Genomic DNA, 55,555 nt, shown 5'->3' with positions numbered 1-55,555 from the left:
CGGCGGTGGAGTAGTCGGCTCCCAGTGCGCGGATGACCAGGCCCAGCACACCGGCATAGACGCCGGCGATGAGGGTCATCAGGGCGCTGATGAACAGGCCGCGCCGCACGACCGAGACGTCCTTGGTGGCGAAGACGCGCTGGTAGTAGAGCTGGTTGGTGAGCGTGCCCGGGATGATCGCGAACGCCCACAGCAGGATCGTCGGCCAGCCCACGAGCGTGACGGAGGACGGGCTCCACAGCTCGCGGGGCACGCTCTCGGTGATTCCGGTCCAGCCGCCGGCCATAAAGAGGGCGTAGCCGACGATGAAGAAGGTCACGATGACCATGAACACGCCGAAGATGTAGTCCGACCACGCGACCGAGAGCAGCCCGCCGGGCAGCACGAACAGCAGCGACGCGGCGGCCATGGCGATGATGAGCGCGGGCAGCGAGATGCCGGTGATCTGCGCGAACAGCTGGGCGAACGCCACGAACTGGGTGGCTAGCCAGCCGAACGGGACCACGATCGCGCACAGGGCCGCCACCGCGGTGATGCGCCGGTCGGTCCCGAAGAGGCGCGTCAGTACCTGGGGGACGGTGTCGAACCGCTCCTTGCGCAGCCAGTTCGCCAGCACCATCAGCAGGAGCAGGCCGAGCATGCAGGCCACTTCGTAGAGCATCACCGACCAGCCCCAGGCATAGCCGATGCCGACGTGGGCGACGAGCACACCGCCGCCGGAGGCGGTCGCGAACTGGCTGAAGACCACGACCCGCAGCGGCAGGCTGCGGCCGCCGACGATCCAGTCGTCGGAGTTCTTCGTACGGCGCCCGATGGTGAAGGCGACCGCGGCGCCCGCGGCCAAGACCACGGCGCAGGCGGCGACGATGAGGATCAGTGCGGAGCTGTCGGACATGGGCACTCCCGTTTTCCGGCATGCGGAGGAGGGGCGCGGCGCTGCTGCGCCGAACCGGTCGTGTTCGGAATGCGCGGGGGATGGCGGGGAAAGCGGTGGGGGCGCTCCGGTCCAGAGGCCGGCGGTGCGGGCGCGGAGCCGCGGGTCAGCGCGGCCGTTCCGGCGAAGCAGGGGAGCGGTACCGCCTGAGGGGTACTGCCCCCCGGGGTCAGGCCCGCGGGCGGGGTCCGGGGGTTTACCCGAAGCGCGCGGGATCGAGGTGGGCGATGTCGTGCCGGGTGGTTCCGTCCAGGACGAGGTCGGCCAGCGCGTCGCCGAACAGCGGCGACAGCTTGAAGCCGTGCCCGGAGAAGCCAGCTGCGGCGAAGACCCCGGGATGGCGGGGGAGCCGCCCCAGGAGCGCGTGGCCGTCCGGGGTGAAGGCGTCGGCGTAGGCGGCGATCCGCACCGGGTCGGGGTGGAGTCCGGGCAGGTGGCCGCGGACGATACTGCGGGCGGTGTCCAGCAGCTCGGGGGTGGAGCTGCGGGTGAGGGCGTCGGGCGAGGGGAGGTCGGGGCGCGGGGCGCTGTGCACGCTCAGCTTCACCGAATGGCCGTCCACGGCGGGGAAGCAGGAGTAGGCCGGCTCCCCGACGCGGATCACTACCGGATTGCGGTCGGGCCCGAGCCGGGCCGCGTCGCGGGCGGCGAACCAGTGCAGCGTGATCTGGCGGGCGGCCGGCGCGATCCCGCCGAAGAAGGGGCGCGGCGCCGGGTCGGCGGCGCTCCAGGGGCCCGGCGCGAGGACCACGGCGTCCGCCTCGGTCCCCGCGGCGCCGTCGTCGACGCGCCACCGGGAGCCTGCCCGCTCGATGTGCACCGCCGGGGTGTAGCGGCGCAGGTCGGCACCGAGCTCCTCGGCGCGGTCGGCGGCGGCGAGCAGTGCGGCGTCGGGCCGGATCACGCCGGCCTCGTGGTCGAGGACCGCCGCCTCCCCGGCGCGCAGCGGGTGCTGCGGGAACCGCTCGGCCGCCGCCTCTGGAGCCAGCAGTTCGTGGCGGACCCCGAACTCCTGCGCGCCTTCGCGCACCTCGGCCAGAAGGGGGTGGCCGCGGGGGCCGACCGTCAGCCCGCCGCACATGCACAGCAGCCCGGTGCCGGTCTGCTCTTCGAGCCGGTTCCACAGCGTGCGTGCGGCGCGCAGCGCCGGGATGTAGCGGCGGCCCTCCATGTAGGCGGTGCGGAAGATGCGCGACTCGCCGCCGGCGGCGCCGCGGTCATGGCCGGGCGCGTAGCGGTCGAAGGCGACGACGTCGGCGCCGCGCTCGGCCAGCCGCCAGGCCGCCATCGTGCCGATGGTGCCGGTGCCGACGATGGCGACGCGGGGGGTGTGCTGCGGCATCGCGGATTCTCCTTACGCCGGTGCAGAAGGGGGGTCGGGGACGTTCTGCTCGATGTAGAAGGGGCTGTGGTCGGGTAGCAGGACGGACTCGAAGGTCTCGGCAGGGGTGCCGTCGGCCAGCCACAGGTGGCGGCGCAGGACGAAGACGGCGGTGCCGGGCGGGCTCTGCAGGGTGGCGGCCTCGCCGGCGGTGAGCGCGTGCGGCTCGATGTAGAGCCGCGAGCGCCGCACGGGCACGCCGATCCGCCGGTAGTAGGCGATCGTGGTGAGGTCCTCCAGCGGTTCGTCGAGGAGGTCCGGCGCCAGCGCGAAGGGGATCACCGCGAGCTCGGTGGCGATGGGGCGCTCCGCGGCGTTGAGCTTGGTGCGGCGCAACTGGATGAGCGGCGCCGCCGGGCCGGTGCCGGGCTCGGGCAGCCGGGCAGCCGCGCGCTCGGCCGGCACCACGCGCGCCTCGTGGACGATGTGCCGCCCTTCGACTTCGGGCCCGTCGTTGCGCGGATCGGCGAGGCTGAGCAGGTCGCGCTCCGTCTCGGTGCGCACGACGAAGGTGCCCTTGCGCCGGTAGCGCACCACCAGGCCGCGGCGGACCAGTTCCCGCACCGCCCGCTGCGCGGTGATGCGGCTGACTCCGTACGACTCGCCCAGCTCCGCCTCGGTGGGGATCCGCGTCCCGGGCGGCCAGGTCCCCGCCGCGATCTTCGCCTCCAGATCGCGGCGGATGGTGTCGTACTTCATATTTTGAGTTAACCAAGGGCGGATTTGATAAGTCAATACTTCCGCGCGAGGAGCGGCGCTCCCGGGCGGCTGTGCGGCGCAGCTGGCTGCACTGCGCCGCACAGCCGTCCGGGGCGGGCGGGGTGCCTCGCGCGGCACGCCCGCCGGTCCGGGCCTGGTGGGATGCGGCCCGGTGTCAGGAGGGCTGGCTGATGCAGCAGGTGCTGCCGTCCGCTGCCGCCTCCCGCTCTCCCGCCTCCCGATCGCCAGCGGGGGCAGGGCACAGGACGTCGCTCTCGCCCTTCACTGCGTAGACCTCCCACGGCTCGCTGCCCGGGCCGTGGACCCAGACCTTGTCCTGGACGGCGTAGCAGCAGGAGGTGTCGTTCTCCTCGAAAGTGGCCAGTCCCGCCTCGGTGAACCGCGCCGCGGCGGCATCGACCTGGGCGGTGTCGGACACCTCGACGCCCAGGTGGTCGAGGCGGGTGTCCTGGCCGGGCGCGCCCTCGATCAGGACCAGCTTGAGCGGCGGTTCGGCGATGGCGAAGTTGGCGTAGCCGGGGCGGCGCTTGGCCGGTCCGGTACCGAACAGTGCGGAGTAGAAGGCGACCGACCCCTCGAGGTCGGCGACGTTGAGGGCGAGCTGGACACGGGACACGGGGCCTCCGGAGCGCTTGATTCGATGTCTGTCGATGCAAGGTTGCACGGAGGATCGAAGTTCGTCAATATAGAGGCATGTCGAATCAAGCGCCGGAAGACGGCGCGCTCGCCGCCTGCTGCCCGAAGCTGCTGTCCGACCCGCTCGGGGAGGCCGAGTCGGTCGAGCTCGCACGGGTGTTCAAGGCGCTGGGCGACCCGGTGCGGCTGCGGCTGCTGTCGATGATCGCCGCCAGCGGCGGCGATGAGGTGTGCGTCTGCGACCTGACGCCGGCCTTCGACCTGTCCCAGCCCACCATCTCCCACCACCTCAGACTGCTGCGCGAGGCCGGGCTGATCACGTCGCGCCGGAGCGGCACCTGGGTCCATTACCGGCTCGTCCCCGAGGCCACCGACCGCCTCGCGGCGATCCTCACCCGCCGCAGCCTTCCGCTGGCACCAGCCCGGTGAACAGCCCCGTCTCCGCGTCCTCCAGCGCCGCCCCGCGGCTGCCGCTGCTGGACCGCTACCTCACCGTGTGGATCCTGCTGGCGATGGCCGCCGGGCTGCTGCTCGGCCGGCTGGTCCCCGGTATCGGACCGGCGCTCGCCTCCTTCGAGGTGGGCGGCATCGCCGTCCCGATCGCCCTCGGCCTGCTGGTGATGATGTTCCCGCCGCTGGCCAAGGTCCGCTACGACCGGCTCGGCGCCGCAGCCGCCGACCGGCGGATGCTGCTGGCCTCCCTGGCGGTGAACTGGATCGTCGGCCCCGCCGTCATGTTCGCCCTGGCCTGGCTCTTCCTGGCCGACCTGCCCGAGTACCGCACCGGGCTGATCATCGTCGGCCTCGCGCGCTGCATCGCCATGGTCATCGTCTGGAACGACCTCGCCTGCGGCGATCGCGAGGCGGCCGCCGTCCTGGTCGCGCTGAACTCGCTGTTCCAGGTGGCCGCCTTCGGCGCGCTCGGCTGGTTCTACCTCTCCGCGCTGCCCGGCTGGCTCGGCTGGCAGCAGGCCGCCATCGACGTCTCCGCGCTGGACATCACCCTGTCCGTGGCGGTCTTCCTCGGCGTCCCGCTGCTGGCCGGCTTCCTCACCCGGCGCATCGGCGAACGGCTCCGGGGCCGCCACTGGTATGAGACGCGGCTGCTGCCCCGGATCGGTCCGCTGGGCCTGTACGGGCTGCTGTTCACCATCGTCCTGCTCTTCGCGCTGCAGGGCGACGCCATCCTCGCCCGCCCGGGCGGCGTCGCCCGCATCGCGCTGCCGCTCCTGCTGTACTTCGCGGCGATGTGGGCCGGCACGCTGGCGCTGGGCCGCGCGCTGAACCTCGGCTACCAGCGCTCGGCCACCCTGGCCTTCACCGCAGCCGGCAACAACTTCGAGCTGGCGATCGCCGTCGCCATCGCCTCCTTCGGCGCCGCATCCGGGCAGGCGCTCGCCGGAGTTGTGGGGCCGCTGATCGAGGTGCCGGCGCTGATCGCGCTCGTGCACGTCGCGCTGTACGCCCGCCGGCGCTGGTTCCCCGACGAGCCCCTCACCCCTGCGGGGGACGGTCCGCGCACGGCGAACGGCCCGCGGTCCGGAGCCGCCGATGAATCCCCAGCAGGCAGCGCTCCTGCAGGGCACGTTGCAGCAGCAGAAGGGCCCGCGACCGATGGCTGAGTCCCCAGAACCCGCGCCCGGGCGCGGCGCCGCGCTCCCGCAGGTGCTGTTCGTGTGCGTGCACAATGCCGGCCGGTCGCAGATGGCCGCCGCGCTCCTGGAGCGCTACGCCCGCGGCCGGGTGCGGGTGCGCTCGGCCGGAACGGCTCCTGGCGACGCGGTGCACCCGGCGGTTGCGGCCGCGATGGCCGAGATCGGGATCGACCTCTCTGCCGCCGAGCCCGCTCTCCTCGCCGCCGACGAAGTCCGCGCCTCCGACACCGTCGTCACCATGGGCTGCGGTGATGCGTGCCCGGTTTTTCCCGGGACGCGCTACCTCGATTGGGACCTGCCCGACCCTGCCGGTCACGGCGTGGAGGCGGTGAGGCCCATCCGGGACCGGATCGACGGCCTCGTCCGCGGCCTCCTCGCCGAGCTCGTGGAAGACCCAGACACGGAGCAGGGCTGACGCAGCGCGGCGGACCGATCCGGCCGGTACTCCCTCAGTGCGCGGGCCCGCCCGTCGGCGAACGCTCAGTCGTGCTGCTCGGCGGCGAGCCGCCGGCGCAGGCCGGTGCGCAGCAGGTCGATGAGGGCGCTGACCCTTCCGGGCAGGCGGGAGGTGGGGTCGCAGACGGCGACGATGTCGGCCGGGGGAGTCGGAACCGGCTCCATCAGCGGCACCAGCAGGCCGCGCCGGATGAGCGGCGCCGCGTGCCAGGACGAGCGCATCATGATGCCGCGGCCGGCCAGGCACCAGCCGGTGATGACCTCGCCGTCGTTGCTGGCCAGCGGGCCGGTGACGCGGACCGCGCGGGTGTCGTCCGGGCCGGTGCCGAAGCGCCACACGCCGAAGTCGGCGTCGTTCTGCTTGAGCACCAGGCAGTCGTGCCCGGCCAGGTCGGCCGGGCTGGCCGGCGCCCCGTGCTCGGCGACGTAGCCGGGTGCGGCGCACACCACCGCCCGGTTCGGGTGCAGCCGGTGCAGGCGCAGGTCGGCGTCTGGCGGCGCACCCACCCGCACGGCCAGATCGTAGCCGGAGCCGGCGATGTTGACGGCGTGCTCGGACAGCGTCAGCTCCGCGGTGACCGCCGGATGCTCGGCCGTGAACCGCTCAAGGAGCGGGCCGATGTGGCGCCGGCCCAGTCCGAGCGTCGCGTGCACCGCGATCGGCCCGCGCAGCTCGCCGGCCGAGCGCGCCACCCGCTCCTCCAGGTCGTCGCGGCCCTGCAGCAGCGCCCGCGCACCCGCCGCGTACAGCTCACCCGCCTCGGTCAGGGCCAGCCGCCGGGTGCTGCGCTGCACCAGCTGGGTGCCGAGGCGCGCCTCCAGCCGGGTGAGCCGCTTGCTGACCGCGGACAGCGAGACGCCCCACTCGCGCGCCGCCGCCGTGAGGCTCGGCGAGCGCGCGAGGAGCTCGAAGAAGTCGAGGTCGTCGACGGGGGCCAGCGGCGCCACCGGACCCCCTTTCGGCCATCGGGTGCCGGGTGCCGGGGTCGCTCCGCAGCGGTGCGCAGGGCTGCGGGGCGGCCGCGTGCTGCAGCGCAGCGGATTTCTTGCCCTGAGGGAAAGGCAGGGTTGCGTTGACCGCCGTTCCGGCACGGCTTCTTGCCGTGTAGCTTCGTTCGCACACCGTAGCAGCGCAGCAGCCGGCCCCCGGAGTGCGGCGCTGCACCGACGGAGACCGACGAGCGGAGGGGAAAGCCCGCATGAGCCGCACCTACAGGATCGCCGTCATCCCCGGCGACGGCATCGGCACCGAGGTGGTTCCCGAAGGCGTCCGCGCGCTGCGCGCCGCGGCCGACGCCTTCGGCTTCGAGCTCGACCTGGTCGACTACGACTTCGCCTCGGCCGAGTACTGGACCAAGCACGGGCGCATGCTGCCCGAGGGGTGGTTCGACGAGCTCGTCCGGCACGACGCGATCTTCTTCGGCGCCATCGGCTGGCCCGACATCGTGCCCGACCACGTCTCGCTGTGGGGCAGCCTCCTGCAGTTCCGCCGCCACTTCGACCTGTACGCCAACGTGCGCCCGGTCCGCCTGATGCCCGGCGTCACCAGCCCGCTCGCCGGCCGCGGCCCCGGCGACGTCGACTTCTACGTGGTGCGGGAGAACACCGAGGGCGAGTACAGCTCCATCGGCGGCCGGATCTTCGAGGGCACCGAGCGGGAGACGGTGGTCCAGGAGACCGTCATGACGCGCACCGGCGTCGACCGCATCCTGCGCTACGCCTTCGAACTGGCGCGCAAGCGCGAGGCGAAGCACCTCACCTCGGCCACCAAGAGCAACGGCATCAACACCACGATGCCCTACTGGGACGAGCGGGTCGCCCTGATGGCCCAGGAGTACTCCGACATCGCCGTGGACAAGTTCCACATCGACATCCTCACCGCGCACTTCGTGCAGCACCCGGACTGGTTCGACGTGGTCGTCGCCAGCAACCTCTTCGGCGACATCCTCTCCGACCTCGGCCCGGCCTGCACCGGCACCATCGGCATCGCGCCCAGCGCCAACATCAACCCCGAGCGCCGGTTCCCGAGCCTGTTCGAGCCGGTGCACGGTTCGGCTCCGGACATCGCCGGCAAGGGCGTCGCCAACCCGATCGGCCAGATCTGGAGCGCGTCGATGATGCTGGAGCACCTCGGCGAAGCCGAGGCCGGCGCCGCACTGCTGCATGCCATCGAGACCGTACTGGCGGGCGACCGCGCCGTGCTCACACCCGACCTCGGCGGGGGCGGGACGACCGCGTCCCTCGGGCGCGCCGTCACCGCAGCGCTCTCCGCCGCAGCCCCGTCCCGATGAGCGAGGGCTTCCTGCCCGGCTTCGCGGTGCGCGATGTCAGCGCCGGCGGCGTCCGCATCCGTACCGCGACCGCCGGCAGCGGACCGCCGGTCCTCCTCCTGCACGGCCACCCGCAGACGCACGCCACCTGGTACCGCGTCGCACCGCAGCTCGCCGAGCGCTTCACCGTGGTCGCCACCGACCTGCGCGGATACGGCGACTCCGGCAAGCCGCCCGGCGGGCCCGCGCACGCCGGCTACGCCAAGCGGGCGATGGCGCTCGACCAGGTGCGGGTGATGGCAGAGCTGGGGTTCGACCGGTTCGCGGTCGTGGGCCACGACCGCGGCGGCCGGGTGGCGCACCGGATGGCGCTCGACCACCCGGCGGCGGTGGAGCGGCTGGCGGTCCTCGACATCGCGCCGACCGCGACGATGTACGCGCGCACCGACCGCGCCTTCGCCACGGCCTACTACTGGTGGTTCCTGCTGATCCAGCCGGAACCGCTGCCGGAGCAGCTCATCGCCGGCGCGACCGAGGCGTTCCTCCGCTCGCACCTGGAGAAGCAGAGCGCCACACCCGGTGTGCCCGAGGAGGCGCTCGTGCAGGAGTACCTGCGCTGCTACCGGGACCCCGCACTCGTGCACGCGGTCTGCGAGGACTACCGGGCGGCAGCCGGCGTCGACCTGGAGCACGACGGCGCCGATTCGGCCGCCGGCCGGTCCGCCACCGCTCCGCTGCTGGCGCTCTGGGGCCGCCGCGGCGCGGTCGGGCGGCTCTACGACACGCTCCAGACCTGGCGCGACGTCGCATCGGGCCCGGTCGGCGGCGCAGCCCTCGACTGCGGCCACCTGCTGCAGGAGGAGAACCCCGGCGAGCTGCTCGCCCACCTCGAGCCGTTCCTCGCCGGGGAACCTCCGGGCTGACCGCAGCGGCGGGCCGGGCCCTCGGCTGGGAGCGGTGGGCCGCAGATGGCGGCCCGGCCGCCACCCGCCTCACCAGCGGGGCGCGGGCTGGGTGCGCTGGCCACCGGTGCCGGCAGCGGGGGCGCGGCGCGACCGGCCGCGCCGCTGCCTCCGCTACCCGTGCGCGGTCGCTCCCGTGGCAGAGAGAGGGCTAGCGCCCGCCGGCCATCCGCCCCGGCTGCCGCCTGCTCGATGAGAGGCGGCCTGCGCCGGCCGGGGTGGACACCGGTCCTGCTGCGCACCGCCCTGGCACGCCCCTCGCGGCGTTCTCCTCAATCGAGGAGGAAAACCCCGCCCTGACTCCTTCGCCGGCCGTGCGACGGGTGCACCGCCGGCACCGCTCGCGACGAGCGCCATTCACCCAACACGCCCTGGTCCGGAGGGCGGTCCACTGGCTCGCTCTGCCGGGCGCCAGCGTGTCTGCTCAGGACAGCGCCTGCGCCGGCCCGTGGGCCGGGAGCGCTTGCCACCGGTGCCGGGCAGCGGGGCGCGGCCGGCAGCGCGGCTGCCCGCGCTCGGCCTCGCGCGCTGCTGCGGCCCGCGCGGGCGGACGGACGGCGCGGACGCCCGAGCCGTCCGAGCGTGCCGCGTCAGGTGTCGCGGCCCGCGGGCGCGGGCACGCGCTCGCCGGCGGGGACCGGGCCGGGGGCGGTTCCGGCGCCGAAGGGGCTGCCGCCCAGCTCAGCGCGGTGGTGCTCGGCGAGCCACTGGCGCGGGTCGGGGCCGGCGGCGATGATCCGCGTCGGGTTGATGCCGGTGTGCACCCAGTAGTAGTGGATGCGGATGTGATCGAAGTACGTCGTGTCGCCGAAGCCGGGAGTCTGGAAGAGGTCGCGCGCGTAGGCCCACAGGGCCGGGTACTCGATCAGCTTGCGGATGTTGCACTTGAAGTGGCCGTGGTAGGCGGCGTCGAAGCGGGCCAGCGTCGCATACAGCCGGATATCGGCCATGGTGATGTGGTCGCCGACCAGGTAGCGGCGGCTGGACAGCCGCTCCTCCAGCCCGTCGAGCCGCGCGAAGAGCCGGGCGACGGCGGCGTCGTAGCGCCGCTGGTCGGGAGCGAAGCCCGCGCGGTAGACGCCGTTGTTCACGTCGGCGTAGATGCCGGCGCCGAGCTCCTCGATCTCGTCGCGCAGCTGCTCCGGATAGAGGTCGGGCGCGCCGTCCCGGGTGAGCGGGCCCCACTCGGTCGCCATGTCCAGAGCGAGCCGGTTGAAGTCGTTGCTGGCGAGGTGGCCGCTCTCGATTTCGACGAGGCCCGGCACGCTGACCCCGCCGGTGTAGTCCGGGTCCCGGGCGAGGTAGGCCTCCCGCAGGGCGTGGATGCCCAGCACCGGGTCGACGCCGCCGGGGCTGCCGGTCTCCTCGGTGAACACCCAGTGCGGTTCTCCGCTGATGATCTCCTGGCGGGGATCGGTCACCGCCAGCGAGACGGCCTGCTCCAGCCCCATGAGCCGCCGCGTGATGACCACCCGGTGCGCCCAGGGGCACGCGCGGTTGATGACCAGGCGGTACCGGCCCGGTTCCGCGGTCCGCTGGTAGCGCCCGTCGGCGGTGACCCGGTCGGCGAAGGCCGCGGGGTCGCGCCGGATCTCCTCGGTCGGAATCTCGTTGGCTCTCATCGGCCACTCCTCCCGCACCTGCGCTCGCAGCGCCGCCCGCGCTGCCTCTGCCGATGCTATCCCGCACGGTTCCGCGCGGGCCGGAATGCGCGGGGTGCGGCGTCGATTGGATTCTGTATACTCTGGCGCACGCATCGGCAGAGGAGGCCCCATGCCCCGGTACGACTGGCGCGCTGCCTGCGCGGCGTGGGGCCTGGTCGTCGGTGCGCTGCTGATGCGCCCGCTCTCGGTGTCCGGTTCGCTGGCGGTGGCCCTCGTTGCGCTCGCCGCCCTCGCCGCGGGGGCGTCGGCGCTGCACAAATAGCGGGGCAGGGCTGCTCCGCACGGTCCTGCGGATCCCCGGCGGACGGAGCCGTAGCCGGATCCGGCCGCGGTTTTCGCGCTCTCCCGGTTGGCAGAGCGGTGCCGGACGCGCATGGTGGACGCCATGGGCCCCACCGACGGAGGGGGCGCCAGCGCACTCGCCGGCGACTACCTCACCCTGGTGCGAGCGCTGGGCGCGCGCATCGGTGCCGCCGACCCGTTCACCTGGCTGCTCGACGACCGCGCGCCGCCGGAGCCGGGCGCACCGCCCGCCCTATCCGCGGCGGAGGTCGCCGACGGCGCCGACCGCATCGCGCGGGAGGCCGGTGCCCTCCCCGGGCAGCGGGCCGGGTGGCTGGCGGAGAACGCCCGCGCGCTGCACTCGCTGGCGCGCATCACCGGAGGTGCTGCGGTGCCGCTCCAGGAGCGGGTCGAGGCATGCCTGGGCGTGGACGGCGGCCCGGTTCCCGAGGAGGTGCTGGACGAGGCCGCGGACCTCCTCGACCAGGGGCTGCCGAAGTCGTCGGGCACGCTGCGGCAGCGGTGGGACCGGTGGCGCAGCGAGCACAGCATCCGGCCGGGGTCGCCGGAGCGGGTGGAGCCGCTCATCGCCGCTGCCGTGGACGCCGCGCTTGAGCGCACCCGCGCGCTGGTCGACCTGCCGGCGGATGTCGCGGTCGACTGCGAGGCCGCACCCGGGCCGTTCCGCGGCCTGCACCGCGGCGGCAGCCGGGGCACGGTCTTCTACGACCCGTCGCTGCCGTTCATCACGGCCGACCTGCTGTACACGGCGGCCCACGAGGCGTTTCCCGGCCACATCGCCGAGTACATGCTGAAGGAGCGCACGCTTGCAGACCGGCCGGAGGCGCACGCGCGGTTCATGCCGTCTCCGTGCTTCACCCTCAGCGAGGGGCTCGCGCTGCACGCCCAGGAGATCGCCTTCCCCGGTGACGAGGCGCTGCGGTGGCTCGTCGACCACGTCGACGGGTTCCGCGACGACGGCACCGACCTGGCCGCCGTCCACCGCGCCCGCAACCTGCTCTGGGGTGCCTGGTGCAACGCCGCGCACCTGCTCGCCGAGGGCCGGCCGCACGCCGAAGTCCGCCGCTACCTGCAGCGCCGGGGGATGGTCGGCGAGGCGGAGGCCGAAGCGTCGGTGCCCGCCTACCTGGGGCCCTACATCTTCGCCTACTACCACGGCGCCCGGCTGGCCGCCCCGCACACCGATCCCGAGTCCGTCCGCCGGCTGCTCACCGAGCAGGTGCCGCTGTCCGCTCTCGGAGCGCCGTAGCGGAGGCGGTGCGCCCGTCAGTGTGCGAAGCGCTTCAGGCCCTTGGTTTCCAGGGTGACGCCGAGGCCCGGCACGGGAACGTCCTCGCCGTAGGGGTGGATACTGCGATCCAGGTAGTGGCCGCGGCCAGGACGGCTGTGGACGACGACGGCTTCGGCGTCGCGGTCGACCAGCAGATAGACGCCGATCCCGGTTGCTGCGTGTGTGCCGGGCTTTTCCACTCGGTCTCTCGCGTGCGTGTCGGCATCCCGCGAAGTCACCTCGGCCGCGGCGCGGACCCCGTCCATCGGGAGCGCCGGAGATCCTGGTGGTGGGCGACGCTCCGCGATGGCCATAGCGCTCCTCAGGCGGCGTCGGCAATGACGCCGGCGGGCCGGTTGGCAGGGATGCCGGCTCGCCTGTCAGCGCAGGCGGGGCGCTGGGATTCCGCAGGCAGAACGGGGCGGAGGGCGGGGACTCTGCTGCGCGCCATCCACTGCGGACTGCCGAGGGGGCGCGCCTACCGCCGCCCCGTTGTGCGCTGCGCGGGGGAGAGCAGCGCCAGGGCCGTTGCGGTGATCCGATCGGCCGCGTCCTCGGGGGTATCGGCGGTCAGAGCCAGGTGGTGGAGGGTGCCGGTCAGGGCGAGGGCGACGGCTGCCGGATCGGTGCCGGGCGGCAGGCGGCCGGCACCGTGCGCCGCCGCCAGGCGGGCGGCCAGCGCGTCGTCGACCGCGCCGAGGGCGGCCGCGCGGTCGCCCAGGATCCGGCGGACCTCGGCGGTCAGGTCGGGGCGGGCCGCTTCGAGGCGCAGCGCGGCCATCAGCTGCGGGGTGGCGAGTCCGCCCAGGAACGCGGCAGCCGCGGGTCCCGGTGCCCCGTCGGACGCGCCGCCGGCGGCGAAGGTGCCGGACTCGGCGGTGACGTGGAAGGCGCAGTCGACGGCGTAGTCGGCGAGGAAGCCGTCGAGGCCGCGGAAGTGCCGGTTGAGGATGCCGATCGCCACGCCCGCTCTGCGGGTGACGCCGCGGCCGCTGACGGCGCCCGCTCCTTCGGTGCGGACGATGTGCTCGGTGGCGTCGAACAGGCGGCGGCGCAGATCGGGGATGGCGACTCCGCGGGGCATGCGCCCAGTCTATGCCCGCCCTGCCGGGATGGACCGGCCGCGCCGCACTGCCCTGCGGCGCCGGAGCTGTCCCGGGGCATCGGATTTGCCGTCGCTGTGAACGTGTGTTCATACTCAGTATCAACACACGTTCATACCGAAGGCGGGGAACATGGCGGAGAGCATCGGCGGCACGGCCGGGGGCAGGGGCGGTGGACGGCCGCGCGCCGTCATCGCAGGGGCGGGCATCGCGGGCCAGGCCGCAGCGCTGGCGCTGCACGCGGCGGGATGGGACCCGCTCGTCGTGGAGCGGGCGCCCGGCCGGCGCAGCAGCGGCTACATGGTCAACCTGTCCGGGGCGGGCATCCGCGCGGCCGACCGGCTCGGCATCCTGCCCGCCCTGCGCAGGGCGGACCTGGGCGCGTTCGGCTCCGCGATGGTCCGCGCCGACGGCCGGGTCCGGTTCGCCATCCCGGCCGGCGTCGCCGCCTCCGCCGTCGGCGACATGGTGACGGTCTTCCGCGGCGACCTCGAAGCGGCGCTCTACGAGCAGCTGCAGGACCGCGCTGAAGTGCGGTTCGGCACCACCGTCCGCCGCGTTGTGCCCGACGGTGACCGGGTCCGGGCCGTCCTCGGCGACGGCACCGCCGTCGACGCCGGCCTCGTCGTCGGCGCCGACGGGCTGCACTCGCAGCTCCGCGCCGACGTGGCCGGCTCCGCCGGGGAGCCGGTGGTCGACATGGGGCACATGGTTGCCGCCGTCCCCCTGGACCCGCCGCCCCCGGGCGTTCCGGAGAACGAGAGCCGCTCCTTCATCGGCGCGGGCCGCTCCGCGTCGGTGGTGAACCTCGGCCCCGGCCGCTCGTCGGCGTTCTTCGCCTACCGCTGCCCCGACACCGCCGCCGAACTCCGCCGCGGGCCCGCCGAGGCCCTCGCTGCCGCCTATGGCGACCTCGGCGGCGCGGTCCCCGGTGTGCTCGATCAGGTCGGCGCCGGATCCGGCCCCGTCTACTTCGACTCCGCCGCCCAGGTGGTGCTCGACCGGTGGAGCGCCGGGCGAACCGTACTGCTCGGCGACGCCGCCTGGTGTGTCACCGTCTTCGCCGGACACGGCGCCGCGCTCGCCCTGGAAGGCGCCCAGCGCCTGGGCGAGGCGCTGTCCGACCCGCGGGCCGACCCGGCGCCGGCGCTGGCCGAGTGGGAGTCGGGGCTGCGCCCCGGCGCAGCCCGGCGCCAGGCCCTCGCCCGCACCGGTATGGCCCAGTTCGCCCCGCCCACCGCCTTCCGCGCCTGGGCCGGCTCGGTGGCCGCGCGCGCCATGCTCGCCCCCGGCATCCGCGGCCTCGTGCAGCGCAGCATCGCCCGCAGCAGGGCCTGAGGCGGGCGCTGCGCCAGAGCTCCGGCGTGGCACCGGGGTGCCGCCGCACCCGGCGGGCGACGATCGGACCGACGCCGGAGAAGGGGAGCGCCATGGCGGAGAGCGAAACGGGCGGATCGCACGCCGAGCCCAGCGGGTCAGGGCTCGGCGCAGAGCTCAACCGGCTGCGCGCCGGCGTGCTCGGCGCGCAGGACGGGGTGGTCTCGACCGCCGGCCTGGTCGTCGGCGTCGCCGGCGCGAGCGCATCCACCGAGTCGCTGCTGGTGGCGGGCGTCGCCGGGCTGCTCGCCGGCGCCCTGTCGATGGGCGCCGGCGAGTACGTCTCGGTCAGTACCCAGCGCGACACCGAGAAGGCCGCGATCGCCCAGGAGAAGGCCGAACTCGCGGCCGACCCGGACGCGGAGCTGGAGGAGCTCTCCGGCTTCTACGAGGACCGCGGCCTCACCCCGGAACTCGCCCGCGAGGTGGCCGAGCAGCTCACTGCCAAGGACGCCCTGCGCGCCCACGCAGAGGTCGAGCTGCGCCTGGACGCCAACGAATACACCAGCCCCTGGGCCGCCGCGTTCACCAGCTTTTTCGCCTTCGCCTTGGGCGCCCTCGTCCCCCTGCTGGCGATCATGCTCTCCAGCCTTGCCCTCCGGCTCCCCCTGACCTTCGCCGCCGCGCTGGTCGCGGTCACCCTCACCGGCGCCGTCAGCGCCTACCTCGGCGGCGCCTCCCCGCTGCGCGCCGCACTGCGCTGCATCATCGGCAGCGCCTTCGCCATGGCGGTCACCTACGCCATCGGCACCGCGATGGGCGGCGCAGCAGGGGTGTAAGAAGCCCGTGCTGCGCGGGAAACATCGCTGCGGGGCCCTTGACGCGAGTTTGTTCAAGGTCAAAACTAATTGGGCACACGCCGGCGCCTGCAGCCGGACCGCGCTACCGCGCGGCCGGCAGGGCGCCGCCCTCCGTCAGCGCCGAGAGCGAGTGAGGCCCCCGTGAGCGACTTCCGTCCCGGCCCCGGCGACCGGTTCAGTTTCGGCCTGTGGACGGTGGGGTGGCGCGGCGTCAACACGTTCGGGGCGGCGGTCCGGCCTCCCCTGGACCCCGCCGAGGCGGTCCGCCGGCTCGCCGGTATGGGCGCCTACGGCATCACGTTCCACGACGACGACCTGATCCCCCCGGGCAGCAGCGCCGCCGAGCGCGACGCCGTGCTGCGGGTGTTCCGCGCAGCCCTGGACGCCACGGGGCTGACGGTCCCCATGGTCACCGTCGACCTGTTCAGCCACCCGGTCTTCCGCGACGGCGGCTTCACCTCCAACCGCCGCGACGTGCGCCGCTACGCCCTGCGCAAGGCCGTCCGGGCGATCGACCTCGCCGCCGAACTGGGGGCGCAGACCTTCGTGTGCTGGGGCGGGCAGGACGGCGCGGAGAGCGAGGCGGCCAAGGACACGGGCGCCGCGCTGAGCCGGCTGGCGGAGGCGTTCAACCTGCTCTGCGCGCACGTCCGCGAGCAGGGATACGACCTGCGGTTCGCACTGGAGCCCAAGCCGAACGAGCCGCGCGGCGACATCCTCATCCCCACCGTCGGGCACGGGCTGGCCTTCATCGAGCGGCTCGAGCACCCCGACATGGTGGGCCTCAACCCCGAGGTCGGCCATGAGGAGATGGCCGGCCTCAACTCCGTCTTCGCGGTGGCGCACGCGCTGTGGCACGGCAAGCTGTTCCACATCGACCTCAACGGCCAGCGCGGCGTCAAGTTCGACCAGGACCTGCGGTTCGGCGCCGGGGACGCCAAGGAGGCGTTCTTCCTGGTGGACCTGTTGGAGAGCGCGGGCTACTCCGGTCCCCGGCACTTCGACTTCAAACCGCCGCGGACCGAGGACGCCGACGGCGTGTGGGCCTCGGCCGAGGCGTGCATGCGCAACTACCTGATCCTCAAGGACAGGGCCGCCGCGTTCCGGGCCGACCCGGAAGCGGCCGAGGCGCGCGCGGCCGCCGGTGTCGGCGAGCTCGCCGAGGCGACACTCACCCCCGGCGAGACGGTGCGCGAGCTGCTCGCCGACTCGATCGACCTCGAAGCCGCCGGCGCCCGCGGCTACCACATGGAACGGCTCGACCAGATCGCCCTGGAGCACCTCTTCGGCGTGCGCTGAGGAACCGCCCGCCGCGGCACCGCTCCGGCCACCAAGGAGGCAGCATGACCGACGGCGAGCACGACCGCCCCACCGCGCCGCCGCTGTGGCGGGACACGTCGCTACCGCCCGCCGAGCGCGCCGCGCAGCTGCTGCGCGAGATGACCCTGGAAGAGAAGGCCGCCCAGCTGCACGCCGTCTGGATCGGCGCCTCGGCCGAGAACGGCGCCGAGGTGGCGCCGCACCAGGAGGCGATGACGGCCCCCGGCGGGGCTCCGGGCGAGCCGGAGCTGCCGATCGCCGGCGGGCTCGGGCAGGTGACCCGCCCCTTCGGCACGGCGCCGGTCCGGCCCGAGGAGGGGAGTGCTGCGCTGGCCCGGCTCCAGCGCCGGGTCATGGCGGCCAACCGGTTCGCCCTGCCCGCGCTCGCCCACGACGAGTGCCTGGCCGGGTTCACCGCCTGGGGCGCCACGGTCTACCCGGTGCCGCTCGCCTGGGGCGCCTCGTTCGACCCCGGGCTGGTGGAGCGGATGGCCGGGCAGATCGGGCGCAGCATGCGCGGGGTCGGTGTCCACCAGGGGCTGGCGCCGGTCCTCGACGTCACCCGGGACGCCCGCTGGGGCCGCACCGAGGAGACCATCGGCGAAGACCCCTACCTGGTGGCGACGGTGGGCACCGCCTATGTGCGCGGACTCCAGTCCTGCGGACTCATCGCGACGCTCAAGCACTTCGTCGGCTATTCGGCGTCCCGGGGCGCCCGCAACCTCGCCCCGGCGGCGGCAGGCCCGCGCGAGCGCGCCGACGTGCTGCTGCCGCCCTTCGAGGCGGCGGTGCGCCTCGGCGGCGCCAAGTCGGTCATGCACGCCTACAACGACAACGACGGGGTCCCGGCCGCCGCGGACCCCGCCCTGCTGACCGGGCTGCTCCGCGACGAGTGGGGCTTCACCGGGACCGTCGTGGCCGACTACTTCGGCATCGCCTTCCTGGAAACGCTGCACGGCGTCGCCGGGTCCCGCGGCGAGGCCGGTGCGCTCGCCCTGGCGGCCGGCGTCGACGTGGAGCTGCCGCACGTCGACTGCTACGGCGGACGGCTCGTCGAGGCCGTCCGGCGCGGCGACGTCGCCGAGGACCTCCTCGACCGGTCGGCGCTGCGCGTGCTGACGCACAAGGCCGAATTCGGCATGCTCGACGCAGACTGGAGCCCGGACCCCGCACCGGCCGCGCCGCCGCCGCAGGGCGCAGCGGATCCGGACGGCGCCTCCGCCGCCGGGGCCGGACTCGACCCCGGGGAGCACCGCGCCCTCGCCCGCACGCTGGCCGAGGAGTCGGCCGTACTGCTCGCCAACGACGGAACGCTGCCCCTCGCCGGCACCGGCCGGGTGGCCGTCGTCGGGCCGTGCGCCGACACCGCCGAAGCCATGCTGGGCTGCTACTCCTTCCCCAGCCATGTCGGCGCCCGCCACCCCGGATCCGACTGGCCGGGCGTCGCCATCACGACCCTGCTCGCGGCGGTGCGCGCCGAGCTCCCCGGCGCCGCGGTGGACTACCGGCCCGGCTGCGGCATCGACGGCACCGCTACCGAGGGGATCGGCGCGGCAGCGGACGCGGCCGGCGCCGCCGACGTCTGTATCGCCGTCCTCGGCGACCGGGCGGGCCTGTTCGGCCGCGGCACCTCCGGTGAGGGCTGCGACGCCGAGGACCTCCGCCTGCCAGGGGTCCAGCAGGAGCTCCTGGACGCGCTCGTCGCGACCGGCACCCCCGTGGTGCTGGTCCTCACCTCAGGGCGCCCCTACGCGCTGGGCAGCGCCGCCGACCGCCTCGCGGCGGCCGTCCAGGCGTTCTTCCCGGGCGAGGAGGGCGGCCCCGCGCTGGCCGGCGTCCTCTCCGGGAGGGTCAACCCCAGCGGCCGGCTGCCGGTGGCCGTGCCCCGCGTCCCGGGCGCCCAGCCGGCCTCCTACATCGGGGCCCCGCTCGCCCACCGCAGCGATGTCAGCTCGGTCGACCCGACCCCCCGGTACCCGTTCGGCCACGGTCTCTCCTACACCTCCTTCGCCTGGGAGGAGCCGGTCCTGCAGGGGCGGCCGGCCGGCGGCGCGGCGGCGGCCGCGGGGACCGACGCCGAGGTCGCGGTCGGCTGCACCGTCCGCAACACCGGAGAGCGGTCCGGGACCGAGGTGGTCCAGCTCTACCTGCACGATCCGGTGGCGCGCGTCGCGCGGCCTCCCCGGCGGCTGATCGGCTACGCCCGCGTCGACCTGGAACCCGGCGCCGCGCGTACCGTCGAGTTCACCGTGCACACCGACCTGGCCGCCTATACCGGCCCCGACGGGTACCGGACCGTCGACCCCGGCGACCTCGACCTGGTGCTGGCGCCCTCGGCGGCCGCCGAGGGCCTGGCGCTCCGGGTCCGCCTCGACGGCCCGCCGCGGAAGGTCGGCCACACCCGGGCACTGGTCTCCGCGGCGCGGGTGGGCGACCCGCGGTAGGGGGCGTTCCAGCGCCGTGCCCCGGCCGTGCGGGGCCCCGCCGGCCCGGAGCCCGGGGCGCCGGCCCGGGCAGGCGCCCGGCGGCCGCCCCCCGCCGCCGGGCGGGGTCAGCGCCCGAACCCCGCCGTCAGGCCGCCCAGGATCTGGCGCCGCGCCACCACGTAGAGGAGCAGGACCGGCACCACGGACAGGAACACCGCCGACATCAGGCCCGGGACGTTGATGCCGTACTGGCCCTGGAACTGCTGCAGGGCCAGCGGCGCCGTCTGGACGTTGGCGCTCTGGGTGAGTACCAGCGGGAACAGGAAGTTGTTCCACGCCTGCAGGGCGTTGTAGATGACCACCGTGACCACGGCCGGCCGGGCGAGCGGGACGACGAGGTGCCAGAGGATGCGCCGGTGGCCGCCCCCGTCCAGCCGCACCGAGTCGTAGAGCTCGCGGGGGATGTCGCGGATGAACGTCACCAGGATCAGGACCGTCAGCGGGATGCCGAACGCCGCCTGCGGGGGAACCAGCGCGTAGAGGGTGTCGTACAGCCCCAGCTCGATGATCAGCAGGTACACCGGGATGATCGCCGCCTGGAGCGGGACGGCCAGTCCGAGCAGGAAGACCGTGAACACGGTCCGTACCGTGCGGCTGGGGTTGCGCGCGATCGCGTAGGCGGCCGGCAGGCTGACCGACACGATGAGCACGACGGTCAGCGCGACGACGGCGGCGCTGTTGAGCAGGTAGAGCCCGATGCCGCTGCGGACCGTATCGAGGTAGTTGTCGAAGACCGGGCGCATCGGCGGCAGCCAGGGGCTCGCCTCGATGTAGTCCCGGCGGTCCCGGACGCTGCTGAGCAGCATGAAGTAGACGGGGTAGGCCGCGACGGCGAGCCAGACGAACCCCGCCAGGGCGGCGAAGGGGAACCTGCGCCGGGGGCGCGGCGGTGCGGGCCGCCGTCGGCGTGCGGCTGCCGCGGTCGTCTGTGCCATGCCTAGACCCCTTCCGCCTGGCTCTCCATGCGGGAGAACCGGGACAGCCTCAGCAGCGCCAGTGAGAAGACCAGGCCCAGGGCGACGAGCAGCACCGCGATCGCGCTGCCGTAGCCGATGCGCGTCTCCTGGAACGCCGTCGCGTACATGTGCATCGGGAGGATGCGGGTGGCGTTCTCCGGGCCGCCTCCGGTCATGATGAAGATGACGTCGAAGTAGGTGATGGAACCGTTGACGATGAGGATCGTCGAGGTGGCTGCGGTGTACTTGAGCTGCGGCAGCGTCACCGAGAAGAACTGCCGCACGGGCCCGGCGCCGTCGATGCGGGCCGCCTCGTACAGGGCCGCGGGGATCTGGCGCACCGCGGCTTGGAAGAGCAGCGTGTGGAAGGGGATGAACTGCCACGCGATGACTGCGGACACCGCGTACAGCGCCGTTCCGGGATCGCCCAGCCACGGCCGGGCCAGCGCGCCGAGGCCGGCCGATTCCAGCAGGGTGTTCAGCGCCCCGTCCGGGCTCAGCAGCGCCTGCCAGATCAGGCCGACGGCGACCGCCGAGAGCAGCAGCGGGATGAAGAAGAACACCCCTAGCACGGCGCGGTAGCGGGCGCGGTTGGCCAGGAATGTGCCGAGCAGGATGCTGACCGGCGCCTGCAGGATCCAGGAGAGCGCCACCACCTGCAGCGTCAGCCAGAGGGACTGCAGCGTGGTCTCGTCGGTGGCGGCGCGCACCCAGTTCGCACCGCCGGCCCACTCCGGCGCGGCGATCCCGTCCCACTCGACCAGGCTGATGGCGACTGCGGCGAGCAGCGGCACCAGCACGAAGACGGTGAACAGCGCAACCGCCGGCAGCAGGAGGAGGGCGGCTCTCCAGTCGGTCCTCTGCTTCACGGGCATTCCCTCCCGGGGGGCGGGTGAGGGGGCGGCGGGCCTGGGGCGTGGCTGGCGGACGGCGTGCAGCGGGGCAGCGGTCCTCCGGGCACGCCCTAGAGCTCCATCGCTTCGTTCATGGCCTGGGCGAACCCTTCCGGGGTGATCCGCTGCGCGAACACCTGGCCGAGGCCGGTCAGCAGCTCCTGTGCGGACCGCGGGTCCAGGGCCTGGTCCCAGGACAGGTCGAAATAGGGGGCGTCGCGGGCCAGGCCGTAGACGAACCGCAGCCACTCCGGGCTCTCCGCCTCGGCGAGCCGGTCCTCAAGGCCGGTAACCGGGGGGACCAGCCCGAGCGCGATGAGCCCGTCGACCATGGCCTCGTCCAGGACGGCCGCGTCGAGGAAGTCGCCGGCGCGGCCGGGGTGCCGCGAGGCCGTCGTCAGCGAGTAGTAGTTGGTCAGGTTCCCCACCACATCGGCGGTGTCTCCGGCGCCGCCGTCCACCTCCGGGAAGGGGAACCAGCCGAGTCCGCCGCCGCCGACGAAATCGGGGGCGTCGTTGAGCAGGCTCAGATACGTCCACGAGCCGTGCAGCAGCATGCCGGCGCGGCCCGAGTACAGCAGCTGGGCGTCCTGGTTGGTGTCGGCGTTGAGCGCGGCGAAGCCGCGGGGGAAGGCCTCCGCCGCGACCAGCTCCTGGATCATCGCCACCGCCTGCAGGAACGCCGGGTGGGACCAGGCGCCGCGCTCGCGGGCCAGTACCGCCTGCAGGGGCTCCCGGCCGCCCACCCGGTTGACCAGGTATTCGAGGTACATCATGTTGGTCCACAGGTTCTGGCCGGCCAGGGAGAGCGGGACCACCCCGGAGTCGGCCAGCGCCTCGACCGCCCCGGTCAGCTCCGCCCAGGTCCGCGGCGGCTCCAGGCCCAGGTCGGCGAAGACTTCGGTGTTGTAGAAGAACACCTTGGGCTGGGTGCCGGCCTTCGGAACGCCGTAGACCCGCCCGCCGAAGGTGACGGCCTCCATGACGGCGGGGAGGTAGCGGCCGGTGTCGACCCGGGCCGGGACTTCGGCCACCTCGCCGGCGTCGACGAAGGCGCGGAGCTGGTCACCGCCCCATCCGTAGAAGAGGTCCGGCGGCGTGCCCGACATCAGGGCGGTCCGCAGGCGGTTCTTGTAGGGGTCGTTCTGGAAGAACTGCGGCACGACGGGCGCCCCGGCGCTGCGGGCGTTGAACCGCTCGGCCGCATTGATCACCAGGTCCTGCTCCGCGTCGGTGGAGATGTCCCAGACCGCGACGCCGGAGTCCGTGCGTGAACTGCCGATGCCGAATCCGCAGCCGGCGAGAGCGGCCGCGGCGGCCGCAGAAGCGCCGGCCGCCAGTGCTGTGCGCCGTGTGGGGTGCCCGGCCATGTCGCAACTCCTCGGCGGCTCGGGGGAGGTCCGCGGTGCGGACCGGACCGGTGGGGCGAGGTCGGGAACGGGGGGATGCAGGCGGCGGAGCGCCGCTCCGGAGTGCCGGCCGGGTGCCTCAGCCGAGGTCCCGCCGAATTTGTATTTGCGTCAAACTAATAAGGCCGCCGAGTCCGGTCAAGGGGGGTTGAGGGACTTGTCGAACCGGTGCACGCGGGGGAGGGGCCCTTCCGTCTGCAACTGCCGGGTGCTCGGCCGCGCGGGCATGCGGTTCCGTCGCACGCGCATCGTTGCGAAGATGAACGAATGCGCGGAGCGGCGCCGGCCGGTGCGGTGGCGGCGGCCGGATCGGGGTGGGAGAGGATCGGACGCATGGCAGTTCACACGCGCGCCCTTGCGGCGGCCGGCGAGCGGCGGCGGGGGGTCCGGGAGGACAACCTCGGCCTCGTCCTCGGCCGGGTCAGCACGCACGGGCCGCTGACGCGCGCCCGCCTGGCCGAGGCGACCGGGCTGACCAAGGCCACGGTCTCCAGCCTGGTCGCCGAGCTGCTGGAGGCCCGGCTGCTCACCGAAGCCGGCGTGCTTCCGAACGGTGGCGCGGGCCGGCCGGGTACGGTCCTCGACATCCACGGCGGCGCCCACGCGAGTATCGGCCTTGAGGTCAACGTCGACTACATGGCCGTCTGCGTGAGCGACCTCGGCCACGGCGTCCGCTACCACCGCGTGGAGTGCGCCGACAACCGCGGCGCGGCGCGCCCCGCCCTCGACCGCCTCGCCCGCCTGCTGGACCTGGCGCTGCGCGCGGCCCGGGACGCCGGGCTCCAGCCGATCGGCGTCTCCCTCGCGGTCCCGGGACTGGTCGCCCCCGAAGCGGGCCGCCTGCTGCGCGCCCCCAACCTCGGCTGGAGCGACCTGCCGATTGCGGCGATGCTGGCCGAGCGGGTGGGGCTGGAGCCGGGCGCCATCCGGCTGGACAACGAGGCCAACCTCGCCGCGCTCGGCGAGCTCGCCTTCGGGCGCGGCGGAGCGTGGGGCGACTACGTGCAGGTGTCCGGGGAGATCGGTGTGGGCGCCGGCATCATCCGCGGCGGGCGGATCGACCGCGGCTCGCACGGCTTCGCGGGCGAGGTGGGGCACCTCAGCCTCGATCCGGCCGGGGAGCCGTGCGGGTGCGGCGGCCGCGGCTGCCTCGAACGGTACTGCGGCCTGGAGGCGCTCTCCCGCGCCGCCGGTCTGCCCGCGAGCGAGCCGGCCACCACGATCGGCGACCCGTCGGGCCCGGTCGCCCAGCTCCTCGCCGTCCTGGAGGGCGGCGACGCCCAGGCGGCCGCGGCAGTCGCCCGGGTGGGCGAATACCTGGGAACCGGGATGGCCGGAGTCGTCAACGTCGTCGACCCGGACACCGTGGTTCTCGGCGGCATGTTCGCCCCGCTGGCCCCCTGGATCGCCGAGCCCTTCGCCGCGGCACTCCTACCGCAGACCATCGCCGCCCGCTGGGCCCCGCCCCGGGTCGAGGTCTCCACCCTGGGCCCCGACGCCGCAGTGCGCGGCGCCGCCGGCCTCGGCATCGCCGAACTCCTCGCCGACCCCGCCCGCGTCACCCGCCCCCGCGCCGGAGCTCGGTGACGGGGGCTTCCCGGCTAATCGGTGCGCTCGGGAAAGGGATCGCCCGCGCGGGGCGCCCGCCATTCGCCCTCGGCGGCGACGCCCCCGATATACGGCGTTTCGTAGTCCTGCCAGCCGGACGCGAGACCGCTCACCCAGAAAGGCTCGCCGCCGTCGTCAATGGCCAGTGCGGATTCCTGATCGCCGGACAGGACTGTGGCCTCGATGGTGAAGGTGCAGTAGCCGCCGGTGCGATGGGTGATCATGTCGAAGACCGCCTCCTCGCCGTTTTCCAACCGGTAGGTGGTGTCCTCGAAATAGTCGCCGTCGGGCTGTTCGAAGTCGTCGACCTTCTGCGCGGCCGGATCGGCGGAGTCGAGGTCGAAGTAGACGAGTTCGGCTCCTTCGGCCCCGGCAGGAGGGGAGTAGAAGTAGGCGCCGGTGAGCGGCGCCTCGGTGCAGTCCGGGACGGCCCGCATACCGAGGATCCGCGCCCCCTCGTCCGCGTCCGCGCGGAGCACGACCCGCATCCGGTGCTCCTCCGGAGTCTGGAGCCCGTATCCGGTCATGCGCTCGACATAGGCGGATTGGTCCTCCCGGCGGAGCGCGTTGATGTCGGCGAGCTCGCCGGCGCCGAGTTCCACCGGATCCGGCCCGAGCCAGGAGTCGCCCTCCCCGGGCCTGGCCCACTCGACCGAGGCGACCGAGACCGGGCCGCTGCCCTCGTCCGGTCCGGGAGCAGCGGAAGGCGACGGCACCGGTGAAGGTGAAGGCGCGGGGGCGACCGCATCCTCCCCGCGCACCTGGACGAACCAGACGAGCAGCGGTGCGAGGACGGCGGTGAAGGCGGCGCCGAAGATGGACTTCCAGGACAGCTCGCGGAGTTTTCCGCTGACGCGCGCGGAAATCGGCCGGAGGGGGCTGGCGGCGCCCTTTCGGCGCGCAGCGCCTTCGGCCGCCCCGCCGGCAGGATCGGGGGATCCGTCTTTTTGTTGTTCCACTTCGCCCACCTTTGAGGTTGTGCGAAGCCTACGCCGCTTCAGCGCCGCACACGCGGTGTGCACGGAATTGTCCCCGGGGGATCAGCTATTCCGCCCGGGGGCACGCGAGCTGTGCCGGGGAACCGAAACAGGCGGGGGCGGGCCGCCCGGACAGGCGGCCCGCCCCCGCCGGATTCGCTGGGCGGCGCGGGGCGGCGCACGCGCTCAGAGGACGCGGCTGACGCCGCCGAAAAGGTAGACCTCCTGGTCGATACCGACTTCGGCCGGGTCCGGGCGCCAGAGGGAGCAGGAGACGACGCCGGGGTCGAGGAGCTCGGTGCCGGCGAAGAACTCCTCGATCTCGGTGCGGGTGCGGGCGCGGATCGGGGTGCCGCCGCGCTCGTTCATCTCGCGCATGACGTCCAGCATCGGCTGGCCGTGCACTTCCGCGGTGGAGTGGGTCAGCACGACGTGGCTTCCGGGCGGGAGGGCGCTGATGAGGCGGGAGACGGCGGCGTGTGCTTCGGCGTCGTCGACGATGTGGTTGACCACGCCGAGCAGCATGAGGCCGATCGGGCGGTCGAAGTCCAGGGTGGCCCGGCTGCGGTCGAGGATCTCGCCCGGGGAGCGCAGGTCGGCCTCGATGTAGTCGGTGGCGCCCGAGTCGGCCCCGCTGAGCAGAGCCGCAGCGTGCGCCATCACCAGCGGGTCGTTGTCGACGTAGACCACGCGCGACTCGGGCGCCAGGCTCTGGGCGACCTCGTGGGTGTTGTTCATGGTGGGCAGGCCGGTCCCGATGTCCAGGAACTGGCGGATACCGGCTTCCTGCACCAGGTGGCGCACCGCGCGGATCAGGAACGCGCGCTCCGCCCGGGCGCCGATCGCGATGTCGGGCACGGTTGCCAGCACGTCGTCGCCGGCCGCCCGGTCGGCGGGATAGTTGTCCTTGCCGCCCAGCCAGTAGTTCCAGACGCGGGCCGAGTGCGGGGTCCTCGGGTCGATCGCGGCGGGCGCGGGGCCGCCGTCCGCGGGGGGTGTGGTGTCACTCATCGAGGCCATCATGCCAGTTCGGCCGACCGGAATCCGTCCGCTGCGCCCCGCGGACCCCTGGTATCCGGCCAGGAGCCCGGTGCGGGGCCCAGGCGCCGAGCCGGGTTCGGAGGGACACTGCCGGGGTGACGTGAGGAGGGCGCCGTGCAGGACTCGGGCGGGCTGCTGCGGATGCAGGGGGTGCGCAAGGCGTTCCCCGGAGTGCAGGCGCTGGGCGGGGTCGACTTCGACCTGGCGCGGGGTGAGGTGCATGCGCTGCTGGGGGAGAACGGGGCCGGTAAGAGCACGCTCATCAAAGTGCTGGCCGGCGCCCACCGGCCCGACGCCGGGCGGATCCTCGTCGACGGCGGCCCCGTGCGGATCCGCGACGCCGCCGACGCGGAGCGGCTCGGCATCGCAGCCATCCACCAGGAGTTCACCCTCGTTCCGGACGTCTCCGTCGCCGAAAACGTCTTCCTCGGCCACCCGCCGCGCCGCTTCGGCCTCATCGACCGGGCCGTCATGGAGCAGAAGGCCGCCGCGCTGCTGGACCGGGTCGGCCTGGACGTCGACCCGCGGACCCGGCTGCGCGAGCTCGGCATCGCCCGCCGCCAGATGGTGGAGATCGCCAAGGCGCTGCGCGGCGACGCGCGCATCCTCGTGATGGACGAGCCGACCGCGGTGCTGACCGCCGGCGAGGCCGAGCGGCTCTTCGCCATCGTGCGGCGGTTGCGCGAGGACGGCGTCGGCATCGTCTTCATCAGCCACCACCTGGAGGAGATCGGCGCGCTCGCCGACCGGGTCACGGTGCTGCGCGACGGGCGCTCCGTCGCCCAGCTGCCCGCTTCCACAGATTCCGGCACCCTGGTCCGGCACATGGTCGGCCGGGACGTCAGCCAGCGCTTCCCGCGCCGCCGGACCGAGCCCGGCGCGCCGCTCCTCCGGGTCGCCGGCCTCGGCCGGCCCGGCGCCTTCGCCGGTGTCGGCTTCGAGGTGCGCGCCGGCGAGGTCGTCGGCCTGGCCGGGCTGGTCGGCGCCGGGCGGACCGAGGTCGCCCGCGCGGTGTTCGGCGCTGACCGCTACGCGTCCGGCAGGGTCGAAGCGGGCGGCGCAGCGGTCCGGCGCGGGGACATCAGGGCCGCCATGGCCGCGGGCATCGGGCTGGTCCCCGAGGACCGGGCCGGCCAGGGGCTGGTGCCCGGAGCATCGGTCGCCGACAACCTCGGCCTGGTCACGCTCGCCACCCGGGGCCGGCCGGGCCGCTCCGGCGGCGGCGCGCCGCGGGAGGACGCCGAGCGCATGGCCGGCGAGCTGGGCGTCCGGATGGCAGGGCTCGACCAGCCGGTGCGCACCCTGTCCGGCGGCAACCAGCAGAAGGTCGCCATCGGCAAGTGGCTGCTGGCCGACTCGCGGGTGCTCATCCTCGACGAGCCGACCCGCGGCGTCGATGTCGGCGCCAAAGTCGAGATCTACCGGCTCGTCAACGCGCTGACCGACGCGGGCCGCGGCGTCCTGCTGATCTCCAGCGACCTGCCCGAGGTCATCGGTATGAGCGACCGCGTGCTGGTCATGGCGCAGGGCCGGATCGCCGGCGAGCTCAGCGCGGACGAGGCCACCCAGGATGCGGTGATGGCCCTCGCGGTCGGCGCCCCCGGCAGGCCCGGCCGTGCAAGCGGGGCCGGGCCGGCCGCCGGCCCCGCGACCGGGCGGCTCAGCCCTGATCCGCCACCGGGCGGCTCTTCCAGCGGTGCAGGTACCGACGACGATGCGGAGGGCCCCCGTGACCGCTGACACCTGGGCGAGGATCCGGCGCCTGCTCCTCGACAACGGCGCGCTCACCGCGCTCGCCGTCCTCGTCATTGCGCTCTCCGTGTTCTCCAGCGACTTCCTCACCGCGGAGAACCTCCTCAACGTCGGAGTGCAGGCCGCCGTCATCGCGATCCTCGCGTTCGGTGTCACCTTCGTCATCATCACCGCGGGCATCGACCTCTCGGTCGGCTCCGTCGCCGCCCTGTCGGCGACCGTGCTCGCGTGGACCGCGACGACCGCCGGCCTGCCGGTCTGGCTCGCCATCCCGCTCGCCGCGGCGACCGGTGTCGTGTGCGGCCTCGTGAGCGGCCTGCTGGTGGCCTACGGAAAGCTCCCGCCGTTCATCGCGACCCTTGCCATGCTCTCGGTGGCGCGGGGCCTCGCCCTGGTCGTGTCCGGCGGCAGCCCGATCGCCCTGCCCGACTCGGTCTCCGCGCTCGGCAGCACCCTCGGCGGATGGCTTCCGCTGCCGGTCGTGGTGATGGCCGCCGCGGGGCTCGCCGCGGCCGTGATCCTGCGCCGCACCTACACCGGCCGCGCCATGTACGCCATCGGCGGCAACGAAGAGGCGGCGCGGCTGTCCGGGATCCGGGTGCGGCGGCAGAAGCTCGCGGTCTACGCGCTGTCCGGGCTCTTCGCCGCGGTCGCCGGTGTCGTCCTGGCCGCGCGGCTGTCCACCGCGCAGCCGCAGGCCGCGCAGGGCTATGAGCTCGATGCGATCGCGGCCGTCGTCATCGGCGGGGCCAGCCTCGCCGGCGGTGTCGGCACCGCCTCGGGCACCCTGATCGGCGCGCTCATCCTCGCCGTGCTGCGCAACGGCCTCAACCTGCTGGCGGTGTCGGCCTTCTGGCAGGAAGTGGTCATCGGCGCGGTCATCGCGCTCGCCGTCCTGTTCGACACCCTGCGCCGCCGCTCCGGCAGCGGGGCCGCGGCCGCGTCCGTGCCGGGCGGGGGATCCGGGGGTGCGCGGCGCGCCGCCCTCACCGGCGCCGGGGTGGTGGCGGTCGCCGCGGTGCTGGCTGCGGTCTCCTTCCTGCAGCCCGGCGGCTCCCCGTCGGCACTGCGCATCGGCATGTCGCTGTCCACCCTCAACAACCCGTTCTTCGTGGAGATGCGGGCCGGCGCGGAGGCCGAGGCGGAGAAGGCCGGCGTCGACATCGCCGTCACCGACGCCCAGGACGACGCCTCCCAGCAGGCCGACCACCTGCTCGATTTCACCGGTACCGGCGTGGACGCGATCGTGGTCAACCCGGTCGACTCCGAAGCGGCGGCGACGCAGGTGCGCGCGGCGGGCGACGCGGACATCCCCGTCGTCGCTGCCGACCGCGAGGTCACCGGCGCCGACACCGCCTCCCTCGTCGCCTCGGACAACACCGAGGGCGGCCGGATGGCCGCCGACCTCATCGCCGAGCGCCTCGACGGGGAGGGCCGCATCGTCGTCCTGCAGGGCACCGCGGGCACCTCGGCCAGCCGGGAGCGCGGCGCGGGTTTCGCCGAGGGGCTCGAGGAGCACCCGGGGATCGAGGTCGCCGCCACCCAGCCGGCCGACTTCGACCGCACCCGGGGCCTCGATGTGATGTCCAACCTGCTGCAGGGCGACAGCGACATCGACGCCGTCTTCGCCGAGAACGACGAGATGGCGCTGGGCGCCGCGACAGCCCTGGGCGCCGACACCGCCGACATCCCCGTCATCGGCTTCGACGGCACGCCCGACGGCCTCGACGCCGTCGCCGAGGGCACCCTCTACGCCAGCATCGCCCAGCGCCCCGCGGAGATCGGGCGGGCTGCCGTCCGCACGGCCGTCAGCGCCGCACGCGGCGAACCCACCGACTCCGCCGTCAAGGTCCCGGTCGAAGCCGTCACGGCAGACAACGTCGGCGAGTACCGCTGACCTTGCCGCCGCGCCCGGCCCAACGCCGGGCCGCGGCGGGGCCCGCACGGTGAGCTCCGGCTGCAGCTCCGCCGTCCGCACACGCCGCCACTGAGCGGTCCGCGTTGCGTCGCGGGCCGATCAGCCCGCCCCGCCCCGGTCGCCCCATTGGGCCCGAGGACAGAACGGCCCTCCCGGGCGGCGCGGTACCCCGGTGGATTCGGTCAGCGCCTGCGCGGGGAAACTCGGCGCCGTCCGGATCCGCCAACCGGTGCGGGCACGGAGCCGCGCGCCGACCTGGCCACCTGGTCCCGTGGTCCACAGGGATCCGGCCGGCCCCCAACGGCGCGTTGTCCCGCAGTCGCCTTCTCACCCCGCCCGCGGGAGGCGACGATACACACCTCGGCCGAAATTCGAACACACGTTCTATTCTGTGAGGGGTGGAGTATGCGACGGCGATCAACGGCGCCGGCAGTGGCCAGCGGCGGATCGGGCGGTGCGGACGGCACCGCGCCAGCAGGACAAGGAGAGCACGCGGGTACGACAGCCGGCGCGGCGGAGCAGCGCGGCGCCGCGGAGGGTGCCGGCCGGTGCAGGGGAGGGGAGCGCGACCGCGGCCGGCTCTGGCGCCGCACGCGCGGCCGGGCTGAGGCGCCGCCGGAGATCCCCGACCTCGCCGGCAGCCGGTACTTCCCGTGGCTGGACGAGATGGAGGGGCTCACCCTCGGCCGGATGGCAGCTCGGCTGCCGGGCCAGCTGCTCAGCGCCCTGCGCTGGGCCTGGCGCGCAAACCGGCGCGACACCGCGGCCACCATTGCCGCCAACACGGCGGCCGGCGTGCTGTCCGCACTCATCCTTGCGGCCATGGTGGGCGTCCTGCACGAGCTGTTCAGCGGCGGCCCCACGCCCGAGCGGATCCGCGCCGCCCTGCCGGCACTGGTTGCGCTCGGCGCTGCCGTCGTGCTCCGGTCGGCGCTGCGCACCGTCGGAATCTGGGCGCAGTCGCGGCTCCGCCCGCAGGTCGAGCGCGCGGCAGAGACCGAGCTGCTGGACGCCGTGACGCGGGTGCGCACCGAGGCGTTCGACGACACCGACTTCTGCGACGCCGTCTACCGGGGGCGCGACCGCGGCCTGCACGAGACGCAGGCGATGATCGGCTACACCGTCGACATCCTGGCGGAGGTGATCGGGCTGCTCGCGGTCGCCTCGGTGGTCACCGTGCTGCACCCGATCCTGCTCCCCCTGCTGGTGGTCAGCGTGCTCCCGGTCGGGTGGGCGGCGATTCGGTCGGCCCGCATGCGGTACGAGCGCATGCGCCGGCTGTCCACCACCCACCGGCTCCTCTACATCCACGCCCACACGCTCACCCAGCGCGAAACAGCCGCCGAGCTGCGGTCCTACGGGATGCGCCGGACGATGATGCGGGAGTACACCGCCCTGGCCCGTTTCGTGCAGGACTCCGTGCTCGCCATCGCTGCCCGCCAGACCGGCGTGCGCGCGGTCGGCGACGCCGCCGGCGGCGCCGCAACCCTGGCCACCTACGGCGCACTCGTGGCGATGCTGATCGGCGGATGGATGCCGCTCGCCGTCGCCGGCGCCGCCTATGTGGCACTCGGCCAGGGCAAGGCGGCGCTCGACCGCCTGGTCACGGCCCTCACCAGCTTCTACGAGTCGGCGCTGTACTTCTCCGATGTGCTCGAAGTCCTCGACGAGGCGCGGGCCCGCACCCCGGACACCCCCGCGGGGCCGGAGCCGGGCCCGCTCGAAGAGGTCGAGCTCCGCGACGTCGTCTTCGCCTACCCGGGCGCCGACCGGCCGGCGCTGGACGGCGTCTCCCTGCGGGTACGGCGCGGCGAGGTGGTGGCACTGGTCGGTCCGAACGGGTCGGGCAAGACCACGGCCGCCAGCCTCATCTCCGGGCTGTTCACCCCGCAGACCGGCACCATCGCCTGGAACGGGGCCGACACCGCGGGCTTCGACCCCGACCTGCTGCGCGCCCGGATCGGCACCATCCGCCAGCAGCATTCACTGTGGCCGTTCAGCGCCCGCCGCAACATCACGATGGACGAGGCCTCCGACGGTGCCCGGCTGGAGCGCGCGCTGTCGATCAGCGGCGCCGCGGACGTCGTCGGCGGGCTGCGCGACGGACTCGACACCGTTCTCGACAAGCGGTTCGCGGGCGGAGCCGACCTGTCCGGCGGCCAGCGTCAGCGCATCGCGGGCGCCCGCGGCCTCTATCGCGCGGCCGATCTGGTCATCGCCGACGAACCGACCGCCGCCCTGGATGCCCACGCCGAACAGCTCGTCTTCGACACCCTGCGGCACGCGAGCCAGGGCGCCGCGGTCCTGCTGATCACCCACCGCCTGGCCAGCGTCCGGATGGCCGACCGCATCGTGGTCCTCGACCGCGGCCGCGTGGCCGAGCAGGGCACGCACGCCGCCCTGCTTGCTGCTGGCGGCCTCTATGCCGAGCTCTACGGCATCCAGGCCGCCGCCTACGCGTCTGGGCCAGAACGGGCCCGGCGGTCCTGACCAGCGCTGCCGCGCCGCCCGCTGGGCGGCGCGGCTCGGCCGGCCTGCGGGAGCGGGACCACTGCGAGTTCGGCGCCGGGGTGGATTCCGGCGGAGGCGAGGCGGCGCTCGTCGAACTCGCCCCGGCCCTGGAGCTGGGCCCAGGCAGTGCCCATGGCGGAGTACAGGGTGCCGCTGCGCTCGCTGCGGAGCAGCCAGGAGATCCCGTAGGTATAGGGGTCGACACGGTGGTTGATGGTGAAGTACACCGTGTTGAGCAGTTCGTCGACGGTGGTGTCGGGGGTCGGCGCGATGACGAGGGGCGACCTCATCCCCAGGGAGAAGAGGTCGATGGTGATCTCGCGGCGGCGGACCCCGTCGCGGGTGGATGCGACAACCTGCTCGACCAGGGCGTCCCGCTCCCCGGGCAGGTCGATCCTTGAGGCCGCCGCCTCTTCCACGGCAGCCCGGAGCGAGCTTTCGACGGCGCCCATGCTGCGTTCGGCGGGCAGCGAGACGGCGTCGACGAACTCCTTGACGCCGGTGTGGCCGGCGTAGTCGGCCGGGGCGTAGAGGACGTAGGGCCGGTTCCACAGGACAGCGAAGAAGGCGGTGGCCACCGCCACGGGGAAGAGCACCGAGAAGACGGCGAAGAGCCCCTGGACCCACCCGTCGACTTGCGTCGCAGCGATCCCCATGGTGGCCTCGGCGGCGCCGAGGAAGAGCGAGACGATCCAGAGGGGGTTGAGTCCGCCCTGGCCGCGGAGGCGGGCGGTCGGGGCGTCCGGGGCCTCGGGGCCGGGGCCGCTCGGGGGGAGGGGCGTCATAGGCGCCGAGTCTAGGGCTGCGGCAGACCGACGATCGGCGCCCGGAAAGGCGCCGGCACCGCCGTTCGGGCAGGGGATCACCGACTTTCGGGGGTGGGGGAAGTTCGCTCCGCAGGGGGACGCGGCGGAGCGGGGCGGATCCGTAGCGTGGTCAACGCACGGTCGCAGAGGCCGCGCAGACCGCTGAGAAAGGAACCCGCACCATGACCGCCCCGTTCGCCGCCCTCGCCCTGAACTTCTCGACCGAGCAGGTCCTCTCGTTCGCAGCGATCGCCGGCGTCGGCCTGCTGATGCTCGCCTACGCGGTGTTCATCATCGCCGCGTTCCTCGGCGCCCTCTTCTCCGGCCTGGGGGTCGGGATGAAGCTCGTGTGGGCGATCTTCATCATCTGCGCGCCGTTCCTCGGTGCCCTGTGCTGGTTCATCATCGGCCGCAACAACGTTCCCTCCCGCGTCCACTACCAGTACCGGTAACGCGCCGCGGAGCAGGTTCCGGGGCCGGGCCGCCCAGAAGGGGCGGCCCGGCCCCGTGCTCGTGCCTACTCGCCGCGCGCCGGCGCCGGCTCCGCGGGCGCCGCAGCACCGGCCCGGCCGGCGGCCCCGTCCGCCGGGACCGCGGCCCGGGACCGGCGGCGCAGAGTCGCCACCGCAACGCCGGCCAGGCAGAGCGCGCCGCCGGCCAGGGCGAGCGGCACCGGAGCCTCGGACAGCAGCAGCCAGGAGATGGCGATCACCAGCGGCGGCGAGAGGTAGGTGGACGCCGCCAGGCGGCCCGCGGTCACATACGTCAGGGCGTATCCCCAGGTGAGGAATGCGATGGCGGTGGGGAACACGCCGAGGTAGACCATCGTGAGGGTGGCGGAGGGCGGCGCCGCAGCGGCCTGCCGGAGCAGGTCCGGGGCGAACGGCAGCGCCGCGACCGCCCCTGCGAGGCAGCCCAGCCAGGTGAGGGTGAGCGCGTCCACGTGGTCGAGGAGCCGCTTCTGGCCGGTCGCGCTCGCCGCGTAGAGCAGCGCCGCGAGCAGGCCGAGTGCCACCCCCGCCGTGTCGCCCATCCCGGAGGAGGTGCCCGCGGCGATGAGTGCGACCCCGCCGAAGGCGAGCGCCACGCCGATCAGCAGGCGCCCGGGGAAGCCTTCGCCGAGCAGCAGGCCGGCGAAGACCGCCACCAGCGCGGGGGCGATGTTGACGAGCAGCGCCGCCGTCCCCGCGTCGAGGTGCTGCTCTGCCTGGTTGAGCACCAGGTTGTACATGCCGAACCACGCCACGCCCCACGCGATCGCGCCCGCCAGCGGGCGGCCCCGCGGCAGCCGGAGCGGGCGGCGCGTCCACGCGGCGCGGGCCGCGACGATCGCGGTGAGGACGGCGGCGCCCGCCAGCAGCCGGCCCAGCGCCAGCGCTCCCGGTGAGAAGTCGTGCCCGGCGGCGCGGATTCCGACGAACGCCGACGCCCACAGCGTCACGGTGACCCCGGCGGCCAGAACGGGCAGGGCGGCATGCGGAGGCGCGGAGCGAAGGGCCGCGGGAGTGGGTGCCATGGGGGACATCGTCGCGGGTTCGGACCCGTCGTGCTGGCGTGATTCGGTCATGGAGCCATCGTCGCGCTGCCGACCGTGAAGGACCAGCGAATAATCCTTACGGACGATTCAGTCCCGCTGTATCGTCGAGGGTATGCTCGACATCCATCGGCTGCGTGTCTTCCGCTCCGTTGTGGCGAGCGGATCGGTGCAGGGCGCCGCCGCCAACCTCGCCTACACGCCGTCTGCGGTCAGCCAGCACATCACCGCCCTGCAGCGGGAGACCGGCCTGGCGCTGTTCGAGCGGGCCGGCCGCGGCCTCCGCCCCACCCCGGCCGGGTTCGCCCTGGCGGCCGAGGCCGACGCGGTCCTCGCCCGGCTGGGGGAGGCGGAGTCCCGCGTCGCCGACCTGCGGGCGGGGCGCACCGGCACGCTCTCCATCGCCTACTTCGCCTCCGCCGGAGCCGCCTGGCTGCCGTCGGCGGTGCGCCGCATCTCCGACGCCTTCCCCGGAGTCCGCCTGGACCTGCGGCTCAGCGAAGCGCTGCCGGCGGACCCGGACGACCGAGCCGACCTGCAGCTCACCGTCGAGACCGACCGCTTCGACCCGGGGCCGGGCTTCACCGCCCACCGCCTGTGCGACGACCCCTACCTCGCGGTCCTGCCGCGCGCACACCCGCGCGCGAACGAGACCGCCATCGACCTGCTCGACCTTGCCGCCGAACCGTGGATCGACAGCGACGTGCCCGACGGGCCGTGCCGGGTGCGCCTCGTCGAGGCGTGCCGCGCAGCAGGGTTCAGCCCGCCGTTCCGCCTGGAGGCCCACGACTACCCGACGGCGATGGCCTTCGTCTCCGCAGGCATGGGCATCACGGTGATCCCGGGCCTGTGCTCCGCTCTGCTCCCCGCGGACCTGGCCGCGGTCCCCGTCGTCCGGCCCGCCCCGGTCCGCACCGTCACCGCAGTCCTGCGCTCCGCAAGCGACGCCCCGCCCCTCCGCACCGCCCTCGCCGCCTTCCGCGCCCTGGCCGGCGGTCGCCCAGGACAGCCTCTGCCAGGAGCGGACCCGGCTCCGCCGCCCGCTGAAGGCGAGCAGGCCAGCAGCGCCAGCCTGGTGTGACCGGGTGCGGAAGCCTTGGCCGCGCTCCGCGCGGGCCGGACCGCGCTGCCCGCGCTGTCCGCGACGCGGTGCCGCCACGGCGCTTGCCGGCCCTAAGGCAGAGCGCTCCGCAGTCCGAGGGCCGGCGCGGAGCGGCGGAGTCTGCTGGCCCCTCCCCGGCGGAGCCGGTCATTCGCGGGCGCTGACCAGGTCGCCGAGCCGGCCGAGCGCCGAAGTCCGGGGGAGCCCGCGCCGCTCGGCGCGGTCGGCCGCACGGTAGAGGGCGTACACGCCCTGAGCTCCGAGCCACCGCAGCGGCTCGGGCTCCCAGCGCCGGGCCCGGTGGTCCACCCAGGGGAGGCGGGTCAGGGGGGTTGATTCTCCGAGGACGAGGTCGCGCAGGGTGCGTCCGGCGAGGTTGGCGGTCGTGACCCCGTGTCCGACGTACCCGCCCGCCCATCCCAGCCCGCTCCGGGGGTCGACGCGGACCCCGGAGCACCAGTCGCGGGGAACGCCGAGGATGCCGCTCCACGTGTGGGCGATGCCCGCTGCGCGCGCTGCGGGGAAGTACCGTGCGATGACCTGCCACAGGGCCAGCACCGTCGAGGGGTGAGTGCGCCCCTGCGGATCCCAGCGGGAGCCGAACCGGTAGGGGACGCCGCGGCCTCCGAGGGCGATCCTGTCGTCAGCGGTCCGCTGGCCGTAGACGTAGGTGTGGGCGTTGTCGCTGAACAGTTCGCGCCCGTCCCAGCCGATCGCTTCCCACGTGGAGCGGGGGAGCGGTTCGGTGACGATCATCGAGCTGTTCATCGGCAGCATCGCGCGCTCCTCGCCCCGGATTGAGGCAGTGAAGCCCTCGGTGCACCGGAGGATGTAGTCGGCGCTCACCTCGCCGTGCTCGGTGACAGCGCGGGCGGAGCGGCCGCCGGAGCGGGGGTGCAGTTCGGTGACGGTGGTGCCCTCGAACAGATCGACGCCGGCGGCCTCGACGGTGCGGGCCAGTTCGCGGGCCAGCTCTGCCGGGTGGATGCGGGCGCCGTGCGGAGACCAGGTCGCCGCGGACGCCCCGGCCACGTCGATCCGCGCGCGCCGCTCGGCGGTATCCAGCAGCCGGAGGTCGGCCTCAGCCACACCCCAGGAGCGCAGGCCTTCGACCTTGGCGAGCAGGCGCTCGCGCTGCGCCGCGCCGACCGCCACGCTGAAGACTCCGCCGCGCACGACGGCGGTCCGCATGCCCTCGGCCTCGGCCGCCGAAGCGACCTCTCCGATGGAGGCGCGCATTTCCCGCTGCAGGTCGATGACTGCGCCGCGGCCGTGCGAGTGGGCGAAGCGCCGCCGCGATCCGGCCAGTTCGGCCGAGAGCCACCCGCCGTTGCGCCCGGAGGCTCCGAAGCCGGCGAACTCTCGTTCGAGAACGGCGATGCGCATGTCGGGCCGGGCCCGCTTCAGGTAGTAGGCGGTCCAGAGGCCGGTGTAGCCGGCGCCCACGATGCAGACGTCATAGTCGGCCGGGCCGGGGAGGGCCGGGCGCCGCGGGGGAGTTCCGTGGTCGCGCCACCAGAACGACACGTGCCCGTTGGCGAAGTCATCGGTCCGGGGAACGCTGCGCAGTTCGTGAGCTGACATGGCGAAGTCGACTCCGAGGATGGGGGGGGGAGGCTAAAGCGCCGCGAGGGGCTGCGGCGGGATGCGGATCATGAAAGCACAGATCGAAGCGGCGAGTAAAGAAAACTTTTCTGCAGGAAAACAAATCTTGCGTTCCTTTGCCCGGTTGGGCTAGCTTCGCTCCCCATGAACGAGCCGACCCCCCGAACCGACTCGTCCGGTGCCGACGGCGACGACGGCATCGGCCCCCGACTCCGCCGGCGGCGCAAGGCCAAGCGCCTGACGCTCGCCCAGACCGCGGGTGCGGCCGGGCTCAGCGAGGGCTTCCTCAGCCAGCTGGAGCGCGGCCGCGTCAGCGGCAGCGTCACCACGCTCCAGCGCGTCACGGCGGTCCTCGGACTCACCGTCGGCGAGCTCTTCGACGAATCCTGGTCGGACGACGCGGTGCTGCACCGCTACACCGAGGCGAAGCCGTTCCGCTTCGGTACGGATGCGCGAAAGATCCGGCTGACCCCGAAGGGCAACAACCACCTCGAAGTCTTCCTCGGCGAATTCGACCCCGGTGGAAGCACCGGTGCGGAGCCCTATGCCCACGGCGACTCCGAGGAGCTGCTGCTGGTGCTGGCCGGGCGCGTCGAGGTGACGCTCGGCGAGGAGACGCATCTGCTGGGGCCGCTCGACTCGGTGAGCTACTCCAGCGCTACGCCGCACCGCGCCCGGGAGGCTGACGGCGGCACCGCGCGCGTCCTCTGGAGCATCAGCCCGCCCAGCTACTGAGTCTGCGGCCGCACCTCGCGGCCCGACTCCGGCAGAAAGGATCCCCGTGCGCATCGGAATCGAGTGCGGAGGGACATTCACCGACGTGGTCGCGGTGGACGGCGACGGCGCCGTCCAGGCCACCGGCAAGGTCTTCTCCACCCCTGACGATCCTGCCCGCGCCGTCACCGACGCCCTGCGGGAGCTTCCCGCGGAGATCGTGCACGGCGCCGAGCTCCTCCACGGCAGCACGGTCGCCACCAACGCGCTGCTGGAGCGGAAGGGCGGCCCCATCGGCCTGCTGGTCACCCGCGGCTTCCGCGATGTGGTGTTCTTGCAGCGCCAGGACCGAAGCACGATGTACGACCTGGCCTACAGCAAGCCCGAGCCGCTCGTCTCCCGCCACCGCGTCGCCGAGGTCGACGAGCGCATCGACGCCTCCGGCGCCGAGGTCACTCCGCTCGATGAGGACTCGGTGCGCAGCGCCCTGGCCGCGCTGCTCGACTCCGGCGCGCGCGCCGTCGCCGTCTGCCTGCTGCACTCCTATGCCGCGCCAGAGCATGAGCAGCAGGTCCGCGCCCTCATCGCGGAAACCGCCCCGGACCTGCCGGTTTCGCTGTCCAGCGAGGTCGTCCGGGAGTTCCGCGAGTACGAGCGCACCACCACAACGACCGTGGACGCGTTCATCCGCCGCCGCGTGGCCGGCTACATCCGCGGTCTGGAGGAGTCGGCCGGCGCGCTCGGCGTCAGTTCCCTGCAGGTCATGCAGTCCAACGGCGGGATCGTGCCGCCCGCGGCGGTGACCGCGCGCCCGGTCACGATGCTCCTGTCCGGCCCGGCGGCCGGCGTCTCCGGTGCGGTCACCGCGGGGGCGCGGGCCGGCTTCCGGGCCATGGTCACCATGGACATGGGCGGTACCAGTACCGATGTCGCCTTTGTCGAGGGCGCCCGCCCCTCCGTGGCCACCGAGACGGTCGTGGACGGCCTCCCGATCCGCGTCCCCCTGGTCGACATCAACACAGTGGGCGCCGGCGGCGGCAGCATCATCGCCGTCGACCGCGGAGGGCTGCTCACCGTTGGTCCGCAGAGCGCCGGCGCCGAACCGGGGCCGGCCTGCTACGGCCGCGGCGGCACCCGCCCCACGGTCACCGACGCCAACCTCGTCCGGGGCTCGATCCCGCCGGGCACGCTCCTCGCCGGCCGCTTCCCGCTGGACCGCGATGCCGCGGTCGCTGCCCTCGCCCCGATCGCCGGCCGCCTCGGCCGCACCGTGGAAGAGGTGGCCGAAGAGGCCGTCCTGCTGGCCAACACCGCCATGGCCAACGCGATGCGCGTGGTCTCGGTCGAGCAAGGCCACGAGCTCGGCGGTGCGGCCCTGGTCTCCTACGGCGGCGCCGGGCCCCTCCACGCCGCGGCGGTCGCTGACGAGCTCGGCGTCCACCGGGTGCTCATCCCGCCGCACTCCGGACTGACCTCCGCCTACGGCCTGCTCACGTCCGGGTTCCGCCGGGAGTTCTCCCGCACGCGCCGGATCGGCGACGCTGCCGGAGCCGACCCCGCCGACCTGCACACCGCCATGGCCGAGATGGAGCGGCAGGCCGACAAGGAACTGGCCGAGCAGGGCATCGACACGGCCGAATCCGACCGCCTCTGGTCGGCCGACCTGCGCTACCGGGGCCAGGGCTTCGAGATCCGGGTGCCGTTCGAGCAGCACGCCCCGGACCCTGCGCGCCTAGTGGCGGGGTTCCACGCCGCACACGCCCGGCGGTTCGGCCACAGCGACCCCGGGCGGACGGTCGAGATCGTCGCCCTCCGGCTCACGGTGGAGAACCAGCCGCCGGACCTGCCGCTCCCGCGCCTTCCCACGACCCCCGACACCCCCTCGGCCACGCCCCTGATCGAACAGGGGCGCAGCGTGGACGCCCGCTCGGTGCGGCGCGACGGCATCCTCCCCGGCACTGCGGTGCCGGGCCCCGCCGTCATCAAGGACACCAGCTCCACGGTCCTCGTCCCCTCCGGATGGAGCGCCCGCGTCGACCGCCACACCCATCTGCTGCTGGAGAAGGACTGACATGAGCATCGACGCCGCCCGCATGGGCGTCCTCAAATCGGCGTACGAGGCCATCACCCGGGAGATGGCGGCTGACCTGCGCCGGGCCGCGTTCTCCTCGATCGTGCGCGAGGCGCGCGACTTCTCCGTCGCCCTGACCGACCGGAACGGCGAGGTGGTGGTCCAGGCCGAGTGCATCCCGATCATGACCGCCGGCATCTCCCTCGCGCTGCGCGGCCTCGCTGAGCAGGTCGACGTCGACGCGCTCACTCCCGACGACGCCCTGCTGATGAACGACCCCTACAGCGGGGGCCAGCACCTGCAGGACATCTACCTGTTCACGCCGATCTTCCTGGAGGGCAGGCTCGCCGCGTTCGCGGCCAGCGTCGCCCACCATGTCGACGTCGGCGGCGGACATGCGGGGCTCAACGCCGAGGCCACCGAGGTCTACCAGGAGGGGATCCGCCTCCCCCTGTCACGCTTCTCTGTCTCCCGGGATTGGCACGGAGGCTTCGTGGAGCGCTTCATCCGGGCCAATGTCCGCGTTCCGGACCTGGTGATCGGCGATCTCGACGCCCAGTTCGCGGCCAACCGGACCGCAGAGCGGAGGTTCACCGAACTCGCAGCCCGGCACGGCGCCGGCGACTTCGTGGCCGCCATGGACGGCCTGAAAGACTACGCCGAACGCCGGGTGCGTGCCGCCATCGCGCGCATCCCCGACGGCGTCCGCGAGGTCACCGAGTACCTTGACGCTTCGCCGTGGGGCGGGGACACCGCCGCGGTCACGGCCCGCATCACCGTCGACGGCGACGAGCTGCGCATCGACTTCGACGGCACCGCGCCCCAGATCGACGGCAACGTGAACTGCCCGTACGCCTCCACCGTCTCCGCGGCCCAGAGCGCCGTCCGCTGCATGCTCGACGACCCGGACCTGCCCTTCAACGAGGGCTGCAACCGCCCCATCACCGTGACCGCGCCCTACGGCTCGATCCTCAACCCGCGCCCGCCCGCCGCCGTCCGCGCCCGCCTCACCCCGGCGAGCCGGGTCTTCAACGCGATCGTGCGCGGCCTCGGCGCCGCGGTCCCCGAACGGGCCGTCGCGACCGGGTTCGACACCACCACCGCCTTCGCCGTCAGCCACCTGGCCGCAGACACCGGCGACTACCAGGTGGTTCTGGAGATCCTTGGCGGCGGCTGGGGCGCCTGCGCGGAGCACGACGGGGCCGATGCCCTCGACAACCCCATCTCCAACTGCGCCAACGCCCCGGTGGAAGCGCTGGAGACCGATTACGACCACTTCCGCATCGTCGAGTACGCCCTCGTCGGCGGCAGCGGGGGCGACGGCGCGCAGCGTGGCGGTCTGGGCATCCGCCGCGTCTACCAGGCACTCCGCGACGGCGTGCGGGTCTCGGGCTATGCCGACCGACACCGCACCGGTGCCGCGGGGCTCGACGGCGGAGCCGGCGGCGCGCCCGGCGACTTCTCGATCACCCGCGCTGACGGCACACGGCAGCACCTCGACTGCGTCTTCAGCGAGGTCCTGGACACCGGGGACCGCATCGCGGTCGTCACCGGCGGAGGTGGCGGAGCCGGCGCACCGGAACAGCGCGACCCCGCGCTGCGCCGGGCCGACGCCCTCGACCAGACCGCCTGAGCTGAGCCGTCCGCGCTCTCCTCCCCGACACGCGTCCGAGCTCAACGCCTCCGGCGCCGTGCGGCGCGTTTCGCAGCCCTTCACCCCCCCCCACCCCTCCACCCCCCATCCCTCCCGCAGGAGGTTTCCGCAATGAGTACGCCGACCCCCGCGGCCGCCCGCCGCTCCCCGGTGTCCATGCCCCGTGTCGCTGCCGCCTCAGCGATCGGAACGGCCATCGAGTGGTACGACTTCTTCATCTATGCCCAGGCCGCGGCCCTGGTCCTCAACGCGGTCTTCTTCCCCGAGACCGCGCCCATGACCGGGATTCTGCTGTCCTTCGCCACCCTGGGCGCCGGCTTCGTCGCCCGTCCGGCGGGCGCAGTGCTCTTCGGCCACTGGGGTGACCGGATCGGCCGCAAGAAGACCCTCATCGCGACGCTGCTGATCATGGGCGGGGCGACGTTCATCATCGGCCTGCTGCCGTCCTACAGCCAGATCGGCATCGCCGCGCCCATCCTCCTCGTCGTCTGCCGCCTGCTGCAGGGCCTCGCCGTCGGCGGGGAGTGGGGCGGCGCCGCGCTGATCGGCATCGAGCACGCACCGGCCCACCGCAAGACGCTCTTCGGCTCCTTCGCCCAGCTGGGGTCGCCGATCGGGCTGCTCCTGGCGACCGGGGCGTTCCTCGGTACGTCCTCGATCGTCGGCGACGCCGCCATGGCGGACTGGGGATGGCGGATCCCGTTCCTGCTCTCCATCGTCCTCGTGCCGGTCGGATTCCTGATCCGCGCCAAGATCACCGAGTCGCCGGAGTTCGAGGCCGCTGCACAGTCCCGCGAGGAGCGCCAGGTGCCGCTCGCCGTGGTCTTCCGGACGCAGTCGGTGCAGTTGCTGGTGGGCCTGGGCGCCTTCTCGGCCGTGTTCGTGACCTACTACCTGATGACCAGTTTCATGCTGGTCTACGCCACAGAGACGCTCGGCATGTCGGCCTCGGTCTCGCAGTCGGCCAACCTCGTCGCGGCGGTCGTGCAGGGCACCGCGATCGTGGTGGCCGCTGTGGCGGCGAGCAGGTTCAACCCCCGCGGCATCGCCGCATTCAGCGCCGTCGGCCTCCTGCTGTGGTCCTATCCGGCCTTCCTCCTGGCCGGCACGGCCGAACCGGTCTACCTCTATCTCGCCGTCGGGGGCGCCATGGTGTTCATCGGCGCCGCCTACAGCGTGCTGGCGGCCGAGGTGGCCCAGCTGTTCAGCGCCGAGACCCGCTACACCGGCTCCTCGCTCAGCTACCACTTCGCGGCGGTGCTCGGCGGCGGGCTCTCCCCGGTCGTCGCCACCGCGATGCTCGACGCGACAGGTTCGATCTGGCCGGTCGCCGTGTTCTCCGGGGTCCTCGCCATGGCGATGGCAGTGAGCTGCGCGTTCCTCGCCCGCCTCCAGATCGGCCACACGCCCGAAGCCGGGTGAGCGCCCACGGCCCCGCAGCGCCGGCCGCGCTGCGGGGCGCTGGGATCACTCCGGCCGGATCCAGACCGCCGTGTCGGGGGGCAGCGCATCTCCGTCGAACGGTTCGCTGGAGAGCAGGACTTCGCCCGGGGGGAGGGGGGCCGGGGCCGGGCCGGTGTTGACGGCGACGAGCCAGCCGGGGCCGCGGGTGAAGGCCAGGAGGCCGCCGCCGTCGGCATCGTGCCACGCGAAGTGCTCGCCGGCCCCGCCGGCGGTCAGCCGGCGGCGCAGGGCGATGGCCGAGCGGAACAGCTCCAGGGGCGAGGACGGGTCGCCGCTCTGGGCCGCGACCGAGAGGGCGCCCCAGCCGTCCGGCTGCGGAAGCCATCCGGGGGCGGCGCCGAAGCCGAGGGAGGGGCCGGACTCCTCCCAGGGGATCGGAACGCGGCAGCCGTCGCGCCCCTTCACGGTGTGCCCGGTCCGGTCCCACTTGGGGTCCTGGAGGACCTCGGCGGGCAGGTCGGCGACCTCGGGCAGGCCGAGCTCCTCGCCCTGGTAGACGTAGCAGGAGCCGGGCAGGCCCAGTTGGAGCAGCGCCATGGCGCGCGCCCGCCGCAGGCCCAGGCCGCGGTCCTCCGGCGGCTCCGTGCCGCCGCTCATCAGCCACGCGTTGCGGTCGGTGCCGGGCGGCAGCGCCAGCTCGGAGGCGGCGCGGACCACATCGTGGTTGGAGCGCACCCAGGTGGCGACGGTGCCGATGGACTCCGCGTCGGACACGCTGAGGCCGATCACCGCGCGCAGCTTTCCGCCCTCCCACGGGCAGCGCAGGAACTCGAAGTTGAACGCCTGGTGGAGCTCGTCGGGGCGCAGGTAGCGCAGCTGCCGCTCGCTCGGCAGCCACGCCTCGGCGACCGCCATCCGCGGCGGGTCGTAGGAGTCGAGCACCCGCCGCCACTCGCGGTAGATCCCGTGCACCTCGGGACGGTCGCGGAACGGGTGGTCCGGGTTGGCCTCCAGGTCCTCCATGCCGCTGGCCTCGGGGATCTGCACGATTTCGCGCAGCGGCTCGGACAGGTCCTTGGCCAGCGACGAGGCGACGTCGATCCGGAAGCCGTCCACGCCGCGGTCCGACCAGAACCGCAGGATGCCGAGGAACTCCTCGCGCACCTGCGGGTTGTCCCAGTTCAGGTCGGGCTGCTCGCGGGCGAACAGGTGCAGGTACCACTGGCCGTCGGGGACCCGCGTCCAGGCGGGCCCGCCGAACTGCGACTGCCAGCCGCTCGGCGGCTCGGCGCCGTCCGGCCCGCGCCCGTCGCGGAAGACGTAGCGCTCCCGGGCCGGCGACCCCGGCGGCGAGGCCAGCGCCTCGGCGAACCACCGGTGCTGCTCGGAGGTGTGGTTGGGGACGATGTCGACGATGATCCGGATGCCGCGCGCGTGCGCCGCCGCGGTCATCGCGTCGAAGTCGTCCAGCGTTCCCAGCAGCGGGTCGACGTCGCAGAAGTCGGCGACGTCGTAGCCGCCGTCGGCGAGCGGTGACGGATAGAACGGCGACAGCCACACCGCGTCCACGCCGAGGGCCGCGAGGTGGTCCATGCGCGCGGCCGCACCGCGGAGGTCGCCGACGCCGTCGCCGTCGGCATCGGCGAAGCTGCGCGGATAGATCTGATAGATGACGGCATCGCGCCACCAGGGGGTCCCGCCCCGCGCCGTGCTTGAGGCTGCCGCGGGCGCTGCTTCGGGTGCTGTGCCGGCCATGGTCTCCCTCGGAGTCGACCCGCGCCGGGCGCGGGTACGGGAACGGTCAGGCGTCCAGACACTGCCGCGGCGATCGTAAGCAGCAGCCGCCGCGGCGGGCAATGGCGCAGCGGCGCTGCGCCGTACCACCAAATGGTGACCTATCTCTCTGTGTCGTGTTGACTCCGTCACGCTTCGATGGCACGGTTCAGGCGCACCGCTGTTCCCCCGTGCGGAACGACGCAGGAGTGGAGACGCCATGGACCTGTCCCGGAGGGCCGTCCTCGGAGGCGGCACGGCGCTCGCCGCGGCGTCGCTCGCCGGATGCGCATCCGATCCCGGGTCGGCCCGCGATGCGCTCGCCGCCGAGATCCCCGACGAGCCGGTCACCATCGACTGGATCTCCCAGGTCCTCGCCGACAACGACGGCAACGACCTGCGGCGCACCCTCGTCGACGCCTTCAGCCGGCGCCACCCCACCGTCACGGTGAACCTGGTGGACGTCCCGCCCACCACCGACGTCCGGCGGACCACGCTGACCACGCAGATCGCCAGCGGCGCCGTCTCGCCCGACGTGTTCCTCGGCGACGTCACCTGGCCTGCCCAGTTCGCCTACAACTCGCTGGCGCAGCCGCTCGGCGCGGTTGAGGAGGAGAAGGAGTTCTGGGCCGGCTTCCCCGAGCCGGTGGCCCGCGCGGTGAGCTATCAGGGCGACGCCTACGCCTTCCCGATGTACGTCGACATCTCCTTCCTCTACTACCGCAAGGACCTGCTGGACAAGCACGGATTCGACCCGCCCCGGAGCTGGGAGGAGATGGCCGAGACGGCCCTGGCGCTCAAGGACGCCGGCGACGTCCGCTACGGATTCGTCTGGCAGGGCCAGTCGGGCGAGCCCATCACCTGCAATTTCGCCGAGTTCCTGGCCGACGCCGGCGGCTCGCTGATGAACGCCGACGCCACCGAGGTCACCGTCGACTCGGCGGCGGGCCGCCGCGCCATGGAGTACATGGCCCGACTGGTGTCGGACGGGGTGAGCCCGGCCAGCGTCGGCACCTTCGCCGAGGAGCAGTCGATGACCGCCTTCGCCAGCGGACAGGCCGCGTTCCTGCGCAACTGGTCCTACGCCTGGGGCGCCGCGAACGCCCCGGACGCCGCCACCGCCGGCAAGGTCGGGGCGGTGCTGCGGCCCGCCTTCGACGGCGGCGGCCCGCGCGGCCAGTCGGCGCTGGGCGGCTGGCACAACTACGTCAACCCCAACACCCGCAACCTGGGGGCCGCCGTGGCGTTCGCCCGCTGGGTCGCCGAAGAGGAGGGGCAGACCATCATGGCCACCACCTCGCCCTACACGCCGCCGCTGGAGTCGGTGCTCTCCGACCCCGAGGTGACCGGGCAGGACAATCCCACGTTCGGCCTCTCCGCCGACGCCGAGTTCGTGGTCCGCCCCTCGCAGTCGCCGCGCTACCCGCAGATCAGCAAGGCGGTCTACACGCGGGTCAACCCGATCATCGTCTCCGGGGGAGAGGGCGACACCGACGCCGCGGTCCGCGACATGGCCGAGGCCATGCGCACCGCGGAAGAGGGGGCCGCTCTGTGAGCTCGACGGAGCGGGCGCCCGCCACCGCGGGCACCGTCCCCGCGCAGCGCAAAGCAGGCCACGACCTGGGCCCGGGCAGCGCACGCGGCACGGGGCCCAGGGTGCGCCGCGACGCCATGGAGCGCCGTGCCGCCCGCACGGGCTGGGCCTTCACCGCGCCCTCGCTCGCGGTGATCGGCCTGATCACGCTGTTCCCCATCGGCTATTCGCTGTTCCTGAGCTTCTCCCAGGTGCGGATCGGCTACGAGGGCTTCGTGGTCGAGCAGCTGACGTTCGCCAACTACGTGGCGCTGTTCGCCTCCCAGGACTTCTACTACGCGCTCGGCTTCACCATCGTCTACACCCTGGTGACCGTCGCCGTGGAGCTGGTGCTGGGCACCCTGGCGGCGCTGGTGATGGAGCGGCTGACGGCGGCGCGCGGCTGGCTGATGGCGCTGATGCTCATCCCCTGGTCGATGATCACCGTCGTCTCGGCCCAGCTGTGGGGCTACATCTACAACTCCAGCTTCGGCGTCGCGACCTGGGCGATCGAAGGGGTGACCGGCACGACCCCGCTGATCCTGGGCGAGCCGGTCTCGGCGATCACCGCGATGATGGTCGCCGACATCTGGAAGACCACGCCGTTCGTCGCGATCATCGTCCTGGCCGGGCTGGTCATGCTGCCGCGCGACGTCTACGAGGCCGCCGACGTCGACGGCGCCAGCGCGTGGCAGACATTCTGGCGCGTCACCCTGCCGCAGCTGCGCGCCACCCTCGCGGTCGCGGTACTGTTCCGCATCCTGCAGGCGTTCGGCCTGTTCGACCTGCCGTTCGTGCTGACCGGCGGCGGCCCGGGCACGGCCACGCAGTCGCTGGCGGTACTGGGCTACAAGGTGCTGTTCCAAGACCTCAACATCGGCGCGGGCGCAGCCGTGGCCACCGCCACCGGGGTCCTGGTGACCGGCGCCTGCCTGCTGTTCCTGCGCTCCTTCAAGGCGCAGGTCGGACGGGAGGACGTGGCATGAGCGCTGTGCAACGGCGCGGGTGGCGCCGCTACCTCAACCCGGTCAACGCCGGAGCGCTGGTCCTGGTCGTGTTCACGGCGCTGCCGCTGTACTGGATGGCGGTGAACTCGCTCAAGCCGCCGGGGGAGATCAGCGCGGTGCCGCCGGGTGCGCTGCCGAAGGAGCCGACCGGGCAGAACTACGTCGACGCGTTCGCCAACGGGTTCGGCACCTACATGCTCAACAGCGTGATCGTGTGCACGGTGTCGACGGTGGTCGTGGTGTCGCTGGCGACGTTCGCCGGCTACGCCCTGGCGCGCACGCCGATGCGCGGCCGCGGCCCGATCATGGTGTCGCTGCTGATCATCTCGGTGTACCCGCCGATCGCCGTGCTGGTGCCGCTCTACCTGATGCAGCGCGAGCTGGGGCTGCTCAACTCCTATCCGGCGCTGATCATCCCCTACGTCGCCTTCAACCTGCCGTTCGCGGTGTGGATCATCCGCAACTACATGCTGGGCGTGCCGCGCGGCCTGGAGGACGCCGCCAGCATCGACGGGTGCTCGCCGCTGCGCACGGTCGTGCAGGTCATCGTTCCGCAGGTGCGCCCCGGGCTGTTCACCGCGGGCGTGTTCACGTTCACCGCGACGTGGATGGAGTTCCTGATGGCGCTCACCTTCAACTCCGCGGAGGGCTACCGGACCATCCCGGTCGGCATGGCCCTGTTCGGCACGGTGTTCGAGGTGCCCTACGGCACCCTGTTCGCCGCCTCGGTGGCCGTCACGGCGCCGATCGCGATCCTCGCCCTCGTCTTCCGCCGCTCCGTGGTCTCCGGGCTGACGGCCGGCGCCGTCAAGGGCTGACCCGGCCGGCGGGCGCGCGGCGGCACCGCCGCACGCTCGCGGTCCGGCCGGGCCCGTGCCACGATCGGACCATGGCCATGACGCTGCAGGAGGATCGGAACCGCAGGCTGCTGCGGGCGCGCGACGCGATGGACCGCGCGTTCGACCGGCCGCTCGACGTGCCGGCCGCGGCGCGGGTGGCGCTGATGTCGCCGGCGCACTTCGCGCGCTCCTTCCGCGCCGCGTTCGGCGAGTCGCCGCACCGCTACCTGCAGCGGCGGCGGATCGAGCGGGCGATGGCGCTGCTCCGCGACACGGAGCTGCCGGTCATCGAGGTCGCGCTCGCGGTCGGCTCCGACAGCATCGGCACGTTCGGCCGGACCTTCCGCGCGGTGGTCGGCGACACGCCGACCGGATACCGGAGCGCCCGCGCGGGGACCCGGCGCGCCCCCGAGTGCTTCGTGCGCGCCTGGGGGAGGCCGAGCAGTTTCGGAGAAGCGCGCCGGTCACCCGCGGCCTAACGTGATCGGCATGATCAACGACATCGCGATTACGCCGGTCAAAGTCCTGGACCAGGACGAGGCGCTCGACTTCTACGTCGGAAAGCTGGGCCTCACCGTCACCAGTGACGTCGACCTCGGGTTCATGCGCTGGCTCACGGTCGCGCCGGCCGACGCGCCCGGCCACCGGCTGCTGTTGGAGGTGCCCGGTCCGCCCGGGATCAGCGAGGAGGACGCCGCCCGGATCCGCGACCTGCTCACCAAGGGCAGCCTCGGCGTGGCCTGCATCCTCGCCACCGGCGACTGCCGGGCCACCTACGCCGAGCTCAAGGAGCGCGGTGTGGAGTTCGTCCAGGACGTCGTCGAGCAGCCCTATGGAATCGACTGCGCCCTGCGCGACCCGTTCGGCAACTACATCCGTATCAGCCAGGAGAAGCAGGGTCCGGTCGACATCGGCCAGGACGACCTGGACCGCTGGCAGGAGGGCCACCGCGGCGAGGGATAGCGGGGCTGCTCTGCCAGTACCGCAGCCCCGTACCAGCGGTCGGCTGCCGCCAGCCGCCGGCCGTCCGGGCCCGCCGCGCGACGTGACCGTCCGCGGCGGGCTCCGCTGCGTCCGGGGCGTCAGACGGGATGCGTGCCGTGGCCGGGGCCGGTGCTCGCGGCCAGGAGCGCGCCGTAGTCGGCGGCAGCGCCGCGCAGCAGAGTCTCCACCGCCCGGGCCGCCTCCGCATCGCTCAGGTGGCGCCGCCCGAACAGGGCCCGGTAGTGCACCAGGGCGCCCACCATGTCGAGCAGCTGCTCCATGTCCACATCGGCGCGCAGGTCGCCGCGTTCGGCTGCCCGCTCCAGAGTGCGCGCGACCGCGCGGCGGGGCGGCTCGACCACGGTCTCCAGGTAGCGCTCGCGCAGCGCGGGGTCGCCGGCGCAGTCGGCGTAGAGGGAGCCGAGCACCTCCGGCCGGATGGTGCGGTAGGCGGCCAGGAAGACGTTGAAGCTCTCGTCCAGGTCGCACAGCGTGCACCCGGTGTCGGGGTGGGCCGGCAGGTCGAGCCGCGCGGCGACCGCGGCCAGGACGAGCGCGGGGCGGCCCTTCCAGCGCCGGTAGATCGCCGGCCGCGACGTCCCGGCCCGCCGCGCGACCTCCTCCAGCGACAGCGCCGCGTAGCCCTTCTCGCCGAGCACCTCCAGGGCCGCGCCGAGCACGGCGCCGTCGATGTGCGGATCGCGGGGGCGGCCGCCGGGGCCGCTCGGCGCCGCCGTTCCTCTCGGGGTGGACATGGCTCCCAGCCTAGCCTTAAGTTACGTGGCACGACGTAATGATTTCTGTCCAGGCTCCGCCCCCGACGAACGGATCCCCTGATGACCGAACCGAGCACCGCCCCCTCGGGTGCGCCCGCGCGCGCCGACCGGCGCGCATGGGCGGGCCTGGCGCTGCTGGTCGCGCCCATGCTCATGCTGTCGACCGACCTGACCGTGCTGTTCTTCGCCCTGCCCACGATCGCCGCGGAGCTCGATCCGTCGGCGACCCAGGCGCTGTGGATCGTCCACGTCTACGGCTTCCTCATCGCCGGCTTCCTGGTCACCATGGGCCGCCTCGGCGACCGGATCGGCCCGCGGCGGCTGCTGCTCTCCGGCGCCGCGGCCTTCGGCGTACTCTCGGCCGCCGCGGCGTTCGCCACCGGCCCGGAGGCGCTCCTCGTCCTGCGCGGCCTGCTCGGTATCGCCGGCGCCGCGCTGATGCCGCCGCTGTTCTCGCTGCTGCGCCTGATGTTCTCCGACGACGGGCAGCGGCGCGCCGCCATCGCGATCATGTTCAGCGCCTTCTCGGTGGGCGGGGCCGTCGGCCCGCTTCTCGGCGGGGCGCTGCTGGAGTACTTCTGGTGGGGGTCGGTCTTCCTCATCAACACCCCGGTGATGCTGGTGCTGCTCGCCTGCGGGCCGCTGCTGCTTCCGGAGCGCCCCGCGGCCGCCGGCACCGCGGCGGCGCGGATCGACGCGGTCAGCATCGCGCTGTCCGTCGCCGGAATGCTCGCCCTGGTCTACGGCCTGCAGGAGGCCGCCGCCGGCCAGGAAGCAGGCAGCGGCGCCGCGGCCGCCGACCTCGCCGCGGCAGGGGCGGGGGCCGCGCTCCTCGCTCTGTTCGGACTCCGGCAGCGCCGCCTCGCCGATCCGCTCTTCGACCTCCGCCTGCTCGCCGACCCGCGGATCGCCGCCGGCCTGGGCGCCGTGCTGCTCACCGGCATCGGCGTGGTGGGCGTGTTCTACCTCTTCACCCAGTTCCTGCAGTGGGGGGAGGGCATATCGCCGCTGGCCGCGGGGGTGTGGACGCTGCCCTACATCGCCGTCAACATCGCGGGCGCGCTGGCGGGCCCTGCGCTCGCCGGGCGCTACCGGCCGGCGGCGGTGGTGGCGGGCGGCCTGGGGGCGGCCGCGGCGGGCGCCGCGCTGATCGCGGTCCCCGCCGTCGCCGCAGGTCCGCTTCCCGTGCTGGTGGCCGCCTTCGCCTTCGTGGGCCTCGGGCAGGGTATGGCGATGGCCCTGGTCAGCGACCTCATCATCGCCTCGGCGCCGGAGGAGAAGACGGGGTCGGCGGCCGCCGCCCAGGAAGTCTGCGGCGAGCTCGGCACCGCCCTGGGCATCGCGATCGGGGGCGCCGTGAGCATGGTGGCCTACCGCGCGTTCCTTCCCGGCGCCCTCCCGGCGGGGGTGCCGGCGGCCGCAGAGGCGGCCGCCCGGTCCAGCGTGCACGAAGGCGCCGCCGCCGCGGAGGCCCTCCCCGGCGCGGCCGGCGCCGACCTGCTCGGCGCAGTCCAGTCCGCCCTGACCGCGGGCTTGCAGGTCTACGCGGCCGTCGCCGCGCCGCTCGCCCTCGCCGCCGCCGTCCTGGTGGCGGCGGTCCTCCTGCGCCGGGCGCCGGGCCGGAAGGCGGAGGCCTGACCGGCGCCCCGAGGAGCGTCCGGCAGGCAGTGCCGGTGCCTGGCCCGGGCACCGGCACTCAGGCTGCCGCGTGGCGGGTGATCATGTCACCGACCAGGGCGCGGTAGTGGCCGCGGTGCCCGGGATCGGAGGGGTCGCGGCCGAACAGGGCGGCGAAGGTGTGCCGGTTGGCGACGGCGAACACGCAGTAGGAGCTGATCAGCAGGTGGACGTCGAGGGCGTCGAGGTCCGTGCGGACGGTGCCCTCCGCCCATCCCTTCGCCAGGATGCCGGAGATGAGGTCGACGACCGGCATCCGCTGGTCCGACAGCGCGGGTGAGGCGGTGAGGTGCTCCGCGCGGTGGGTGTTCTCGATGCTCACCAGGCGGATGAAGTCCGGGTGCGCCACGTGGTGGTCGTAGGTGGTCTCGGCGAGGTGCCGCAGCGCGGCCAGCGGCGGCATACCGCTGACGTCGAGCTCCTGCTCGCGGGAGCGGATGCCGGCGTAGGCGCGTTCCAGGACCGCGGTGTAGAGGCCCTCCTTCCCACCGAAGTAGTAGTAGATCATCCGCTTGGTGGTGCGGGTGCGCTCGGCGATCCGGTCGACGCGCGCCCCGGCGAGCCCCTGGGCGGCGAACTCCTCGGTGGCGACGCGAAGGATCTCGGCCCGGGTGCGGACCGCATCGCGGACGCGCCCGGCTGCGTGCGGCGGATCCTGCATCGGCGCGGGCGTCCCCTCGGCGGTCGGTCGTGGTCGGCGGGCGGCACCGCGCTGCGGCGGCGGGCGGGGGCCGCTGCGTGCCGGCGCGGTCGGCGCCAGCCTACCGCTCCGCCGCGGGCCGCCCCGGCGCAGGCCGCGCAGAGCAGGGGTCCGGCGGGTGCCGCGGCAGGGGCCCGGCCCAGGTCCGCTGCCGCCCGGCGCCGACGAACGGCGATGTCTTTACAGGGGGTTGGGTGATGTGCATTACTAACGTACTGTTTCGTACATTGATCGCTCCGCCCGGCGCAGCCGAGGCGGGGGAGGAGAGCCGTGTCCAGCACAGACCGCTCGTACCTGGTCGGACTGATCGGCGCCGGAGTGGGGCCGTCGCTTTCCCCTGCGCTCCACGAGCGCGCCGCGCAGCGCCGGGGGATGCGCTACGTCTACCGCTCCATCGACATCGGCGCCGACGGCCCGGGCGCGGTCGGGCCCCTCCTGGACTCCGCTCGCCGCCTCGGCTTCGACGCCCTCAACATCACCCACCCCTGCAAGCAGGCGGTGATCGCCTGCCTCGACCGGCTCTCCCCGGACGCGGTGCGCACCGGGGCGGTCAACACCGTCCTGTTCGCCGCCGGCGAGGCCGTCGGCCACAACACCGATCTCGCCGGGTTCGCGCGCTCCTTCGCGCGCGGCCTCCCCGGCGCCCGCCTGGACCGGGTGGCCGTGCTCGGCGCGGGCGGCGCCGGGTCCGCCATCGCCCACGCGCTGCTCGACCTCGGCGCCGGGCACCTGCGCATCGTCGACACCGACGCCGCCCGCGCCACCGCCGCCGCGGCAGCACTGCGCGCCCGCGGCGCCAGCGCCGAACCGGCCGCCCCTGCCGACCTGCCCGCCCTGCTGGCCACGGTGGACGGCCTGGTCAACGCCACCCCGGTCGGCATGGCCGAGCACCCCGGAAGCCCCGTTGCCGCCGAACTCCTCGCCCCCCGCCTGTGGGTGGCCGACGCCGTCTACCGCCCCGCCGACACCGCGCTGCTGCGCGGCGCCGGCGAGCGCGGCTGCCGCATCCTCCCCGGCACGGGAATGGCCCTCTACCAGGCCGCCGCGGCGTTCCGCCTGATCACCGGCCACGAGCCGGACACCGCGGGGATGGCCGACGACATGGCCGCGCTCGCGCCCCTGCCCGCCGGATAGCCGCTCCCGGCCCCAACCGACCCCGCCGCACACCCGCCCGGAGGCCCCCCATGCGCACCTCCATCGCCACCGTTTCGCTCAGCGGGCCGCTCACCCGCAAGCTCCAGGCCGCAGCCGAGGCCGGCTTCGACGCCGTGGAGATCTTCGAGAACGACCTGGTCACCGCGGTCGAACCGCCGGAGGAGATCCGCGCCCGCAGCGCCGGGCTCGGCCTGGAGACCACCCTCTACCAGCCGCTGCGCGACGTGGAGGCGGTGCCGGCCACCCGGCTGCCCGACGCCCGCCGGCGGGCCGAGCGCGCCCTCGACCGGGCGGCCCGGATCGGTGCCGCCGAGGTCCTCGTCTGCTCCAACACCGCGCCCTGGGCCGTCGACGACGACGCCCTCGCGGCAGAGCAGCTGTCGGCGCTGGCCGACCTGGCGGCCGAGCGCGGCCTGCGGATCGCCTACGAGGCGCTGGCCTGGGGCCGCCACGTCAACGACTACGCGCACGCCTGGCGGATCGTCCGGGCGGCCGGCCACCCCGCGCTCGGCACCTGCCTGGACAGCTTCCACATCCTCTCCCGCGGCGCCGACCCGGCCGGCATCGAGGCCATCCCCGGCGAGCGCATCTTCGCGCTGCAGCTCGCCGACGCCCCGCTGATGGCGATGGACGTCCTGCAGTGGAGCCGGCACTTCCGCTGCTTCCCCGGCCAGGGCGGCCTCGACGTCGCCGCCGTGCTCGCCGCGGCGCTGCGGGCCGGCTACGCCGGGCCGGCGTCGCTGGAGATCTTCAACGACGTCTACCGGCGGCTCCCGCCGGAGCGCGGCGCCGTCGACGCCATGCGCTCGCTGTCGGTCGTGCAGGAGCAGGCGGCCGCGGTACTGCGGGCCACCCCGCCCCGCGCCGCATCGGAGCGGGCCCGCGCAGTGCTGCGCGTCCCGCCGCAGGCGCCCCCGGCGGAGGGGTTCGCGTTCGTCGAGATCGGCGCCGCACCGCAGCGCGCCGACGCGGTCCGGGCACTGCTCAGCGGGCTCGGTTTCGTTCGGCAGGGCGCGCACCGCAGCAAGCCGGTCGACCTGTGGCGCAGCGGCGGGGCGCGCATCCTGTGCAACACCGGGACGGGCACCGCCGAAGACGCGGAGATCGCGGCCCTCGGCCTGGAGAGCCCCGACCCCGCGGCGGCAGTGGAGCGCGCGGAAGCTCTGCTGTCGCCGGTGCTGCCGCGCGTGCGCGCCGAAGGCGACGTGCCCCTGGACGCGATCGCGGCCCCCGACGGCACGCAGGTCTTCTTCTGCCGCACCGGCGCGGGACGCGCGTCCTGGAACGGCGACTTCACCGCGGGGGCGGCTGCGGACTCAGTGGCGGCCGAAGCGCCGGACGGCCCCGGCGCCGCGGCGCCCGAGCGCGTCGACCACGTCGGCCTGACCCAGCCCTGGCCGCACTACGACGAGGCCGCGCTGTTCCACCGGGGCGTCCTCGGGCTGGAGCCCAGCGAGAGCCTGGAGCTCGCCGACCCCTACGGCCTGGTGCGCAGCCGCTCGTTCGCCGGGCCCGGCGGCGGCGTGCGGCTGGCGCTGAGCATCGAGAACGTCGGAACCGGGGCGGACGGCCCGCATCTGCGGCTGCAGCACATCGCCCTGCACACCGCCGACGCGGCGGCCGCGGTGCGCGCCGCCCGCGCGCGCGGCGTGCGCTTCCTCCCGGTGTCCGGCAACTACTACGAGGACCTCGCGGCCCGCTTCGACCTCAGCACCGGTGACATCGCCGCGCTGCGCGAGCACGGGCTCCTCTACGACGAGGACGAGCACGGCACCCTCG

Annotated in this window: 47 protein-coding genes and 1 pseudogene (2 of these 48 cut by a window edge); 29 read left to right on the top strand and 19 right to left on the bottom strand. The window is 74.0% G+C overall.

Annotated features, from left to right (window positions below; all coding sequences use genetic code 11):
* The 4 genes from ACYVGT_RS13545 to ACYVGT_RS13530 all read right to left on the bottom strand — a co-directional run.
* Nucleotides 1–895: the 5' portion of a sodium:solute symporter family protein gene (locus ACYVGT_RS13545; protein WP_460857889.1), read on the bottom strand. The gene continues 533 nt to the left of window position 1, outside the view; only the first 895 of its 1,428 coding nucleotides appear in the window; the start codon lies at nt 893–895; its stop codon lies beyond the left edge, outside the window.
* Nucleotides 896–1,130: 235 nt separating this feature from the next.
* On the bottom strand, nt 1,131–2,276 hold the full coding sequence (gene solA, locus ACYVGT_RS13540) for an N-methyl-L-tryptophan oxidase (RefSeq protein WP_460857887.1): 1,146 nt from the start codon (nt 2,274–2,276) through the stop codon (nt 1,131–1,133).
* 12 nt (nt 2,277–2,288) lie between these two features.
* Nucleotides 2,289–3,014 carry a GntR family transcriptional regulator gene (locus tag ACYVGT_RS13535; RefSeq protein WP_460857885.1) on the bottom strand — a complete coding sequence of 242 codons (726 nt, stop codon included), beginning with the start codon at nt 3,012–3,014 and terminating at the stop codon, nt 2,289–2,291.
* A gap of 175 nt (nt 3,015–3,189) precedes the next feature.
* Nucleotides 3,190–3,651, bottom strand: coding sequence for an ArsI/CadI family heavy metal resistance metalloenzyme (locus ACYVGT_RS13530; protein ID WP_460857883.1), 462 nt, complete (start codon nt 3,649–3,651; stop codon nt 3,190–3,192).
* Nucleotides 3,652–3,728: 77 nt separating this feature from the next.
* Here ACYVGT_RS13530 and ACYVGT_RS13525 point away from each other — a divergent pair, with 77 nt between their 5' ends.
* From ACYVGT_RS13525 to ACYVGT_RS13515, 3 genes are read left to right on the top strand one after another with little or no spacing between them, the layout of a single operon-like run.
* Nucleotides 3,729–4,100 (top strand): ArsR/SmtB family transcription factor, encoded by a 372-nt coding sequence (locus ACYVGT_RS13525; RefSeq protein ID WP_460857881.1) that lies wholly within the window; start codon nt 3,729–3,731, stop codon nt 4,098–4,100.
* Nucleotides 4,097–5,293: an ACR3 family arsenite efflux transporter gene (gene arsB, locus ACYVGT_RS13520; protein WP_460857878.1), complete on the top strand. Its 1,197-nt coding sequence runs from the start codon at nt 4,097–4,099 to the stop codon at nt 5,291–5,293. The genes ACYVGT_RS13525 and arsB overlap by 4 nt, the downstream gene beginning before the upstream one ends.
* Nucleotides 5,286–5,741 (top strand): arsenate reductase ArsC, encoded by a 456-nt coding sequence (locus tag ACYVGT_RS13515; protein WP_460857876.1) that lies wholly within the window; start codon nt 5,286–5,288, stop codon nt 5,739–5,741. Before arsB ends, ACYVGT_RS13515 begins: the two co-directional genes overlap by 8 nt.
* A gap of 65 nt (nt 5,742–5,806) precedes the next feature.
* Here the strand turns inward: ACYVGT_RS13515 and ACYVGT_RS13510 are convergent, their stop codons facing one another.
* Nucleotides 5,807–6,730, bottom strand: coding sequence for a LysR family transcriptional regulator (locus ACYVGT_RS13510; RefSeq protein ID WP_460857873.1), 924 nt, complete (start codon nt 6,728–6,730; stop codon nt 5,807–5,809).
* Nucleotides 6,731–6,981: 251 nt separating this feature from the next.
* Here ACYVGT_RS13510 and ACYVGT_RS13505 point away from each other — a divergent pair, with 251 nt between their 5' ends.
* Both ACYVGT_RS13505 and ACYVGT_RS13500 read left to right on the top strand, forming a co-directional pair.
* Nucleotides 6,982–8,073, top strand: a complete 1,092-nt coding sequence (locus ACYVGT_RS13505) for a tartrate dehydrogenase (protein ID WP_460857871.1) — start codon at nt 6,982–6,984, stop codon at nt 8,071–8,073.
* Nucleotides 8,070–8,975: an alpha/beta fold hydrolase gene (locus tag ACYVGT_RS13500; RefSeq protein WP_460857869.1), complete on the top strand. Its 906-nt coding sequence runs from the start codon at nt 8,070–8,072 to the stop codon at nt 8,973–8,975. The genes ACYVGT_RS13505 and ACYVGT_RS13500 overlap by 4 nt, the downstream gene beginning before the upstream one ends.
* 629 nt (nt 8,976–9,604) lie before the next feature.
* On the opposite strand, the gene ACYVGT_RS13495 is transcribed toward ACYVGT_RS13500, so the two are convergent.
* On the bottom strand, nt 9,605–10,636 hold the full coding sequence (locus ACYVGT_RS13495) for a glutathione S-transferase family protein (protein ID WP_460857867.1): 1,032 nt from the start codon (nt 10,634–10,636) through the stop codon (nt 9,605–9,607).
* Nucleotides 10,637–10,787: 151 nt separating this feature from the next.
* Here ACYVGT_RS13495 and ACYVGT_RS13490 point away from each other — a divergent pair, with 151 nt between their 5' ends.
* Entirely contained in the window at nt 10,788–10,940 is a 153-nt protein-coding gene (locus ACYVGT_RS13490) for a hypothetical protein (protein WP_460857865.1), read from the top strand.
* A gap of 123 nt (nt 10,941–11,063) precedes the next feature.
* On the top strand, nt 11,064–12,230 hold the full coding sequence (locus tag ACYVGT_RS13485) for a hypothetical protein (RefSeq protein WP_460857863.1): 1,167 nt from the start codon (nt 11,064–11,066) through the stop codon (nt 12,228–12,230).
* Nucleotides 12,231–12,247: 17 nt separating this feature from the next.
* Here the strand turns inward: ACYVGT_RS13485 and ACYVGT_RS13480 are convergent.
* Both ACYVGT_RS13480 and ACYVGT_RS13475 read right to left on the bottom strand, forming a co-directional pair.
* Nucleotides 12,248–12,514: pseudogene (locus ACYVGT_RS13480) on the bottom strand (Uma2 family endonuclease); the annotation flags it as partial.
* A gap of 215 nt (nt 12,515–12,729) precedes the next feature.
* Entirely contained in the window at nt 12,730–13,335 is a 606-nt protein-coding gene (locus ACYVGT_RS13475) for a TetR/AcrR family transcriptional regulator (RefSeq protein ID WP_460857860.1), read from the bottom strand.
* Nucleotides 13,336–13,486: 151 nt separating this feature from the next.
* On the opposite strand from ACYVGT_RS13475, the gene ACYVGT_RS13470 reads away from it, so the two are divergent.
* The 4 genes from ACYVGT_RS13470 (at nt 13,487) to ACYVGT_RS13455 (ending at nt 19,295) form a co-directional block, all read left to right on the top strand.
* Entirely contained in the window at nt 13,487–14,692 is a 1,206-nt protein-coding gene (locus ACYVGT_RS13470) for an FAD-dependent monooxygenase (protein ID WP_460857858.1), read from the top strand.
* A 92-nt stretch (nt 14,693–14,784) separates the two neighbouring features.
* Entirely contained in the window at nt 14,785–15,510 is a 726-nt protein-coding gene (locus ACYVGT_RS13465; RefSeq protein ID WP_460857856.1) for a VIT1/CCC1 transporter family protein, read from the top strand.
* 162 nt (nt 15,511–15,672) lie between these two features.
* Nucleotides 15,673–16,830, top strand: coding sequence for a xylose isomerase (xylA, locus tag ACYVGT_RS13460; protein ID WP_460857854.1), 1,158 nt, complete (start codon nt 15,673–15,675; stop codon nt 16,828–16,830).
* A 44-nt stretch (nt 16,831–16,874) separates the two neighbouring features.
* Nucleotides 16,875–19,295 (top strand): beta-xylosidase/alpha-l-arabinosidase, encoded by a 2,421-nt coding sequence (locus tag ACYVGT_RS13455; RefSeq protein WP_460857852.1) that lies wholly within the window; start codon nt 16,875–16,877, stop codon nt 19,293–19,295.
* Between the two features lie 107 nt (nt 19,296–19,402).
* Here the strand turns inward: ACYVGT_RS13455 and ACYVGT_RS13450 are convergent, their stop codons facing one another.
* From ACYVGT_RS13450 to ACYVGT_RS13440, 3 genes are all read right to left on the bottom strand, one after another.
* Nucleotides 19,403–20,272: a carbohydrate ABC transporter permease gene (locus ACYVGT_RS13450; RefSeq protein WP_460857851.1), complete on the bottom strand. Its 870-nt coding sequence runs from the start codon at nt 20,270–20,272 to the stop codon at nt 19,403–19,405.
* Nucleotides 20,273–20,274: 2 nt separating this feature from the next.
* Entirely contained in the window at nt 20,275–21,168 is an 894-nt protein-coding gene (locus tag ACYVGT_RS13445) for a carbohydrate ABC transporter permease (protein WP_460857849.1), read from the bottom strand.
* A gap of 89 nt (nt 21,169–21,257) precedes the next feature.
* A complete protein-coding gene (locus ACYVGT_RS13440) occupies nt 21,258–22,556 on the bottom strand; it encodes an extracellular solute-binding protein (RefSeq protein ID WP_460857847.1) in 1,299 nt (432 codons plus the stop codon).
* 372 nt (nt 22,557–22,928) lie between these two features.
* On the opposite strand from ACYVGT_RS13440, the gene ACYVGT_RS13435 reads away from it, so the two are divergent.
* Nucleotides 22,929–24,182, top strand: coding sequence for an ROK family protein (locus ACYVGT_RS13435; protein ID WP_460857844.1), 1,254 nt, complete (start codon nt 22,929–22,931; stop codon nt 24,180–24,182).
* A gap of 14 nt (nt 24,183–24,196) precedes the next feature.
* Here ACYVGT_RS13435 and ACYVGT_RS13430 read toward each other — a convergent pair whose 3' ends face one another.
* Nucleotides 24,197–25,162 (bottom strand): hypothetical protein, encoded by a 966-nt coding sequence (locus ACYVGT_RS13430; protein ID WP_460857842.1) that lies wholly within the window; start codon nt 25,160–25,162, stop codon nt 24,197–24,199.
* A 204-nt stretch (nt 25,163–25,366) separates the two neighbouring features.
* A complete protein-coding gene (locus ACYVGT_RS13425) occupies nt 25,367–26,191 on the bottom strand; it encodes an SAM-dependent methyltransferase (protein WP_460857840.1) in 825 nt (274 codons plus the stop codon).
* A gap of 171 nt (nt 26,192–26,362) precedes the next feature.
* On the opposite strand from ACYVGT_RS13425, the gene ACYVGT_RS13420 reads away from it, so the two are divergent.
* The 3 genes from ACYVGT_RS13420 to ACYVGT_RS13410 all read left to right on the top strand — a co-directional run bounded on the left by ACYVGT_RS13420 (nt 26,363) and on the right by ACYVGT_RS13410 (nt 32,381).
* Nucleotides 26,363–27,961, top strand: a complete 1,599-nt coding sequence (locus tag ACYVGT_RS13420) for a sugar ABC transporter ATP-binding protein (RefSeq protein WP_460857924.1) — start codon at nt 26,363–26,365, stop codon at nt 27,959–27,961.
* On the top strand, nt 27,936–29,870 hold the full coding sequence (locus tag ACYVGT_RS13415; RefSeq protein WP_460857838.1) for an ABC transporter permease/substrate-binding protein: 1,935 nt from the start codon (nt 27,936–27,938) through the stop codon (nt 29,868–29,870). The genes ACYVGT_RS13420 and ACYVGT_RS13415 overlap by 26 nt, the downstream gene beginning before the upstream one ends.
* A gap of 426 nt (nt 29,871–30,296) precedes the next feature.
* Nucleotides 30,297–32,381 (top strand): ABC transporter ATP-binding protein, encoded by a 2,085-nt coding sequence (locus tag ACYVGT_RS13410; RefSeq protein ID WP_460857836.1) that lies wholly within the window; start codon nt 30,297–30,299, stop codon nt 32,379–32,381.
* Here the strand turns inward: ACYVGT_RS13410 and ACYVGT_RS13405 are convergent.
* Nucleotides 32,345–33,187, bottom strand: coding sequence for a hypothetical protein (locus ACYVGT_RS13405; protein WP_460857834.1), 843 nt, complete (start codon nt 33,185–33,187; stop codon nt 32,345–32,347). The two genes, ACYVGT_RS13410 and ACYVGT_RS13405, sit on opposite strands and share 37 nt — an antisense overlap.
* Nucleotides 33,188–33,390: 203 nt before the next feature.
* On the opposite strand from ACYVGT_RS13405, the gene ACYVGT_RS13400 reads away from it, so the two are divergent.
* Nucleotides 33,391–33,660: a PLDc N-terminal domain-containing protein gene (locus ACYVGT_RS13400; protein ID WP_460857832.1), complete on the top strand. Its 270-nt coding sequence runs from the start codon at nt 33,391–33,393 to the stop codon at nt 33,658–33,660.
* Nucleotides 33,661–33,725: 65 nt separating this feature from the next.
* Here ACYVGT_RS13400 and ACYVGT_RS13395 read toward each other — a convergent pair whose 3' ends face one another.
* On the bottom strand, nt 33,726–34,775 hold the full coding sequence (locus ACYVGT_RS13395) for a DMT family transporter (RefSeq protein ID WP_460857829.1): 1,050 nt from the start codon (nt 34,773–34,775) through the stop codon (nt 33,726–33,728).
* An 82-nt stretch (nt 34,776–34,857) separates the two neighbouring features.
* On the opposite strand from ACYVGT_RS13395, the gene ACYVGT_RS13390 reads away from it, so the two are divergent.
* Entirely contained in the window at nt 34,858–35,823 is a 966-nt protein-coding gene (locus ACYVGT_RS13390) for a LysR family transcriptional regulator (protein WP_460857826.1), read from the top strand.
* A gap of 168 nt (nt 35,824–35,991) precedes the next feature.
* Here ACYVGT_RS13390 and ACYVGT_RS13385 read toward each other — a convergent pair whose 3' ends face one another.
* Nucleotides 35,992–37,428 (bottom strand): NAD(P)/FAD-dependent oxidoreductase, encoded by a 1,437-nt coding sequence (locus ACYVGT_RS13385; protein ID WP_460857824.1) that lies wholly within the window; start codon nt 37,426–37,428, stop codon nt 35,992–35,994.
* 165 nt (nt 37,429–37,593) lie between these two features.
* On the opposite strand from ACYVGT_RS13385, the gene ACYVGT_RS13380 reads away from it, so the two are divergent.
* From ACYVGT_RS13380 to ACYVGT_RS13365, 4 genes are all read left to right on the top strand, one after another.
* Nucleotides 37,594–38,184, top strand: a complete 591-nt coding sequence (locus tag ACYVGT_RS13380; RefSeq protein WP_460857823.1) for a helix-turn-helix domain-containing protein — start codon at nt 37,594–37,596, stop codon at nt 38,182–38,184.
* Nucleotides 38,185–38,230: 46 nt separating this feature from the next.
* A complete protein-coding gene (locus ACYVGT_RS13375; RefSeq protein ID WP_460857822.1) occupies nt 38,231–40,234 on the top strand; it encodes a hydantoinase/oxoprolinase family protein in 2,004 nt (667 codons plus the stop codon).
* A gap of 1 nt (nt 40,235) precedes the next feature.
* Entirely contained in the window at nt 40,236–41,867 is a 1,632-nt protein-coding gene (locus ACYVGT_RS13370; RefSeq protein ID WP_460857820.1) for a hydantoinase B/oxoprolinase family protein, read from the top strand.
* A gap of 132 nt (nt 41,868–41,999) precedes the next feature.
* The gene (locus tag ACYVGT_RS13365; protein WP_460857818.1) at nt 42,000–43,310 is read left to right on the top strand and encodes an MFS transporter; all 1,311 of its coding nucleotides are present in this window, start codon (nt 42,000–42,002) and stop codon (nt 43,308–43,310) included.
* Nucleotides 43,311–43,355: 45 nt separating this feature from the next.
* On the opposite strand, the gene ACYVGT_RS13360 is transcribed toward ACYVGT_RS13365, so the two are convergent.
* On the bottom strand, nt 43,356–45,047 hold the full coding sequence (locus ACYVGT_RS13360) for a glycoside hydrolase family 13 protein (RefSeq protein WP_460857816.1): 1,692 nt from the start codon (nt 45,045–45,047) through the stop codon (nt 43,356–43,358).
* Between the two features lie 238 nt (nt 45,048–45,285).
* Here ACYVGT_RS13360 and ACYVGT_RS13355 point away from each other — a divergent pair, with 238 nt between their 5' ends.
* The 5 genes from ACYVGT_RS13355 to ACYVGT_RS13335 all read left to right on the top strand — a co-directional run bounded on the left by ACYVGT_RS13355 (nt 45,286) and on the right by ACYVGT_RS13335 (nt 49,447).
* Complete coding sequence (locus tag ACYVGT_RS13355; protein ID WP_460857813.1) at nt 45,286–46,620, top strand: ABC transporter substrate-binding protein; 1,335 nt, start codon at nt 45,286–45,288, stop codon at nt 46,618–46,620.
* Nucleotides 46,617–47,624 carry a carbohydrate ABC transporter permease gene (locus ACYVGT_RS13350; RefSeq protein ID WP_460857811.1) on the top strand — a complete coding sequence of 336 codons (1,008 nt, stop codon included), beginning with the start codon at nt 46,617–46,619 and terminating at the stop codon, nt 47,622–47,624. The genes ACYVGT_RS13355 and ACYVGT_RS13350 overlap by 4 nt, the downstream gene beginning before the upstream one ends.
* Complete coding sequence (locus ACYVGT_RS13345; protein ID WP_460857808.1) at nt 47,621–48,463, top strand: carbohydrate ABC transporter permease; 843 nt, start codon at nt 47,621–47,623, stop codon at nt 48,461–48,463. The genes ACYVGT_RS13350 and ACYVGT_RS13345 overlap by 4 nt, the downstream gene beginning before the upstream one ends.
* Before the next feature lie 71 nt (nt 48,464–48,534).
* On the top strand, nt 48,535–48,963 hold the full coding sequence (locus ACYVGT_RS13340) for a helix-turn-helix domain-containing protein (protein ID WP_460857805.1): 429 nt from the start codon (nt 48,535–48,537) through the stop codon (nt 48,961–48,963).
* A 10-nt stretch (nt 48,964–48,973) separates the two neighbouring features.
* Nucleotides 48,974–49,447: a VOC family protein gene (locus tag ACYVGT_RS13335; RefSeq protein WP_460857803.1), complete on the top strand. Its 474-nt coding sequence runs from the start codon at nt 48,974–48,976 to the stop codon at nt 49,445–49,447.
* Between the two features lie 119 nt (nt 49,448–49,566).
* On the opposite strand, the gene ACYVGT_RS13330 is transcribed toward ACYVGT_RS13335, so the two are convergent.
* Nucleotides 49,567–50,223, bottom strand: coding sequence for a TetR/AcrR family transcriptional regulator (locus ACYVGT_RS13330; protein WP_460857801.1), 657 nt, complete (start codon nt 50,221–50,223; stop codon nt 49,567–49,569).
* 81 nt (nt 50,224–50,304) lie between these two features.
* Here ACYVGT_RS13330 and ACYVGT_RS13325 point away from each other — a divergent pair, with 81 nt between their 5' ends.
* A complete protein-coding gene (locus tag ACYVGT_RS13325; protein ID WP_460857799.1) occupies nt 50,305–51,882 on the top strand; it encodes an MFS transporter in 1,578 nt (525 codons plus the stop codon).
* Between the two features lie 58 nt (nt 51,883–51,940).
* On the opposite strand, the gene ACYVGT_RS13320 is transcribed toward ACYVGT_RS13325, so the two are convergent.
* Nucleotides 51,941–52,582 carry a TetR family transcriptional regulator gene (locus ACYVGT_RS13320; RefSeq protein WP_460857797.1) on the bottom strand — a complete coding sequence of 214 codons (642 nt, stop codon included), beginning with the start codon at nt 52,580–52,582 and terminating at the stop codon, nt 51,941–51,943.
* Between the two features lie 309 nt (nt 52,583–52,891).
* On the opposite strand from ACYVGT_RS13320, the gene ACYVGT_RS13315 reads away from it, so the two are divergent.
* Nucleotides 52,892–53,755 carry a shikimate dehydrogenase gene (locus tag ACYVGT_RS13315; protein WP_460857795.1) on the top strand — a complete coding sequence of 288 codons (864 nt, stop codon included), beginning with the start codon at nt 52,892–52,894 and terminating at the stop codon, nt 53,753–53,755.
* Between the two features lie 50 nt (nt 53,756–53,805).
* Nucleotides 53,806–55,555: the 5' portion of a TIM barrel protein gene (locus ACYVGT_RS13310; protein ID WP_460857793.1), read on the top strand. It continues 161 nt past the right edge of the window; the window shows 1,750 of its 1,911 coding nt (coding positions 1–1,750); it begins with the start codon at nt 53,806–53,808; the stop codon falls past the right edge of the window.

This window comes from Nocardiopsis coralliicola, from assembly GCF_054779695.1.
The sequence above is the reverse complement of the archived record's forward strand: the minus strand, read 5'-3'. Positions and strand labels throughout refer to the sequence as shown.

Excerpts from the sequence above, each read along its gene's own strand:
- solA (WP_460857887.1), bottom strand. The coding sequence starts at position 2,276 with ATGCCGCAGCACACCCCCCGCGTCGCCATCGTCGGCACCGGCACCATC.
- ACYVGT_RS13535 (WP_460857885.1), bottom strand. The coding sequence starts at position 3,014 with ATGAAGTACGACACCATCCGCCGCGATCTGGAGGCGAAGATCGCGGCG.
- ACYVGT_RS13525 (WP_460857881.1), top strand. The coding sequence starts at position 3,729 with ATGTCGAATCAAGCGCCGGAAGACGGCGCGCTCGCCGCCTGCTGCCCG.
- ACYVGT_RS13515 (WP_460857876.1), top strand. The coding sequence starts at position 5,286 with ATGGCTGAGTCCCCAGAACCCGCGCCCGGGCGCGGCGCCGCGCTCCCG.
- ACYVGT_RS13505 (WP_460857871.1), top strand. The coding sequence starts at position 6,982 with ATGAGCCGCACCTACAGGATCGCCGTCATCCCCGGCGACGGCATCGGC.
- ACYVGT_RS13500 (WP_460857869.1), top strand. The coding sequence starts at position 8,070 with ATGAGCGAGGGCTTCCTGCCCGGCTTCGCGGTGCGCGATGTCAGCGCC.
- ACYVGT_RS13495 (WP_460857867.1), bottom strand. The coding sequence starts at position 10,636 with ATGAGAGCCAACGAGATTCCGACCGAGGAGATCCGGCGCGACCCCGCG.
- ACYVGT_RS13490 (WP_460857865.1), top strand. The coding sequence starts at position 10,788 with ATGCCCCGGTACGACTGGCGCGCTGCCTGCGCGGCGTGGGGCCTGGTC.
- ACYVGT_RS13485 (WP_460857863.1), top strand. The coding sequence starts at position 11,064 with ATGGGCCCCACCGACGGAGGGGGCGCCAGCGCACTCGCCGGCGACTAC.
- ACYVGT_RS13475 (WP_460857860.1), bottom strand. The coding sequence starts at position 13,335 with ATGCCCCGCGGAGTCGCCATCCCCGATCTGCGCCGCCGCCTGTTCGAC.
- ACYVGT_RS13470 (WP_460857858.1), top strand. The coding sequence starts at position 13,487 with ATGGCGGAGAGCATCGGCGGCACGGCCGGGGGCAGGGGCGGTGGACGG.
- ACYVGT_RS13465 (WP_460857856.1), top strand. The coding sequence starts at position 14,785 with ATGGCGGAGAGCGAAACGGGCGGATCGCACGCCGAGCCCAGCGGGTCA.
- ACYVGT_RS13455 (WP_460857852.1), top strand. The coding sequence starts at position 16,875 with ATGACCGACGGCGAGCACGACCGCCCCACCGCGCCGCCGCTGTGGCGG.
- ACYVGT_RS13450 (WP_460857851.1), bottom strand. The coding sequence starts at position 20,272 with ATGGCACAGACGACCGCGGCAGCCGCACGCCGACGGCGGCCCGCACCG.
- ACYVGT_RS13445 (WP_460857849.1), bottom strand. The coding sequence starts at position 21,168 with ATGCCCGTGAAGCAGAGGACCGACTGGAGAGCCGCCCTCCTCCTGCTG.
- ACYVGT_RS13440 (WP_460857847.1), bottom strand. The coding sequence starts at position 22,556 with ATGGCCGGGCACCCCACACGGCGCACAGCACTGGCGGCCGGCGCTTCT.
- ACYVGT_RS13435 (WP_460857844.1), top strand. The coding sequence starts at position 22,929 with ATGGCAGTTCACACGCGCGCCCTTGCGGCGGCCGGCGAGCGGCGGCGG.
- ACYVGT_RS13425 (WP_460857840.1), bottom strand. The coding sequence starts at position 26,191 with ATGAGTGACACCACACCCCCCGCGGACGGCGGCCCCGCGCCCGCCGCG.
- ACYVGT_RS13420 (WP_460857924.1), top strand. The coding sequence starts at position 26,363 with ATGCAGGGGGTGCGCAAGGCGTTCCCCGGAGTGCAGGCGCTGGGCGGG.
- ACYVGT_RS13415 (WP_460857838.1), top strand. The coding sequence starts at position 27,936 with ATGCGGAGGGCCCCCGTGACCGCTGACACCTGGGCGAGGATCCGGCGC.
- ACYVGT_RS13410 (WP_460857836.1), top strand. The coding sequence starts at position 30,297 with ATGCGACGGCGATCAACGGCGCCGGCAGTGGCCAGCGGCGGATCGGGC.
- ACYVGT_RS13405 (WP_460857834.1), bottom strand. The coding sequence starts at position 33,187 with ATGACGCCCCTCCCCCCGAGCGGCCCCGGCCCCGAGGCCCCGGACGCC.
- ACYVGT_RS13400 (WP_460857832.1), top strand. The coding sequence starts at position 33,391 with ATGACCGCCCCGTTCGCCGCCCTCGCCCTGAACTTCTCGACCGAGCAG.
- ACYVGT_RS13395 (WP_460857829.1), bottom strand. The coding sequence starts at position 34,775 with ATGACCGAATCACGCCAGCACGACGGGTCCGAACCCGCGACGATGTCC.
- ACYVGT_RS13390 (WP_460857826.1), top strand. The coding sequence starts at position 34,858 with ATGCTCGACATCCATCGGCTGCGTGTCTTCCGCTCCGTTGTGGCGAGC.
- ACYVGT_RS13385 (WP_460857824.1), bottom strand. The coding sequence starts at position 37,428 with ATGTCAGCTCACGAACTGCGCAGCGTTCCCCGGACCGATGACTTCGCC.
- ACYVGT_RS13380 (WP_460857823.1), top strand. The coding sequence starts at position 37,594 with ATGAACGAGCCGACCCCCCGAACCGACTCGTCCGGTGCCGACGGCGAC.
- ACYVGT_RS13370 (WP_460857820.1), top strand. The coding sequence starts at position 40,236 with ATGAGCATCGACGCCGCCCGCATGGGCGTCCTCAAATCGGCGTACGAG.
- ACYVGT_RS13365 (WP_460857818.1), top strand. The coding sequence starts at position 42,000 with ATGAGTACGCCGACCCCCGCGGCCGCCCGCCGCTCCCCGGTGTCCATG.
- ACYVGT_RS13360 (WP_460857816.1), bottom strand. The coding sequence starts at position 45,047 with ATGGCCGGCACAGCACCCGAAGCAGCGCCCGCGGCAGCCTCAAGCACG.
- ACYVGT_RS13355 (WP_460857813.1), top strand. The coding sequence starts at position 45,286 with ATGGACCTGTCCCGGAGGGCCGTCCTCGGAGGCGGCACGGCGCTCGCC.
- ACYVGT_RS13345 (WP_460857808.1), top strand. The coding sequence starts at position 47,621 with ATGAGCGCTGTGCAACGGCGCGGGTGGCGCCGCTACCTCAACCCGGTC.
- ACYVGT_RS13340 (WP_460857805.1), top strand. The coding sequence starts at position 48,535 with ATGGCCATGACGCTGCAGGAGGATCGGAACCGCAGGCTGCTGCGGGCG.
- ACYVGT_RS13335 (WP_460857803.1), top strand. The coding sequence starts at position 48,974 with ATGATCAACGACATCGCGATTACGCCGGTCAAAGTCCTGGACCAGGAC.
- ACYVGT_RS13330 (WP_460857801.1), bottom strand. The coding sequence starts at position 50,223 with ATGTCCACCCCGAGAGGAACGGCGGCGCCGAGCGGCCCCGGCGGCCGC.
- ACYVGT_RS13325 (WP_460857799.1), top strand. The coding sequence starts at position 50,305 with ATGACCGAACCGAGCACCGCCCCCTCGGGTGCGCCCGCGCGCGCCGAC.
- ACYVGT_RS13320 (WP_460857797.1), bottom strand. The coding sequence starts at position 52,582 with ATGCAGGATCCGCCGCACGCAGCCGGGCGCGTCCGCGATGCGGTCCGC.